The organism is Flavobacterium sp. (genome assembly GCF_044341265.1).
Taxonomy (GTDB): Bacteria; Bacteroidota; Bacteroidia; order Flavobacteriales; family Flavobacteriaceae; genus Flavobacterium.
Genome location: NZ_JBIISA010000029.1, coordinates 1 through 51,847, shown reverse-complemented (window position 1 = coordinate 51,847; position 51,847 = coordinate 1). Strand labels below are relative to the sequence as shown.

49 protein-coding genes and 1 pseudogene are annotated in these 51,847 nt (G+C 32.5%); 31 read left to right on the top strand and 19 right to left on the bottom strand.

Features of this window, described 5'->3' with window-relative positions; translation table 11 throughout:
- Positions 1 to 172: 172 nt before the first annotated feature.
- The 6 genes from ACIQ06_RS12895 to ACIQ06_RS12870 form a co-directional block, all read right to left on the bottom strand.
- On the bottom strand, positions 173 to 976 hold the full coding sequence (locus ACIQ06_RS12895; RefSeq protein ID WP_396146950.1) for a TPM domain-containing protein: 804 nt from the start codon (positions 974 to 976) through the stop codon (positions 173 to 175).
- On the bottom strand, positions 973 to 1,410 hold the full coding sequence (locus ACIQ06_RS12890; RefSeq protein WP_396146948.1) for a TPM domain-containing protein: 438 nt from the start codon (positions 1,408 to 1,410) through the stop codon (positions 973 to 975). Before ACIQ06_RS12890 ends, ACIQ06_RS12895 begins: the two co-directional genes overlap by 4 nt.
- A complete protein-coding gene (locus tag ACIQ06_RS12885) occupies positions 1,410 to 2,024 on the bottom strand; it encodes a LemA family protein (RefSeq protein WP_396146946.1) in 615 nt (204 codons plus the stop codon). The genes ACIQ06_RS12890 and ACIQ06_RS12885 overlap by 1 nt, the downstream gene beginning before the upstream one ends.
- 70 nt (positions 2,025 to 2,094) lie before the next feature.
- Positions 2,095 to 2,304 (bottom strand): hypothetical protein, encoded by a 210-nt coding sequence (locus ACIQ06_RS12880; RefSeq protein ID WP_396146944.1) that lies wholly within the window; start codon positions 2,302 to 2,304, stop codon positions 2,095 to 2,097.
- A 67-nt stretch (positions 2,305 to 2,371) separates the two neighbouring features.
- Positions 2,372 to 2,704 (bottom strand): MerR family transcriptional regulator, encoded by a 333-nt coding sequence (locus ACIQ06_RS12875; protein ID WP_298120414.1) that lies wholly within the window; start codon positions 2,702 to 2,704, stop codon positions 2,372 to 2,374.
- A gap of 48 nt (positions 2,705 to 2,752) precedes the next feature.
- Positions 2,753 to 3,730, bottom strand: coding sequence for a M23 family metallopeptidase (locus tag ACIQ06_RS12870; protein WP_396146942.1), 978 nt, complete (start codon positions 3,728 to 3,730; stop codon positions 2,753 to 2,755).
- A 132-nt stretch (positions 3,731 to 3,862) separates the two neighbouring features.
- On the opposite strand from ACIQ06_RS12870, the gene ACIQ06_RS12865 reads away from it, so the two are divergent.
- The 10 genes from ACIQ06_RS12865 (at position 3,863) to ACIQ06_RS12820 (ending at position 15,578) form a co-directional block, all read left to right on the top strand.
- Positions 3,863 to 4,246, top strand: a complete 384-nt coding sequence (locus ACIQ06_RS12865; protein WP_396146940.1) for an SRPBCC domain-containing protein — start codon at positions 3,863 to 3,865, stop codon at positions 4,244 to 4,246.
- A gap of 11 nt (positions 4,247 to 4,257) precedes the next feature.
- Positions 4,258 to 4,719 (top strand): SRPBCC domain-containing protein, encoded by a 462-nt coding sequence (locus tag ACIQ06_RS12860; protein ID WP_396146938.1) that lies wholly within the window; start codon positions 4,258 to 4,260, stop codon positions 4,717 to 4,719.
- A gap of 10 nt (positions 4,720 to 4,729) precedes the next feature.
- Positions 4,730 to 7,375, top strand: a complete 2,646-nt coding sequence (gene alaS / locus ACIQ06_RS12855; protein WP_396146937.1) for an alanine--tRNA ligase — start codon at positions 4,730 to 4,732, stop codon at positions 7,373 to 7,375.
- A 52-nt stretch (positions 7,376 to 7,427) separates the two neighbouring features.
- Positions 7,428 to 8,897: a hypothetical protein gene (locus ACIQ06_RS12850; protein WP_396146935.1), complete on the top strand. Its 1,470-nt coding sequence runs from the start codon at positions 7,428 to 7,430 to the stop codon at positions 8,895 to 8,897.
- 193 nt (positions 8,898 to 9,090) lie between these two features.
- A complete protein-coding gene (locus ACIQ06_RS12845; RefSeq protein WP_396146933.1) occupies positions 9,091 to 9,936 on the top strand; it encodes a hypothetical protein in 846 nt (281 codons plus the stop codon).
- Between the two features lie 105 nt (positions 9,937 to 10,041).
- Positions 10,042 to 10,986 carry a GSCFA domain-containing protein gene (locus ACIQ06_RS12840; protein WP_396146931.1) on the top strand — a complete coding sequence of 315 codons (945 nt, stop codon included), beginning with the start codon at positions 10,042 to 10,044 and terminating at the stop codon, positions 10,984 to 10,986.
- A gap of 74 nt (positions 10,987 to 11,060) precedes the next feature.
- Complete coding sequence (locus ACIQ06_RS12835; protein WP_396146928.1) at positions 11,061 to 11,432, top strand: hypothetical protein; 372 nt, start codon at positions 11,061 to 11,063, stop codon at positions 11,430 to 11,432.
- Positions 11,433 to 11,458: 26 nt separating this feature from the next.
- A complete protein-coding gene (locus ACIQ06_RS12830; RefSeq protein WP_396146926.1) occupies positions 11,459 to 13,273 on the top strand; it encodes a PQQ-binding-like beta-propeller repeat protein in 1,815 nt (604 codons plus the stop codon).
- Positions 13,274 to 13,435: 162 nt separating this feature from the next.
- Positions 13,436 to 14,860: a hypothetical protein gene (locus ACIQ06_RS12825; RefSeq protein ID WP_396146923.1), complete on the top strand. Its 1,425-nt coding sequence runs from the start codon at positions 13,436 to 13,438 to the stop codon at positions 14,858 to 14,860.
- 73 nt (positions 14,861 to 14,933) lie between these two features.
- Complete coding sequence (locus ACIQ06_RS12820; RefSeq protein WP_396146952.1) at positions 14,934 to 15,578, top strand: DUF4230 domain-containing protein; 645 nt, start codon at positions 14,934 to 14,936, stop codon at positions 15,576 to 15,578.
- Between the two features lie 198 nt (positions 15,579 to 15,776).
- Here ACIQ06_RS12820 and ACIQ06_RS12815 read toward each other — a convergent pair whose 3' ends face one another.
- The 8 genes from ACIQ06_RS12815 to ACIQ06_RS12780 form a co-directional block, all read right to left on the bottom strand.
- Positions 15,777 to 17,057, bottom strand: a complete 1,281-nt coding sequence (locus ACIQ06_RS12815) for an HlyD family secretion protein (RefSeq protein ID WP_396146921.1) — start codon at positions 17,055 to 17,057, stop codon at positions 15,777 to 15,779.
- Between the two features lie 53 nt (positions 17,058 to 17,110).
- Positions 17,111 to 19,381 carry a peptidase domain-containing ABC transporter gene (locus tag ACIQ06_RS12810; RefSeq protein WP_396146918.1) on the bottom strand — a complete coding sequence of 757 codons (2,271 nt, stop codon included), beginning with the start codon at positions 19,379 to 19,381 and terminating at the stop codon, positions 17,111 to 17,113.
- 42 nt (positions 19,382 to 19,423) lie between these two features.
- Positions 19,424 to 20,524, bottom strand: a complete 1,101-nt coding sequence (gene gwsS, locus ACIQ06_RS12805; protein WP_396146915.1) for a grasp-with-spasm system SPASM domain peptide maturase — start codon at positions 20,522 to 20,524, stop codon at positions 19,424 to 19,426.
- Position 20,525: 1 nt separating this feature from the next.
- On the bottom strand, positions 20,526 to 20,687 hold the full coding sequence (locus ACIQ06_RS12800; RefSeq protein ID WP_396146913.1) for a hypothetical protein: 162 nt from the start codon (positions 20,685 to 20,687) through the stop codon (positions 20,526 to 20,528).
- Positions 20,677 to 21,603: a hypothetical protein gene (locus ACIQ06_RS12795; protein WP_396146911.1), complete on the bottom strand. Its 927-nt coding sequence runs from the start codon at positions 21,601 to 21,603 to the stop codon at positions 20,677 to 20,679. Before ACIQ06_RS12795 ends, ACIQ06_RS12800 begins: the two co-directional genes overlap by 11 nt.
- Positions 21,604 to 21,612: 9 nt before the next feature.
- Positions 21,613 to 23,367, bottom strand: a complete 1,755-nt coding sequence (locus tag ACIQ06_RS12790) for a hypothetical protein (protein WP_396146909.1) — start codon at positions 23,365 to 23,367, stop codon at positions 21,613 to 21,615.
- A gap of 178 nt (positions 23,368 to 23,545) precedes the next feature.
- Positions 23,546 to 23,800 (bottom strand): TIGR04149 family rSAM-modified RiPP, encoded by a 255-nt coding sequence (locus ACIQ06_RS12785; protein ID WP_396146907.1) that lies wholly within the window; start codon positions 23,798 to 23,800, stop codon positions 23,546 to 23,548.
- A 484-nt stretch (positions 23,801 to 24,284) separates the two neighbouring features.
- A complete protein-coding gene (locus ACIQ06_RS12780; protein ID WP_396146905.1) occupies positions 24,285 to 24,548 on the bottom strand; it encodes a TIGR04149 family rSAM-modified RiPP in 264 nt (87 codons plus the stop codon).
- Between the two features lie 238 nt (positions 24,549 to 24,786).
- Here ACIQ06_RS12780 and ACIQ06_RS12775 point away from each other — a divergent pair, with 238 nt between their 5' ends.
- From ACIQ06_RS12775 to ACIQ06_RS12760, 4 genes are all read left to right on the top strand, one after another.
- Positions 24,787 to 25,146 carry a helix-turn-helix domain-containing protein gene (locus tag ACIQ06_RS12775; protein WP_396146904.1) on the top strand — a complete coding sequence of 120 codons (360 nt, stop codon included), beginning with the start codon at positions 24,787 to 24,789 and terminating at the stop codon, positions 25,144 to 25,146.
- Positions 25,147 to 25,224: 78 nt separating this feature from the next.
- Positions 25,225 to 25,953, top strand: a complete 729-nt coding sequence (locus tag ACIQ06_RS12770; RefSeq protein WP_396146902.1) for a hypothetical protein — start codon at positions 25,225 to 25,227, stop codon at positions 25,951 to 25,953.
- A gap of 348 nt (positions 25,954 to 26,301) precedes the next feature.
- Positions 26,302 to 28,338, top strand: coding sequence for a class I SAM-dependent DNA methyltransferase (locus ACIQ06_RS12765; protein ID WP_396146900.1), 2,037 nt, complete (start codon positions 26,302 to 26,304; stop codon positions 28,336 to 28,338).
- Between the two features lie 20 nt (positions 28,339 to 28,358).
- Positions 28,359 to 29,444 (top strand): restriction endonuclease subunit S, encoded by a 1,086-nt coding sequence (locus ACIQ06_RS12760; protein ID WP_396146898.1) that lies wholly within the window; start codon positions 28,359 to 28,361, stop codon positions 29,442 to 29,444.
- A 711-nt stretch (positions 29,445 to 30,155) separates the two neighbouring features.
- On the opposite strand, the gene ACIQ06_RS12755 is transcribed toward ACIQ06_RS12760, so the two are convergent.
- Entirely contained in the window at positions 30,156 to 30,464 is a 309-nt protein-coding gene (locus ACIQ06_RS12755) for a rhodanese-like domain-containing protein (RefSeq protein WP_396146896.1), read from the bottom strand.
- 117 nt (positions 30,465 to 30,581) lie between these two features.
- Between ACIQ06_RS12755 and ACIQ06_RS12750 the strand changes: the two genes are divergently transcribed.
- The 17 genes from ACIQ06_RS12750 to ACIQ06_RS12670 all read left to right on the top strand — a co-directional run bounded on the left by ACIQ06_RS12750 (position 30,582) and on the right by ACIQ06_RS12670 (position 48,546).
- Positions 30,582 to 31,151, top strand: coding sequence for a TetR/AcrR family transcriptional regulator (locus ACIQ06_RS12750; RefSeq protein ID WP_396146894.1), 570 nt, complete (start codon positions 30,582 to 30,584; stop codon positions 31,149 to 31,151).
- A 163-nt stretch (positions 31,152 to 31,314) separates the two neighbouring features.
- Entirely contained in the window at positions 31,315 to 32,388 is a 1,074-nt protein-coding gene (gene paaE / locus ACIQ06_RS12745) for a 1,2-phenylacetyl-CoA epoxidase subunit PaaE (protein WP_396146892.1), read from the top strand.
- A gap of 354 nt (positions 32,389 to 32,742) precedes the next feature.
- Positions 32,743 to 33,699, top strand: a complete 957-nt coding sequence (gene paaA / locus ACIQ06_RS12740) for a 1,2-phenylacetyl-CoA epoxidase subunit PaaA (RefSeq protein WP_396146890.1) — start codon at positions 32,743 to 32,745, stop codon at positions 33,697 to 33,699.
- A gap of 77 nt (positions 33,700 to 33,776) precedes the next feature.
- Entirely contained in the window at positions 33,777 to 34,058 is a 282-nt protein-coding gene (paaB, locus tag ACIQ06_RS12735; RefSeq protein ID WP_298177646.1) for a 1,2-phenylacetyl-CoA epoxidase subunit PaaB, read from the top strand.
- Between the two features lie 91 nt (positions 34,059 to 34,149).
- On the top strand, positions 34,150 to 34,902 hold the full coding sequence (paaC, locus tag ACIQ06_RS12730; protein ID WP_396146887.1) for a 1,2-phenylacetyl-CoA epoxidase subunit PaaC: 753 nt from the start codon (positions 34,150 to 34,152) through the stop codon (positions 34,900 to 34,902).
- A 49-nt stretch (positions 34,903 to 34,951) separates the two neighbouring features.
- Positions 34,952 to 35,452, top strand: coding sequence for a 1,2-phenylacetyl-CoA epoxidase subunit PaaD (paaD, locus tag ACIQ06_RS12725; RefSeq protein WP_396146885.1), 501 nt, complete (start codon positions 34,952 to 34,954; stop codon positions 35,450 to 35,452).
- Between the two features lie 149 nt (positions 35,453 to 35,601).
- The gene (locus tag ACIQ06_RS12720; protein WP_396146883.1) at positions 35,602 to 36,384 is read left to right on the top strand and encodes an enoyl-CoA hydratase-related protein; all 783 of its coding nucleotides are present in this window, start codon (positions 35,602 to 35,604) and stop codon (positions 36,382 to 36,384) included.
- A gap of 28 nt (positions 36,385 to 36,412) precedes the next feature.
- Complete coding sequence (locus ACIQ06_RS12715; RefSeq protein ID WP_396146881.1) at positions 36,413 to 37,561, top strand: 3-hydroxyacyl-CoA dehydrogenase NAD-binding domain-containing protein; 1,149 nt, start codon at positions 36,413 to 36,415, stop codon at positions 37,559 to 37,561.
- A complete protein-coding gene (locus ACIQ06_RS12710; protein WP_396146879.1) occupies positions 37,562 to 37,969 on the top strand; it encodes a PaaI family thioesterase in 408 nt (135 codons plus the stop codon).
- 136 nt (positions 37,970 to 38,105) lie between these two features.
- The gene (locus ACIQ06_RS12705) at positions 38,106 to 38,561 is read left to right on the top strand and encodes a hypothetical protein (RefSeq protein WP_396146877.1); all 456 of its coding nucleotides are present in this window, start codon (positions 38,106 to 38,108) and stop codon (positions 38,559 to 38,561) included.
- A gap of 50 nt (positions 38,562 to 38,611) precedes the next feature.
- The gene (pcaF, locus tag ACIQ06_RS12700; protein ID WP_396146875.1) at positions 38,612 to 39,820 is read left to right on the top strand and encodes a 3-oxoadipyl-CoA thiolase; all 1,209 of its coding nucleotides are present in this window, start codon (positions 38,612 to 38,614) and stop codon (positions 39,818 to 39,820) included.
- A gap of 94 nt (positions 39,821 to 39,914) precedes the next feature.
- On the top strand, positions 39,915 to 42,410 hold the full coding sequence (paaZ, locus tag ACIQ06_RS12695) for a phenylacetic acid degradation bifunctional protein PaaZ (RefSeq protein WP_396146873.1): 2,496 nt from the start codon (positions 39,915 to 39,917) through the stop codon (positions 42,408 to 42,410).
- Between the two features lie 185 nt (positions 42,411 to 42,595).
- On the top strand, positions 42,596 to 43,348 hold the full coding sequence (locus tag ACIQ06_RS12690; RefSeq protein WP_396146870.1) for an enoyl-CoA hydratase/isomerase family protein: 753 nt from the start codon (positions 42,596 to 42,598) through the stop codon (positions 43,346 to 43,348).
- A gap of 69 nt (positions 43,349 to 43,417) precedes the next feature.
- Positions 43,418 to 44,014, top strand: coding sequence for a transferase hexapeptide repeat family protein (locus tag ACIQ06_RS12685; protein WP_396146868.1), 597 nt, complete (start codon positions 43,418 to 43,420; stop codon positions 44,012 to 44,014).
- 67 nt (positions 44,015 to 44,081) lie between these two features.
- On the top strand, positions 44,082 to 45,377 hold the full coding sequence (locus ACIQ06_RS12680) for a dihydrolipoamide acetyltransferase family protein (RefSeq protein WP_396146866.1): 1,296 nt from the start codon (positions 44,082 to 44,084) through the stop codon (positions 45,375 to 45,377).
- 4 nt (positions 45,378 to 45,381) lie between these two features.
- Positions 45,382 to 46,449, top strand: a complete 1,068-nt coding sequence (locus ACIQ06_RS12675; RefSeq protein ID WP_396146864.1) for a branched-chain amino acid aminotransferase — start codon at positions 45,382 to 45,384, stop codon at positions 46,447 to 46,449.
- Positions 46,450 to 46,500: 51 nt separating this feature from the next.
- Positions 46,501 to 48,546, top strand: a complete 2,046-nt coding sequence (locus ACIQ06_RS12670) for a thiamine pyrophosphate-dependent enzyme (RefSeq protein WP_396146862.1) — start codon at positions 46,501 to 46,503, stop codon at positions 48,544 to 48,546.
- Positions 48,547 to 48,706: 160 nt separating this feature from the next.
- Here ACIQ06_RS12670 and ACIQ06_RS12665 read toward each other — a convergent pair whose 3' ends face one another.
- The 4 genes and pseudogenes from ACIQ06_RS12665 to ACIQ06_RS12650 form a co-directional block, all read right to left on the bottom strand.
- Positions 48,707 to 49,234 (bottom strand): DUF4136 domain-containing protein, encoded by a 528-nt coding sequence (locus ACIQ06_RS12665; RefSeq protein ID WP_396146860.1) that lies wholly within the window; start codon positions 49,232 to 49,234, stop codon positions 48,707 to 48,709.
- A 92-nt stretch (positions 49,235 to 49,326) separates the two neighbouring features.
- Positions 49,327 to 49,578, bottom strand: a pseudogene (locus ACIQ06_RS12660) (urocanate hydratase); the annotation flags it as partial.
- Between the two features lie 15 nt (positions 49,579 to 49,593).
- The gene (locus ACIQ06_RS12655) at positions 49,594 to 51,534 is read right to left on the bottom strand and encodes a COR domain-containing protein (RefSeq protein ID WP_396146858.1); all 1,941 of its coding nucleotides are present in this window, start codon (positions 51,532 to 51,534) and stop codon (positions 49,594 to 49,596) included.
- Positions 51,501 to 51,847: hypothetical protein (locus ACIQ06_RS12650; protein WP_396146857.1), on the bottom strand; the 347-nt coding region annotated here is incomplete at its 5' end. The genes ACIQ06_RS12650 and ACIQ06_RS12655, both read right to left, overlap by 34 nt.

The following is a 51,847-nucleotide window of genomic DNA, read 5'->3' as shown; positions in this document are numbered from 1 at the left end:
ACAATAAAAAACAGTTGCAAAAAGTAAAACGCTTATAACGGATGTATAAAATCCTACTATAAGCGTTTTTTTATTCTCTAAAAAACGGTGCTAATCAAAATAAACGATGTTTTTCAGTGCCCTCTAAATTTAGAAAGCCTTTTTTATATAAAATGATTTTTTAAATTCTTGGTTACCAACTACCATCAGCACCTCCTCCAGAGAAGCCTCCACCGCCGAAACCACCGCCGAAACCACCGCCTCCGCCAGATGATCCTCCAAATCCACCACCAAAACTTCCTCCACCAGAACTTCTTCCCATATTGCTTAATATGATAATATCTAGTAAACTTGGTCCTCCAGATGAATTTCCTGAATTTCCACCGCCTTTATTTTTGGAGGCTAAAATCATTATTACAACGAAAATAACTATGAAAAGAAGTATTGGAAAAATACTATTATCATTAGAATCTTCAATTCGAGTTCCTTTATATTTTCCTGTTAAAACTTTAAAAATAGCATCAGCACCTTTATCTAATCCGTTATAATAGCTACCTGCTTTAAATTCAGGTGTTATAACATTTCTATTAATTTCACCACAAATTCCTGCTACTAATCGATCTTCAACACCATATCCTGGCCTAATACTCATTTTTCTGTCATTTTTAGCAACTAAAATAATGACACCATTATCTTTGTCAGCTTGACCGATTCCCCATTTATGAGCCCAATTAGTTGCTAATACACCAACCGCTTCACCTTTCAAATCCTCTATTGTAATTACAACAATTTGGGTAGTTGTAGAATCTGAATATTTAATTAGTTTGTCTTCTAAAGCTGCTTTTTCGTTAGCATTTAAAAGTTTTGCATAATCATAGACAGAAGTCTCAAAATCAGGTTTTGGTGGAATTTTAAATTGCCCAAAACCAAGCTGATGTAACAACAATAATGAAGCAATCAACAAGAATTTTACGATTCTAAAAACTAGTTGTATCATCCTTTTGATATTTCGTTAGAAAGTTCGTCAGTATCATTATCCAGAAAAGGAAAATGTTTTTTTAGTTGTTCGCCTGCATTGTTAATTCCATCAACCAATGCTTGTTTGTTGTTGCCGTTTTTAAAATGGTTTAGCATGATGTCTTTGGTACAATTCCAAAAATCATCAGCAACTTTTTCATTAATACCTTTGTCACCATAAATTGCAAATTGTTTACTTTTTACAGCCACATAAATAATGACACCATTTCGGTCTTTGGTGTTTTCCATTTTAAGAAGATTAAAAACCTCCACAGCTCTGTCAATAGGAGCCATGGATGTTTCTTTTTCTATGTGCACACGAAGTTCACCTGAAGTATTTTTTTCAGCCAAACGAATAGCTTCAACTACTTCTTCCTCTTCGGCTTTAGTTAAAAAATCTTCTACTTTTGACATTATTTTTTATCTTCTTTTTTTTCAAAATTAAATTCCACATCTGGAGCTTTATCTGCACCAGCAACTGCTTCGAAGAATGGTTTTTCTTTAAATCCAAACCAACCTGCAAAAATACTATTTGGGAATACTTTTACGTGATTATTGTACGGTTTGATTGCTTCATTGTAACGAGTTCTTGCTGTCAAAATTTGATTTTCTGTACTAGCCAATTCATCTTGTAATTTCAAGAAGTTCTCATTAGCTTTCAAACTTGGATATTGTTCAACGGTTACCAATAATCTTGATAAAGCACTGCTCATTCCACCTTGAACTTGGTTAAATTGTGCTAATTGTTCAGGAGTAATGTTAGTAGGGTCAATTGTCATAGAAGTAGCTTTTGCACGTGCTTCAATAACTGCTGTTAAAGTTCCTTTTTCATATTCTGCAGCACCTTGAACGGTTTTTACTAAATTTCCAATAAGGTCATTTCTTCTTTGATAAGCTGTTTGTACATTACCCCAGCTTTCTTTTACATCTTGTTCAAGAGTAACTGCTGTGTTATTGATTCCTTTGAAGTAGCTGTATCCTATTAATACTACAGCTGCTAAAATTATCCAAGGCAAAAATTTTCTCATAATTTCTAATTGTTTTAAGTTTATTTATTGTTTTTTAAGTTTATTTATTCTTCTCAATTTATATGCCAATTTATACGATTCGTTTTCTTGCGGAAACCAAATATACTAAACCAGCTATGGCTCCAAATGCTATAAAACCAACCTTCCACATGAATTTTTCAGAATCTGAAATTTTCCTAGAACGACTAACTTCTATAATAGCTGCTATGATAAATATAATTAGAGCTATTATTCCTAACGATAGAAAAACTTCTGAAAAAGGATAATGCTGAATTTTCATTAATGCACCTATTACTGAAAATATAAAGGATACTAGATAACTATATGGAGCTGTATTTTTATTCATTTTACAAATTGTTTTTAATGTTTGTCAACTCCGCTTTGATTCCTTCAAGTTTTGAAATGATATCAAATTTGTCTAAGGTTTTTTTCTGACCTTCTTTTAAATGCGTTTTTGCTCCTTCCAAAGTAAATCCACGTTCTTTTACTAAATGATAAATTAGTTGTAAATTCTTCACATCTTCTTGTGTGAACATTCTATTTCCTTTGGCATTTTTCTTTGGTTTTAAGATGTCAAATTCTTTGTCCCAAAACCTTATAAGTGATGCGTTTACATCAAAAGCTTCGGCAATTTCACCAATACTAAAATATAATTTATCTTTTGATAATTCTATGTGCATTTTTTTCTATTTATTTAATTTTGAACACTGAACACTGAACACTGAACACTAGTCTAAAGACTGATTCTCTTGATTAGCAATTTTTGAAATTGCTACGTATTCTGCTGCCGAAATATTTCCGTAATAAAAATTAATCGGATTTGTTACTTTTCCGTCTTTGTGAACTTCATAATGTAAATGTGGCGCCTGACTTCTTCCTGTGCTTCCTACATATCCTATTATGTCACCGCGTTTTACTCGTTGTCCTGGTCTTACTTTGTACTTGCTTAAATGTGCATACAATGTTAAATAGCCAAAACCATGATTAATTTCAATATGATTTCCATAACCCGAAAGTGAATTATCTGCACTTTTCACAACACCATCACCAGTAGCATAAATTGGAGTTCCGGTTTTGGCTGTAAAATCCATTCCTTCATGCATTTTTCTTGCTTTTGTAAACGGATCAGTTCTGTATCCAAATCCAGATGCCATATGCTTCAAATCCTCATTTTTAACAGGTTGAATTGCAGGAACGGCACTCAATAATTTGTCTTTTGCTTTTGCCAATTTCAAAATTTCGTCCAATGATTTTGATTGAACTGCCAATGCTTTTGAAATAGCATCAACTTTCTCAGATGTATTTATAACCAAGTCGGAATTATTAAATCCTTCTAATTCTTTATATCTTTTTCTGTCAATAATTCCTCTTCGTTTTTCGTTTGAAATGGGCGAGGAGTTAAAATAAACGCGATATAAATTATTATCTCTTTCTTCCAAATCGGAAGCTACTTGATCGATATCTTCAATTTTTTTATTTAAAAGAGCGTAACTCAACTTCAAATTTTCAATTTCTCTGGCTTGAATCTTGTCTTTTGGTGTTTCAAAATAGGGTGTATTCATTAAAATTACAAAACAAAGAAATCCAAATAAGGCCGACGCAATCAAGAATAACAAAGCATATCCAAATTTTTTCCTCTTCTGAGGATTAATTATTCGGTAAGCTAAACTTTCTGGATCGTAATAATACTTAACTTTCTTCGACATTTCTTAAATTATACTATTTTTGTAATCGTTTTAAGAATAACAATGGTTATACGAACAAATTTAAGAAATGTTTCAAACTAAACTATTTTTTATTTTTAAATCGTACTAATTTCGTGTATTAATATTCAAATTATGGGTGTAATAAAAGTAGAAGCTGTTTTCGATGCTACTAAATCGAAAGTTTGGGAAGCATTGACAAATTCAGAAAGTATGAAAATTTGGTATTTTGATATAGCAAATTTCAATTTAAATATTGGGAAGAAATTCTCCTTTTATGAAGGTGAGAAAAAAGAATATCTTCACGAAGGTGAAATTTTGCAAGTGGAAGAAAATAAATTATTGCAACACACTTGGACTCACCCAGAACAATCTAATGGAACTTCTGTTTTAACATGGAATATTGATGAGATTGATGGAAAATCAAAAGTTACATTGACTCACGAAGGTGTTGAAAGTTTTGCAGATGCTGGACCAATTTTACTAGTGCCAATTATGAAATGGGTTGGAATGCTCTAGTAAAAACCAATTTGAGAAACTACCTTTACGGAATTAAAAAAATAGTTTTCACTCAAGAAATTAATGCTTCAGCAGAAACAGTTTGGAATAAAATGTGGGACAAAAAATCTTATACCGAATGGACAACGCCATTTTGTGCAGGAACTTATTTTACAGGTGAAATTGAACTAGGAAGCAGAATTCATTTTATTGCGCCATCTTTTGAAGGAATGTATAGCGATGTTTTTTATCTTATTCCAAATAAATTGATTATTTTTAAACACATTGGAATGTTGAAAGATTTAAAAGAATTGCCAATTGATGCTGAAGCTGAAAAATGGACCGGAAGTTTTGAAACCTATAAATTAAATGACGAAAACGGAGTTACAACCGTTACTGCCGAAATTGACTGCGTTCCAGAATACATTGATTATATGAACGAAAAGTTTCCATTAGCATTACAAGAATTAAAAAAAATATCAGAAAATAAATAAAAACCAAATAATGAAATCGCAAGACATTAGAAAAGCTTATCTCAATTTCTTTGAATCAAAAGGACATTTAATTGTTCCATCGGCACCAATTGTGCTTAAAGACGATCCAACCTTGATGTTTAATAACTCAGGAATGGCGCAATTCAAAGAATACTTTTTAGGAAACGGAACTCCAAAAAGTCCAAGAATAGCCGATACGCAAAAATGTCTTCGTGTTTCAGGAAAGCACAATGATTTGGAAGATGTAGGCTTTGATACTTATCATCACACGATGTTCGAAATGCTTGGAAACTGGTCGTTTGGAGATTATTTCAAGAAAGAAGCATTGGATTGGGCTTGGGAATTTCTTACAGAAGTTTTAAAATTAGACAAAGACCGTTTGTATGTTTCTGTATTTGAAGGAAATCCTGCAGAAAATGTTGCTTTCGACCAAGAAGCTTGGGATATTTGGAAACAATATGTTCCAGAAGACCGTATCATACTTGGAAATAAAAAAGACAACTTTTGGGAAATGGGCGATCAAGGTCCGTGTGGTCCATGTTCAGAGATTCATATCGATTTAAGAACCGATGCTGAAAGAGCAGCAGTTTCAGGAAGAAGTTTAGTAAATGCCGATCATCCGCAAGTGGTTGAAATTTGGAATAACGTTTTCATGGAATTCAACCGTAAAGCTGATGGTTCGTTAGAAAAATTACCAGCGCAACACGTTGATACCGGAATGGGATTTGAGCGTTTATGTATGGCAATGCAAAATGTGACTTCCAATTACGACACGGATGTTTTCACTCCGCTAATCGAAAAAGTAGAACAAATTACAGGTTTGAAATATACTTCAAATGAAGTTAAAAACGTTTCAGAAGAACAAAATAAAACTAACATAGCCATTCGTGTAATTGTAGATCATGTTCGTGCTGTAGCTTTCGCTATTGCTGACGGACAACTTCCATCAAACACTGGTGCAGGTTATGTAATTCGTAGAATTTTGCGTCGTGCGATTCGTTACGGATTTACATTTTTGAATACTAAAGAACCTTTTATCAATAAATTGGTAGAAGTTTTAGCAAATCAAATGGGTGAATTTTTCCCAGAAATCAAATCGCAACAACAATTGGTTACTAATGTAATCCGTGAAGAAGAAGCTTCTTTCTTAAGAACTTTAGATCAAGGTTTACAATTATTAGATAAAGTAGTTGCCGAAACATCAGGAAAAGAAGTTTCAGGCGCAAAAGTTTTTGAATTGTACGATACGTTCGGATTTCCAAAAGATTTGACGGCTTTAATTTTAAAAGAAAAAGGATTTTCATATAACGAGTCAGATTTCGAATCTGAATTACAAAAACAAAAAGCGCGTTCTCGTGCAGCTTCAGAAGTTTCAACTGAAGATTGGTCAGTTTTAATTCCTGGAAATGTGGAAACGTTCGTAGGTTATGACCAAACAGAAAATGAAGTAAAAATCACCAGAATTCGTAAAGTAGATTCTAAAAAAGATGGGATTTTATACCAAATTGTTTTAGACAACACGCCGTTTTATCCAGAAGGTGGAGGACAAGTTGGTGATAAAGGAACATTAGTTTCTGCAAACGAAACCATTGATATCATTGATACAAAGAAAGAGAACAACTTAATATTACATTTTGCAAAACAACTACCAGAAAATCTTGAAGCTGGTTTTGTAGCAAAAGTAAACACCGATTTAAGAACGTCAACTTCCAAAAATCACTCGGCTACGCACTTGATGCATTTGGCTTTGAGAAACATTTTGGGAACACACGTTGAGCAAAAAGGTTCGTTGGTAAATCCAAATTACTTACGTTTTGACTTTTCACATTTTTCTAAAGTTTCGGATGAAGAATTGCGTCAAGTAGAAGCAAGTGTAAATGAGCAAATCGAAGCACAATTGCAATTGCAAGAATATAGAAATATTCCAATTCAAGAAGCGTTAGATAAAGGTGCAATGGCTTTGTTTGGGGAAAAATATGGTGATTCAGTAAGAATGATAGAATTTGGCGAAAGCAAAGAACTTTGTGGTGGAATTCACGTAAAAAACACTGCGGATATTTGGCATTTCAAAATCATTTCTGAAGGAGCAGTTGCCGCAGGAATTCGTCGTATTGAAGCCATTACTGGTGATGCTGTGAAAGATTTCTATAAAAATCAAGAAACTACATTAGCTGAAATCAAAGAAACTTTAAAAAATCCTCAAGATGTTTTAAAATCGGTAGCTTCATTGCAAGAGGATAATGCGAAATTGAAAAAACAAATTGAGCAATTGTTAAAAGAAAAAGTGGATGGATTAAAAGATAATTTACTTTCAGATTTTCAAGATATAAACGGAATTAACTTTTTAGCAAAACAAGTTGATTTGTCAATGAGTTCAACTAAAGATTTAGCTCAAGTAATTGGAACTTCTAAACCAAATTCATTTGTATTTTTAGCTTCAGTTGAAGATAATGCACCTAATATTCACTGCTACATTTCAAAAGAATTAGTTGCGGAAAAAGGATTAAATGCAGGAAATGTAATCAGAGAATTAGGCAAATACATCGATGGAAATGGTGGTGGACAACCATTCTTCGCATCTGGAAAAGGAAAAAATGTTTTAGGAATAAAGAATGCTTTGGGGAAAGCGGTTGATTTTATAACAAATCTTAAATAAAATTAGTTTGACAAAAATTAATAAATATTCGATAATTAAATTAAAAATAAATATGAAAAAATTAAATCTATTGTTCTTTTGTTTTGGGTTCTTATTCTTCGCTAATGCTCAGGATAAAAGTTTAGATATTACACTAAAAGAAAAAAATCGTTATTTAAGTCATGATTTTACACAAAATGGTTTAAGCTATTTTATAACAGGAAACGATAAATCTAAAACAGATCTAAATATTTTTTGTTATGATAGTGATTTCAATTTAAAATTCACTAAAAATTTAATTTCTAAATACGAAGGACTTCCTGCTTTTTTTGGTCGAGGAATGAACGATCCACAAGTATATTATGATTTTCAACCAACAATTACAGGTAAATATACTTTACTATATGATGATGATTTAGTTCAAGATGAAAAAGGGAATACCAGGGCATTTGAACACGATGGAGGGAAAAAATTTAAAGATTTTAACACTAAGTTTTTTATAAATAACGATAATTTTTCTTGTTTTTTTGGTTACAAAAAAGAAGGTAAAAAAAATGAAGATTCTAAAGAAGTTTATTTTTACAGATATGACTTGAATGATTTGTCAAAAAAAATTATTGAATTAAAGTTTCCAGAATTTACAGCTTTAATTTCTTCAACTCCAGATAAAAATGTTAAAAAGGGCAAAGAAGAAAAGTCTCAAAAATGGGAAGTAGCTCAATTCGATAATAATCAGTTCTTGATGATTAATAAAGAGTTGAATAAAGAGAGAACTCAAAATCAATACAATATTGTTTCCTATGATTACGATGGAAATGTTGTAAAAACGCTTAGCATTCCAATTACATTAAAAGGGAAATATTTTGCTTTATCTGATTCAGGATTAGGAACAAGAACAATTATTTATTCTAGTATGTATAATGCAGGTTTGTTAAGTGAATTTGCAACAGGTAATGTATATGTTGAGGGAAATAATGAATTCTTTTACATTTATGGTTTGTATTCCAATACTAAAAGTTCGCAAATAAATAAAGTCAATTTCAACGGATTTTACATTTACAAATACAACTCAGATGGTGAATTAGTTTGGAAAAATGAAAAAGAAATTGTTGACAGTAAAGGATTTAATACAACACAGCGTCCAATAGCAGTTTCTGTGGATTTTGTTTTGATTAATGGTAATCAAATAGGATTAAACATGAGTAGTTTTCATGAAAAATATGCTCAAATGTTTTTGTTGAATTCAGTAGATGGGAAAATTATTAAAAATAAGAAATACGATTTTAAAATTGAAGCTTTAAAGCTTAATGCAATTAGAGTAAAAGCTTTTCCAACTGGATATACAATAAGCAGTTACGAGAATAAGAATTTTGATATCAATACGGCATTTGCTAGTTTTTTAAATCCTAAAATAGATGAGTTTTTAAAAACCAAAACCAAAGAAGATTTAAATTATAATGCTAAAATTACTAAAGATGCTATTTACATAATTGAGGAAGATACTGAGCAAAATGATTTCAAGTTATTAAAATTTAAATTTTAATTAGTTGAGCATTTGATAAGTCACTAAAAACCTTAGTATTTAAATTAGTTTTAAATTATAAGGTTTTTTTGCATAAAAAATTTTTACAAATATATTGTTACTTAAAAAAGAGTAGTTTACCTTTAATTTATCCTACGATTTAATCACTTTATTAAAAAAATATCCGTTAATTTGGACACAAATAAATAAAACAATGAAAAAAACACTTGGTATCTTCGCCTTAATTTTGACAATTTTCACTTCATGTGAAGTTGAACCTATTGATCCTGCTCTATTGAATAACACTAACAACAATAGTGGTGGAAACAATAATGGAGGCGGAAACAACAATGGCGGTGGCGGTGGCGGAAGTAATACTCCGGTCTTACTTACAAAAGTTATTGAAACCCTTACCAATGGTGATGTAGAAACTACAGAATTTTTCTATAGCGGAACAAAAATTTTAAAATTTACAAATACAACTTCTAATTCAGTTGAGGAAACTTTATATACCTATACAGGAGATTTGATTACTCAAGCAAAAGCCAATTTAAATGGTGTTTTGTTAGAAACAGTAAATTTTGAATACGATACAAGTTTGCGTTTGAAAAAGTGTACATCTATATATGGAACTACTGTTAATGTTACCAATTATACCTATAACTCAAATGGTACTATTACATTTGTAACCAATGAAGGAAGTGATATTGTAGCAAATGGAACAATTTATGTAGCAAATAACCAAGGTTATAAAAAAGAAATTGTTTTCGATCCTGGAACTTCTTTTGAATATACAGAGGTACAAGAAACCACTTTTGATAACAAAGTAAATCCATTTATTAATGTAACAGGTTATGCAAAAGTTGAATTAGAATCACCATCTGAAGTCATTGGTTTTTCAGGTGTTGCAAATAATCCTGTGATGTTTAAAAAGAACAACATAACTAGAGAAACGTCAACTTATACATATAACAGCAATAATATGCCACTAAATGAAGTTTTTACAGATTTAGTCAATTCAACTTGGAGTGGAACTTACCAATATTTTTATAATCAATAAATTATAAATAAGATTTTTTAAATAATCCCGATGGTTTTTGACTGTCGGGATTATTTTTTATTATTACTTTTGACATTATAGATTTTTAATTTTTTAGATAGATAAATGAATTTCACTACCAAAGTTCCAATTGCAAAATATCAAAATCCTATAGATTATAATTCTAAAATTATTTCTATTGGTTCGTGTTTTGCTGAAAATATGGGAGAAAAATTTGATTACTTTAAGTTTCAAAATTGTGTAAATCCTTTTGGAATTATTTTTAATCCAATATCTATTGAAAATCTTATAAATAGAGCTGTAAATAAAATTGAGTTTACAGAAAAAGACATTTTTTTTCATAACGATTTATGGCATTGTTATGAAGTTCATTCAATTTTAAGTGATACTTCTTCAGAATTAATATTACAAAATTTAAATAGAGTTCTACATCTTTTTAGAACTCAAATTATAGAAGCATCCCATTTTATTCTTACTTACGGAACGTCGTGGGTTTATCGACATAAAGCGTCAAATAAAATTGTAGCCAATTGTCATAAAGTACCACAAAATCAATTTGATAAAGAAATTTTATCTGTAGAAATTATTGAAAAATCAATTGAGAATTCAATCAATTTAATTCATAAAATTAATCCAAATTGTAATTTTATTTTTACCATTTCGCCTGTGCGACATATCAAAGATGGATTTGTTGAAAACCAAAGAAGCAAAGCGCATCTTATTTCCGCAATTCATTCCTACAACCTACAACCTACAACCTACTTCCCTTCCTACGAAATTATGATGGACGAACTTCGTGATTATCGATTTTATGCCGATGATATGCTACATCCAAGTCAGTCGGCTATCGATTATATTTGGATAAAATTCTTCGAAAACTACGTTTCTGAAAGTGAATTCGGATTAATGAATCAAGTTTGTGAAATTCAAAGAGCTTTAAAACACAGGCCATTCAATCCAAATTCTGAAAGTCATCAAAAATTTTTAGCCAACCTTGAAGCTAAAATAGAACAACTTCAGCAAAAATTGCCATTCTTGCATTTTAGTTAAAATACGTATTTTTTCGTATTTCCCTCGATTAGTTTAAGTTATAAGTTTGCCTTGTAACATTAAACAAATTAGTCATGCGTATAATCAGACTTGTTTTCGGATTAACATTCTTACTTTTAATTTCTCCTGCTATCAATGCTCAAAAACCAGTTTTAACTGATGAAGAAGTCGTTGCAGAAACTGTGACAAAAGAAATTGATGAAGTATTTCAATCGCAAGAATTCACAAAAAAGAAAAACAAAAAATTTGCCGGCGTAAAAGGAACTATGGTAATTGATATTAGTGTAGTTCAAAATGGTAAAGTTGCAACTTTCTTCAAAGTTGATAGTGATATAAAGAACATTGACTTTATCAATTTTATGTCATCTTACATTTTAGATCACAAATTTCAATTCAAACTTCAAAAACAACAACGATATAAAATTCGTTACACTATTACCTTTTAAAAACAACCTCTAAACATTATTTAACAATGAAAAAATTATCAATTTTAATGCTTTCCATTTGTATGATGGGAACATTGCAATCCAATGCACAATTTGGAAAATTATTAGGCAAAGTAACTGGCGGTGGAAAATCGGCTGGTAAAAAATCAGGAAATTTCTCTACAGTTTGGGAATCAGAATTTGATAACAAAGCTAGTAGATTGGCAGTAAATGATGGTGATGGTTCTTATATTCTTGGTACAGATGACAATTCTGCTACTGTATTAGACGCCAACGGAAAAATGTTATGGAGTGGTGATTATAAAAAACTTACCACAAACAAAACTAACAAAAGTGAATACCAATATGTTATTTGGAAAGAGAAAGGTGGTTACTTGTTCTTATTTGACGAAAGAAAAATGGGAACCGATAGAGTAGCTGTTTTAGATATTGCAACTGGAAAAGAGTTGTGGAATTCTGAAGAATATCAAAACTTGATGCCTAAAGGAACAAAATCAGAAGATGGAGCAGACCAAGGCGAGTTGGAAACTGTAAAATACATCTCAGAGTTGGATGCTTTTTTAATTTCTCAAAAAGCTTCAGTTATATTGGTAAAAGCTAATACAGGTGAAAAAGTTTGGGAAACTAATCGTTTTAAAGGAGGTGTTGGAAAATACATTTACGATGCTAAAAGAAACGAAATTATCATGGTGAACTTCAAACCAACAGCTTTAGGAGCTTTATTCGCTGGATTCAAAAATCAGTTAGTAAAAATTAATGCTGTAAATGGTGAAGTCCTTTGGGATGCAACTTTCTTGGGTACTGTTGAGAAAGAATTGGTTACAAGAAGAGCTATTCTAGATTTGTGGATAAAAGGTGATAAAATTTATATGTATCTAAATGGTCTTCAGGTTTATAATATCAATAATGGTCAAAAACTTTGGGAAGCTATCTATGAAAACGATATGGATGGTGGAAAAGGTTTGTTCTCAAATTCAACAAACAAAAAATATTACAGAACTATTGCTGATCCAGTATTTGAAGAAAATGCAGTTTATTTAGTGATGTTAGGTACAAGAGATAGAACTAAATATGTTGAAAAACACGATTTAGAATCTGGTAAATTATTATGGGCATCAGAAAAAATTACTGGAGCTTTTAGTATGCCAAACTTATACAAAACAGGTGATAAAATAATGCTTCAAATTGGTGGTAAAGTTCAAGTTCAAGAATATAGAATGGAAACAAGATCATCTCCAATGGGAGGAACTTACAGAGAAAGCGTTCCTTATATCTATTGGGACTATAAAGCGCAAAAAAATGGAGTTTTGGCAATCGATGATAAAACAGGTTTAACATCATGGCGTTCAGAAAAATTCGATAAGAGAATTACAGATATCATAATTGATCAAGATAAAACAGCTTTTGTTGGTGATGGTGATGAGTTTTACGGATATGATATCGCTTCAGGAAAACAATTATTTGATGTAAAACACAACGATGCAGGAGTAGGAAAAGCTTCTGATGTAATTGATTTTGGTGATAAAGTAGTTGTGCTTTCTGAAAAAGGATTAGCTTCTTACAACAAAAAAGATGGTTCAAGAGCTTATGCAACAGACAAAATTAGAGGTGTTGATTTCTTCTATGAAGTTGAAGGAAATTACTATCTAAGAGATCAAAGAAATAGCAAAAATATTATTTATGGAATTGATATGACTAATGGCGAAACCAAAGGTTCTGTTCAATCTAAAGGTAAAGGAGGAAGCCCAAAATATGGTAGCGGAATCGACATTACTTCTGATGGTGAATTCATTTTCGCTTTCAAAGGTAAAAAAGTAGAAAAAATCAAAGTAAATAATTAGAGGTTATTACACTTTGTTGCTTGGGCTGTGACTTTGTTGCAGCCCATTTTTTAAATGAATTAATTATGAAATCGCCACTAACAAAAAGTTTGTTGCAAACAAACACCAATGATTAAATAGGCGATACCATATGTTACCTCTAAAAAAATAAAATTTAAACATATGAAAAAATATCTATATCTATTCGCTATTTTGTTTGCTTTATTTTCTGTTAATGCTCAACAGGTTCAATGGGCATCTAAGTTGATAAAATTTTCTTCCGATTTAGGTGGAAAACAATTCGGAATAAAAAGAATTTTAGGAAAACCAGATGTATTTCCTCAAGGTGGTTATAGTGGTAATGCTTGGACACCCAAAAATGCTTTAGATGGAAGAGAAACTGTTATTGTTGGTTTTGAAAAAGCACAAACAGTAAAGCAAGTAGCGGTATTCGAAAATCTTAATGCAGGTTGTGTTGTCGCTGTTGCAGTTTCTACAGATGGCGAAAAGTTTCAATACGTTTGGTCAAGAAAACCCAATTATAAAACACCAATATACAGAACGACACTAAATACAGACAGAGCTTACTACTTTGGAAGAAAAAGAAGAAAGATTCAAGACGTGCCCAATGTCTTTAATCCGGGAATTGAATATGCAATATTAGATAATTCAGTTTCAGGTGTAATTGCTGTTAAAGTAGAATTTAATTTTGCAATATTGCCGGGTCAAAAACAAATTGACGCCATAGGAATTTCAGATTCTGAAACTCCAATTGAAGTTAGCATAAATTCAAAACCTGAATTTGAAAATTTATCGAATGTTCAAAAAGTTGATTTAGCAGAGGTTATTCCTTCAACAGTTTGTATTTCTGAAGACGGAAATAAATTGTTTACATCAATAAATATATCAGATAAAGAAGAAATTATTTCTTATTCAAAAAAAGGAGATTCGTGGTCGAATAAGCAAGTAGAATCACAATTAAATTCTGGCGATTATTATAATTTTGTTGATGTTGTTAATTCAAGTTTTGTTTTAAAAGGCGGTTCAACTTACACTCCTGGTTCTAATAATACTGGATTTGAAATTTTTAATTTAGTAGATGGGAAAGCTCAATCTCAAGGACAAATAAAAGTTGCTGCTTATAACAGTTATGGAGATTTTGCAGATGCAACCATAACTAATGATAGTAAAACATTGATAATAGCTGTTGAAACCGATTTTACTCAAGGCGGTGTCGATCTTTATTTTGCTAATAAAAAAGAAGACGGAACTTATGGCATGTTGCAAAATATGGGTAAAGTCATAAATAGTGCAAACGATGATTTTACACCTCAATTATTATCTGATGGAAAAACATTATTATTTGCTTCCAATGGATTTAGCACGCTAGGGAATCACGATATTTTCGTATCGTTTAGACAAGATGATACTTGGAAAAACTGGAGTGAACCAATAAATTTAGGAAGCAAAATCAACTCAGCCGAATTTGATGGACAACCTTTTTACGACGAAAAAAATGAAATATTATATTACATATCGGCTGTAGAAGGCAAAAACCAAATCAATCAAGTTAAAATTTCTAAAGATGTTCTATTAAAGAAGAATTGATTTTATATCTTCGTTGTCAAATATATAATTCATGGCACGACAAACATCTACCGAGACCGATATTAAAAATGTGATGACTCCTTTGGTTCAAGCATTAATTCGCTCTGGAAAGATTATTTATCTAATTCTTTTTGCAATTATTGGTTTTTTAATCTACCAATTGGTTACTGTAAAAAAAGATTCATCTTCAGTAGAATACGATACTAATCTTATTCAGGAGCAAATTAAAAACGTAGGTAAATTAGTAGTTACCGAAGGACATTTCTCTCAAGTGATGACCTACAAAGACCAAAACAAGTATCTTGGAGATTTAATTTCATTTGACAAAAAAGCACTTGTAGTCATCAATGCAGATGTAACAGTAAGTTTTGATTTGAGTAAAGTACAATATGACATCGACGCTCCAAACAAGACATTAACAATTACAAGTATTCCAAAAGAGGAAATAAAAATCAGTCCGGATATTAAATATTATAATGTAGATCAAAGTACATTTAACGAATTTACAGGAGACGATTACAATAAGATTAATAAAATTGCCAAAGAAAATTTAGCAAAAAAAATAGAAAAATCTACCTTAAAATCGAATGCAAAAAACCGTTTGATAAGCGAATTGTCAAAAATATTAGTTGTAACTAATTTAATGGGTTGGAAATTACAATATAACGGAGAAGTAGTTAATTCTGATAAAGAATTTACTCAAAAAATAAAAGGATAAATACGCATTTATACGTATTGTTTTTTTAAAGCCATTAAGTCAAATTTGTAATTGATATAATGACTTTTTTTATGATTTTAAGAAGCGAATGGCGTGGTCATTTTTGCTGTCCATTTTCCCGCTATCCATTACAATCTTGTCAAAAAAGACAAGATTTTCATTACTATCGGGGCTAGTTGACAATCCATTTTTGTAAAATCATCTTCTAAAAACATCCCTAAACTGGTAGAGAAACCTTTCAATCAATCGCAAATCTTCGGTAATAATTTCAGCAGTTCCTGCCATTTCTTGTTGAAACGCTATTTCTTTTTTATAAGAAGTTTTTAGTCCATTAGGTAAAGAAATATCTATAAGAATATTTCCGTCTTTATCAGGAGTTAAAGAAATAGCTTTTATCGTTCCTTCAACTATTCCAAATTCTCTATCAGGATAATTTGCTAATCTAATATTTACTTTCTGTCCTACTTTTATTTTACCCGAGTTCTGGGCTAGTGCTTTTGCTTTACCTATAAAACCACTTTTTAAAGTTGGAATAATTGCAAAAACAGCATCGCCAGAATTTACAGTTTGATTTTCTGCCCAAAGTTGTAAATAAGAAACTTTACCAGCAATAGAAGAGCGAAAAACATAATTTAACTCCCATTCTGTGATAGCTTTTTTTAAACTATAAAAAGCCTGTATTACATTACGCTCTAAATTTACATTCTCTTTATTTTCGTTTATTTTTGTGGTTTTACTACTTCTGTTTAATTCATTTAAAGATGATTTTAATTGTGAAATAGTACTCAATAAACTTTTATAATTTTTTTGTGCCTGTAAATATTGCAAACGTTGTTTTTCTAGTTCTTGCGTTGCAATAATTCCTTTTTTATAAAGTGTTTCGTAGCGTTCTAAATCATTTTTTTGCAACTCTAATTCACTTAGATTGATTCCTTTTTGAGATTCTAATAAACCCAATCGCTCCTTTAGTTGTATTGCTTCATAACTTTGAGCTGTTCCATCAATTTTGTAAGGTTGTAATTCTTTATTGAGTTCATCTGCAATATATTCTTTTTCAAATAAAGCAAAACTACTTTCAATATCGCCAAGTTGAATTGATTTTAAACTCTCAAATGGAAAACTTGAATTATCAATATTTATAGTATCTATAATGCTTTTTAGTAGAAAAACATCTTTATAATTGGCAGAATTTTCAATTACAGCAATGGGTGTATTTTTAGTAATTACCTCTTTGTCTTTTACAAGTATTGCTTCAATTTTGCCCGATGTTTTTGCTACTAATTTTTGAGGAGGTACATAGGTTGTAACTACAATTTGAGTAGAAACAATATCGGGATATTTAACCAGCCAAGAAACAAAAAAAAGCATCAATAAAATACACAAAACAATAACAGAACCCCAACGGATTAACCAATGCGGCACACGAGTAAGTATTTCTTGTACCTCTTCACTTCTTAATTCTATTTCTGTATGTTCCATTTCAAAATTCGTTATTCAACATTCAAAATTCGTTAATCTTCAATAGTTAATCATTAACTTCCTAATTGCAATTGATTTTTTACCAGCTTAAAATAACTTCCTTTCAAATCTATTAGCTCTTTATGATTACCAATTTCAACAATCTTACCTTTCTCTAAAACTACAATTTGGTCAGCATTCATAACAGTACTTAATCGATGTGCGATTACGACAACTGTTTTATTTTTAAAGAAAACATCCAGTTTCTCCATAATCTCCTTTTCATTATTAGCATCTAGGGCAGAAGTCGCTTCATCAAAAAACAACATTTCGGGATTTTTATAAACTGCTCTCGCAATTAAAAGACGTTGTTTTTGTCCTGTACTCATTCCAACGCCTTCCATTCCAATTTTTGTATTATAACCTAGTGGATAATCTTGTATAAACTCTCTTATATTGGCTACATCTGATGCGTAAACTAAACGCTCTTTATCAATTATATCAACACCAATTGCAATATTATTAGCAATAGTATCACTAAATATATAACCTTCTTGCATTACGGTTCCAACGTGCGAACGCCAACTTTTTTGAGCAATGTTCTTCAAATTAACCCCACGCAAACTTGTCATTGCTTCGCCAGTTCGAGCAAAGCTCTCGCGTCCAACGCTAGGAGGAATCTCATTAGAGTTACACAACATAATGTCACCACTATTAGGCTCATAAAACTTCAACAACAATTTCATTAAAGTAGTTTTACCGCTTCCGCTAGTTCCAACAATAGCAGTTATTTTATTGGCTGGAATCGTTAAATTTAAATCTTGTAAAACATTAACATCCGAACCAGTATATCTAAAAGATAAATCCTTAATTACAATGTCGCTGTTTTCTGGAATCTCGTTTGTTTGCGTTGCAGATTGTTGACTTTCATCTTCTTTCTCGTGAATTTCACTCAATCTAGCCAGTGATATTTTGGCATCTTGGGCTTCTCGGATAAAGTCAATTAATTGCAGTACTGGAGCATTTAAACTTCCAACAATGCTACTAATTGCCATCATCATACCAAGTGTTATTTGTCCGTCAATAACTAATTTTGCAGATAGAAAAATGATGATAATATTTTTTAATTCATTGATAAAATTAGAACCTATAGTTTGTGTTTGTTCTAAAACCAATCCTTTCATGGAAACTTTAAACAATCTAGCTTGAATGTATTCCCAACCCCAACGTTTTTGCTTTTCGGCATTATGAAGTTTAATCTCTTGCATTCCATTGATAAGTTCAATTACTTTGCTTTGCTCTTGTGAAACCTCCGAAAATCGTTTATAGTCGAGTTCTTTTCGCCTTTTTAAAAATAGCGTAACCCATACAAAATAGAATATACTTCCAATAAAAAAAACCGCAAATATTTTTAGATTATAGTAAGCTAAAACGCCACCCATAATAACCATATTAATTGCAGAAAACAAAACACTTAAAGAAGATGTAGTTAAAATTCTTTCAATTCTATGATGGTCATTGATGCGTTGCATAATGTCGCCTGTCATTCTAACATCAAAGAACGAAATAGGTAAATTCATTAACTTGATAAAGAAATCAGAAATCAAAGAAATGTTTATTCGTGTAGATAGATTAAGTAAAATCCAACTTCTAATTAGTTCCAATGCTGTACGCCCAAAAAACAAAAACAATTGAGCAAAAAGCACTAAATAAATAAAATGAATATTTTGATTTTGAATACCAACATCAACAATACTTTGAGTTAGAAAAGGAAATATCAATTGCAATAAACTACCTGCTAAAAGCCCAATAGCAAGTTGAATCACAAAAGACTTGTAAGGAAATAGATATTTAAATAATAAGGAAAAGCCAAAAGCTTTTTTGTCTTCTTTATCAAATTCCGATTGATGAAATTTAACGGTCGGCTCTAATAACAATGCAATGCCTTCTTCAGTTGTTTCATCGGCATTATTGCCAATCCAAAATTTTATAAACTCCTCTTTTGAGTATTCGATTAAACCGTGTGCTGGGTCAGAAATGTAAAAGATGTCTTTTTTAATTTTGTAAAGAACTACATAATGCTCACTATTCCAATGTAAAATGCAAGGAAGTGGGGCTTCTAATAATTTATTTAAGTTAACTTTAATTCCTAATGTTTTAAAACCTATATTTTCTCCAGCATCTGAAACATTTAAAAGATTACTACCTTCGCGAGTGGTTTCGCTAAAAGTTCTTAACGTTTGAATATTGAGTGTTTTGCCATAATATTTGGCAATAATTTTTAAACAAGTTGGACCGCAGTCTTTGGTGTCGGGTTGTTTGTAGAATGGGAAATTTTTACGCATTTTTTTATCTGCAATCAGAAATCGTTAATCTTCAATCGTTAATCAATTATTTTTAACTAAATCTTGCATACCATAATATTCAATTGCTTTTTCTTTAAGCGGATTGGTACTCCATTCTTCCCAAACATTAGTATAAGGATTGTAGCCACATTTTAATGGTTTGGATAAATCAATGTCTTCTTCAAAATGGGTGCGTTCAGTATAAGCACGACAATCGGTACAAATATGTCGAAATTCACAATCTTTGCAAACTGCTATCATATCTTTATTTACATTCCAGTATTTTTTAAAATCAGGATGATTTAACGCCTCCTCAAGTGTAGTGTCTTTAATGTTGCCAAAATGTTTAGGCATTGATGGGCAGTTTCTAATGTTGCCATCTTTGTCAATGGATATTTTACGATTAAGGCAGGTGTTGTGTTGTTGAGATTCCGTATAAAGAGTAATATTTGAATAAAAATACTCTTGGTTTATGATTCCGCAATGGCTTTCATTAACGATGTTTCTTTTTACATGCATAATGTAACCCATTTTTTCTCTTATTGGGGGATAGCTTTTATCATACAACGAATTAAAAAGGACAATTGAATGAATTCTGCTGTTTTCTGCAATCAATTCTGTTACTGCTTCTATATTGAAGTTTTCGTGAAATGGAAGTACGAAATCTATAGAGACAATTCTAGATTTTTCTTCTTTTAAAATTTGGACAACTTCAGTAATATAATCCAAACTGATTTTTTTAAAAAATCTCAATTGAATATGTGAGCATTTCAATTTTTCAAATTGAGGTAGTAAACTCTTTAATTCGTGCATTATCTCATCATAATCAATAATCATGTTTGTTATTAAAGATGGGGAATGCCATTGGTTGTTAATTTTTGGAAAAAGTTGAGGATTTTCATTAAAAAAAATCAATTTATTATCAAACAAAAAATCAAAATATTCGTCAATAATTTCGTCATATTCATTTTCAAACTCTTTCTTTACAAAATTTATTGTCTCACCATTATATTTTTCAATAATGTCATACAATCCATTCGGAATAAAATGATATTGATTGTTTTTGACATCACAAATCAGACTTCTGTTAGCCCCTTTTATAGGTAAACAGTCAGCAAAAAGAATAAAATTTTTAGATTTCAACTTAAAATATTTTTGATATTGGTTTTACAAATGGTTTTGTTATATTTCTTGAGTTTTTATATGCGCTTATTGCAATGAGACTGCTTTTTGGTTTTTCTTTGCTTTGCTCGTCAAGTCTTAACTGAAGTCCATTAAAAATATTTATAGGTTTTTTAGTTTCCATGGGTTAATTTTTTTGCCATTAGATATTCTAGATGAAAATTACAGGCGTTGTTTATAAAACTAATTTGTCCTGTTGGGTTTATTTCTAGAAAATAGTATTCATTATTGCTATACATCAAATCGGCAGAACCATAATTTAGATTGAATTTCTGAAAAACTTTTTTTAATTTTTCCACTATTTCTTGTGGTAATTTAAAGGGCACAAATCTTAAATTATCCATTTTTATAAATTTGGTTCTAATATCAATACTATTCTCAAAATTGAAAATAGCCGTTGATTGAAAATGACCAGCAATATAAATTACTCTAATTTCAAAATCAGCAATAATTCTTTCTTGAAAAAACGAAATTGAAAACTCTTTTGGTGTTTGAGTCAAAATTTTATTCGTGATTGGAAACGTAAGGTTAAAGTTATATAAGAACTCATCATCTTGATAATAATAACTATCTAGTATTCTTTTTGATATAATCCCGTTTTTATTTTCATACTTTTTAAAGAAATCTTCTAGTTTTTCTTTATTTCCGGTTATCAAAGTATGAGGGATTTTGAGACCTTGTTTTTTAGCTTCGAGCATAATATCCAGTCTATTTATTTCAAAATCCGCAATTCTTTTTCCTATCCTTTTTGTTGTTTTTTGTAAAAGATAGCCGTCGTTTAGAATTTCATAACATTTGTCTTCATAGTCATCGTTTTCTGAACTAATAACTCCACCATTAAACCAAACACTTTTAATTTTTTCAAAATCAACACTTTCAAAATAATTACCATTAACTAGATAAGAACTTTTTTCATTACTAAAGTCCATTTCTTCAATAGTAATTCTATCCGATTCACTAATTCTAATAAAATCAACATTTAAACAATCGATGACATCGTTTACAAAATCGTCAACATCTTTACTGTAAATTAATACCATTGCATAAATTTATTTTTCATAAAACTCCCAATCATCGGTAAGCTTCATAATTAAATTGAATTTTCCTTCGTAATATTTATCATATTCTTCTGGGTGTTCTTTATTGTATTCAGTTATAATATAATCACCAAGATCAACAATAAATTGATGTGGATTACTAAACTTAAATACTATTTTTCTAACCTGTAAATCATTGTTTCCACACGATTTATCATTGTATAAATTCCCTTTATATATATGTAAACAGGCACCTGGGAAATTTTTGTGATTACCACTTCGCTCTTTATCATATTCTAACAATTCGACACTTTTATCAAGTAGTTCCATAAGTTTTGAAAGTCCTTTTGGTTTTTGCTGTACTGCATGTCTAATAATTACGTTATAAGCTGGCGATTGAATTAATATAGTATCATTCTTTGTAAAAACACCAATTTTTTCTTCAGATGGATAGCCTTCTTTTTGTAACAATGCTATTAATTTATCTGTAACTCTTTCTGTAGTTTCATATAGAATTTTGGGTTCTTTTCTGTTTTCCTCTCCATAATCTGCTTGGTCTTCGTTTAGTAATTCTTCTATTTGAACTTTTAAGTTACTGTTTATTTTTTTCTGGTTTATATTATAAATGGAATCATATTGAGTGCTGAAATTTTTCCAATCAATACTTCTTTTTAACGGATTAAAAATTTTAGAATTAAAATAAGAAATTTTTACCCCTTTATCTGCTAACTTTTTACCCCAAACAATAGCAGTCTTTAAATCCCTAGATAAAATAGCGCAACGGATAGCATTATGGATATCTCTTGCATAAAGAGTTGGATATCTCTGGTTAAGCAAATTATATTCTTCTTTGGCATTTACATACTTTTTTTGCAAAATAAAATTTTCAGCTTTTTCTGTATAGGTGTAGTAATTGATTTCTTTGGATTTTAGCTTTTCTTTTTCAATGTCAGATACTAATACATTCTTAATGATAAGCGTTTTATAAGCAACTTCCTCTTTTTGTTTTCTTCTTTTTCGATTATTCTTCTTAGGATAATATACCATTGATCCTATATCAAAAATTTCAGAATAACAGTCTTGGTCTCCAAATGCAAGGAGAGTATTCTTTGTTACTTTTCCTTTTATCTTAAATTCCCTCCTTCCTTTTGAAGAAGTAGTTCGATGGTGAGAACAGTTTTTAAAATAAAAAGCGGGAAATGAATCCAAAATTGTGGTTTCATCCACATCATTGTTGTTTAATTTAACCTCAATATAGTCCTCATTGACAATTTTACTATAAAATAAGTTTTTTGTAGTATCTATCTTTTCTCCTAGAAAGACATCAATTCTGTTTACTATACCATTTTCTAATAGTTCTTTTTTTGCTAAATCACCCCAACCTCCAGATATATATCCTTCAATCTCAATTATGCTATCTTTAGGATTAAACATAGCCTTTTGAAAATCGACTTTCAAAAAATGCACATGAAAATCTTCCCAAAAAATAAAATTTCTATAATCTTTACTCTTAAAAGTTATTCCATAATTTATAAATCCTTTGTAATTTCTGTCTTCAACAAAGTACGGATGTATTAGGGTATCATTTTTTTTAGGAAACAATCTATTCTTATACTTCCACAAATTATAGGTTTTATCATAAACTTTGTTTCTTTCAAAATCTTGTTGATGATATTTGCTTTTATATCGATTACTTTGCCCATAAGTCAAATTAATAAAAAGAGTATTTAAGATGAAAAGTAACGATATAAAAATTGTGTTTTTCATAGTAATAAATGGTAAGACATTTTCAATTTTAGTATTCTTTTTCAGAACGAATATAATTTTTTAATCTTAATTGGATGATTTATTTAACGACTTATAAAAAATGGAAGTAAGCCTAAATTAAACTTAAATTAATTCAGGCTTACTAAAAAGTAACAAATAAAAAATCATTTTACTTGCCCTATCTCGGCTGGCATTCCGAAAAACTAATTATCTTGACGTTAGTTCTGTCATGATAAGTAATATTTCCATTACCACGATCTATATCATATCCAAAATCATAATCATAACACGCACCCATATTGGATGATACAGTTCCACCTCCACATCCATGACCTCCTGGAGTTCGAGTTCCACCACCATTCAATTTAAACATTTGCTCTTTTTTTAGAGCTTTGTCTTGAAATTTGTCTAATTTTAAATTTTCTAGTTTCATCTTTTCTATTTTTTAGATGATTAATAAAATAATTTTTGTTACTCAAAAAAAAATCAAAATCAATTTTAATAATACTCGTGCACTAGGTTCAAAAAAATGATGTTCAATTTTTTTTAGCTAATTTATAAGGTTGTTTTTTAAATTCCAATACAAAGTTATGCGAATTTTATGCGAAAATTATTTTGCATAATTTTACACAAGTACTTTAAATAATTGTATTTTCTTTTATATCAATTACTTTGACCTCTAACTAAGTAAGTAAAAAGAGTATTTAAGATGAAAACGAATGATAAAAAAAATTGTTTTTTATATTGATGAATGGTAAAACATTTCAATTTTAGTCTTAATGATTACTTCTTTTCAGAATAGACATAATTTTTTATGTTAATTGAAGGATTTAATTGATGATTAAAAAAAAATGATAAGTATGCCTAAATTAACTTAAAACCCATTCAGGCATACTAAAAAAAACCTTTTTTAATTTTTAGGCGTTCTGCATTCCATTACATTCCGCGGAAGTAATTTTTTTAAGATTTGTTCTGTCGTGATATGTAATGTGTCCATTTCCTCTATTTATATCATACCCAAAGTTGTAAGAATAAATAGTACTCATATCAGAAGATACAGTTCCAGCGCCACATCCAAATCCTCCTGCGGTTACTGTATTACCTCCATTCAATTTAAACATTTGCTCTTTTTTTAGAGCTTTGTCTTGAAATTTGTCTAATTTTAAATTTTCTAGTTTCATCTTTTCTATTTTTTAGATGATTAATAAAATATTTTTTGTTTCTCTAAATAAATCAAAATCAATTTTAATACTACTCGTGCACTAAGGTTCAAAAAGCTAATGTTTAATTTTTTTGCTAATATATATGGTTGTTTTTTAAATTCTAATAAAAAATTATGCGAATTTTATGCGAAAATTATTTTGCATAATTTTGCATAAGTAATTTAGATAATTATATTTGCTTAAAAACTAATACACTATGATAAAAGAAAAACTTAGAGAGGTAAGAGAAAAAAAAGGATTTTCTCAAGAGCAATTAGCTGAATTAGTTGGTATGACACAACCTAATTATAGTCGTAGAGAAAACGGCTTTAAAAAAATATCTTCTCAAGAATGGGATTTGTTTGCTAAAAAACTGGATGTGAATAAGGAGCAAATTTATGAAGAGGATAATCAAAATGTAGTCTATAAAAACATAAAAGGGAATAGTTTTAATTCAGGTAATATTAGTTATTTTAACGTTCCAGATTTTGTTTTAGAGCATATAGAGTTGTTAAAAGTTCTGAACAAAGAATTAAAAGAAGAAATCCAATCTCTAAAAGACCAATTAAAACTTTAACAAAACTTTAAAAAGTTGCAATACAATACTATAACCCATTTAATGTTTATAAATAATTAACTTTAAAAATTATATAGTATGACAACAGTTCAAAGAATTTACAAAACCAAAGATGTCGATATGCTTATTGCAGCAGCAACAATTATCGAAACAGCAATTACCAACAAAGCATTTTTACAAACCAAGCGTTCCACATGGGCAGATCCATTCTTCGAAGATCTTCAGTCCGAAATCAACACAACAATTCAATCATTTCTTGGTATAGACAGTGCAAAAGATTTACGTCAAGCAACACAAGTAGTTTTAAACATTCAACGTCAAGCCATAAAAGACCTAGCCGAGGTAAAAGTGCAACTTGTAGAAGATTTTAAAACCAATCCAACACGTCAAACAGAAATTTTAACCCAACTCGGTTTTACAAGCTATCACAAAGCAGCCCAAAAAGGCGACCAAGAAGCACTTATAAACTTACTCTACCAATTCAAAACCAATTTAACACCAGCATTAGCAACCGAAATAGAAACCCAAGGAACAGCAATGTCAATGTTAAATACAATTACAGCCTATGCCGACACCCTAAAAGCTGCCGACATAACACAAGAAAACAATAAAGGAATTCGCAAAACAATTACTGCCGAAGCAATAACACAATTCAATTTAATATACAGTAAAGTAATTAGTGTTTCTAAAATTTCTACAAAGTTTTATAAAGATAGTCCTGCACAAAAAGATCAATTCAGTTTCAGTAAAGTTTCTAAAGCCATAAATGCTTCAAAAAAAGTAACACCAACACCACCAACAACTTAAAGAATACAATCAAATCAATTTTTAAAAGCCGTTTCTTTTTTATAAGAAAACGGCATTTTTTTTTAGATACGCATCTGTAATAATCCGTTAAATCAGTGACAATCTGTAGCAAAAAAATATAAGGAAGAAAAAAAGTAATAACCAATTACATAAAAATCACTTTAGAATAGATTCTAATAAATCATAAGCTGTTACATCCAGTAAATTAACCAAAATAGCCATAGAGTTATATTAACCGCTTACAAATAGAACCTAAAAAAGCATAAAGAAATGTAAGAGTTTTGCTAGCGCAAAACTCTTTTTATTTTTAACAAAAAAACTATCTTTACAGCCAATAATATAATTTCAATGATACAATCAGTAGAACCGAATATTGCAGATTTAGCTAATGGATGGCTTAAAACCCACAAGTTAAATTATAAATTAGAACAAGAATCTTTAAATGCAGAAATTGACAAAGCACTTTCAGATTATTTTACTAAAAATGGAGGAACAGGCGCAAACCGTCCTGATGCAAAACTATTATTGCAAGACAAAAATTTAAACTTCTACCCTATACTTATTGAGTATAAAGGTTATAAAAATAGCTTAGTAAAACTTGATGCAAACCATCAAGTAGAAAACAGAACCGCTAAAAATGAACCTCATTTTAAAAACATCAATTCATTTGCCGTAAATGGAGCAGTACATTATGCTAATGCACTTCTGCATCATACAAGTTACACCGACATTATAGCAATCGGTATGACAGGTCATAAAGATGAAAGCGGAAAAATACACTATAAAATAGGAGTTTATTTTGTTTCTAAAAACAACTTTGGTGTTGGGCAAAAAGTGGGTGAGTTTTCAGATTTTTCTTTTTTAGCACCTAAAAACTTTGATGCGTTTATTGAAAAAGTAAAAACTTTGAGTTTAACACAAAAAGAAATAGACAAACTAAAAGAGCAACGAGAAAAAGAAATAGATACAAGTTTAAGAAAACTTAATCACGACATTTATGACAACGAAAAAGGTTTAGGAGAAAATGACCGCGTATATCTTGTAGCCGCTTCAATTATTGCAACACTCGGTATTCCTGGTAAAGTTGCACCACTTGAAAAATCCGATTTCAAATCTTCAATTGAAGTTGGTAATACAGACGGTGACATTATAGTTAGAAAAATAAAAGCCTTTTTAGATGCAAAGGAAATTCCCACAGAAAAGAAAAATCTCATACTTCGCACATTACAAAACACTCTTACTACCGAAAACATAAATAAGGTTGAAAACGGTGAAAGCCAACTAAAAAGAGTTTTTACTAAAATCGTTGATGATTTAGGCATATACTACAAAATAGGTTTAACAACCGATTTTACAGGAAAACTATTTAACGAAATGTACGGTTGGTTAGGTTTTTCACAAGACAAACTAAATGATGTTGTACTTACGCCATCTTATGTTTCAAATCTTTTAGTAAAATTAGCACGTGTAAACAAAGATTCTTATGTTTGGGATTTTGCAACAGGTTCAGCAGGTTTATTGGTTGCTGCTATGAACGAAATGTTAAATGATGCAAAAAACACCATTACTTCACCAAAAGAACTTACACAAAAAGAAATTAAAATTAAGGCCGAACAATTACTTGGTTTAGAATTGCTATCAAGCGTTTATATGTTAGCTATCCTAAATATGATTTTAATGGGCGATGGTAGCTCCAACATTTTAAACAAAGATTCATTAAGTGATTTTGATGGCAATTATGGTTATGGTAAAACCAATAATAAATTTCCAGCCGATGCTTTTATATTAAATCCACCATACTCTGCAAGTGGCAACGGCATGAACTTTGTTGAAAAAGCATTGGGAATGATGAATAAAGGCTATGCATCAATTATTATTCAAAATTCTGCCGGTTCGGGTAAAGCTAAAGAATACAACCAAAAAATATTAGAAAAACATACACTATTGGCAAGTATAAAAATGCCTGCCGACATTTTTATAGGTAAGTCAAGTGTAAACACCAATATATATGTTTTCAAAATAAACGAAAGACACCATAAAGACGAAATGGTAAAGTTTATCGATTTTTCTAATGATGGCTACTCAAGAACCAACCGCAAAAAAGCAAGCAATAACTTAAAAGATACTAATCAAGCCAAAGAACGCTATGAAGAATTAATAAACTTGGTGCGTTTTGGGAAAAGCAAACTCAATATTTTTACAGAGAAAGAGTATCACGAAGCAACTATAGACCCAAAAAACGGTGCAGACTGGAATCAATCGGCACCAATCGACACCAAGCCAACTTTACAAGATTTCAAAAAAACAGTAAGTGATTATTTAGCTTGGGAAATAAGCAGTATTCTAAAACAACAAATCCAACAAGAAGAAAGTCTGGGAAAGTAGAAACCTCACTTAACGAAAAATTGCAAAAAGTTAAGTGGGGTGAATTTAATTTAGGGGATTTGTTTGAAATAAATCCAACCAAATATTATCGTTTACAAAATGAAGAGATAATTTCTAAAAATGGTAAAGTTCCTTTAATTTCTAATTCGTCAACAGAAAATGGCGTTATGGGTTTTTCAAATTTAAAACCAATCAATAAAGGAAATACATTAACTTGTTCAGATACAACATTAGGTGCAGACACAATGTTTTATCAACAAAATGATTTTATTGGTTATTCTCACATTCAGCATTTAGCGCCAAAAATTAGACAATTTAATAAATCTATTGCTAGCTTTATTATTTCGGCAAGTAGAGTTTCTACATCTAAACAGTATGATTATGGTAATAAATTTAATCGAGTTGCCATGAATAAAACCAAAATTCAGCTTCCATCTAAAAACGGAAAGATAGATTTTGATTTTATAGAAAACTTTATTGCAGAGTTGGAGGCAGAACGTATTAAAAAATTAGATGCCTATTTATTTAGCAAAGGGCTAAAAGATTATATCTTAACAGTTGAAGAAAAAAATGCTTTACAAGAGTTTGAAAATGGTAAATTAAGTTGGTATGAGTTTAATTTAGAAAGCTTATTTGAAATTGCAACAGGCAGAGATGTTATAATCGGCAATGTTATAAAAGGAAATATTCCTTTAATTAGTCATCAACACAATAATAATGGTATTACAGAAAAAATTAAACAATTAAAAAACAGAAGATTATTTAATTGTAAAGATACACTACCTCTCGCAGACAGAGGTGTGTTTTTAGCAACAACACAAAATGAAAATTTTCATATTGGAACAAGGGTTAAAGCATTGACATTTAAAGATGGTGAAAAAAAATTAAAAAGTAGATTGTTTTTTGTTACCTCAATAAATAAACTACAAGTTCTATTTACAGACTATTCAAGTAATGCTACAGATAATTTACCAAATCTTAAAATACAAATCCTTGCTAATAAAAACAAACCCAATTATGTACTAATGGAAACCTTAATTTCTGCTATTCAAAAACTAGTTATAAAAGACGTCGTTTTGTATGTCAATAATAAAATAAATGTCTAACCTTTTCGTAATCCACTTATTTTTATCCAAAGTATTTGTTTTGTTAGTAATACTTCAAATCCAGTTTATCTGTAGCATCAACAAGTAACTTATCAAGTTCAAAAACTAACAAAATTATAGTTTAGCCCATACAACAGCAATGCTAAAAACAGCCTACAAATACAAAGTTAATAAACGCCAAACCGCTTTCAGCTGTTTAATATAAATATGAAACTCATTTAGAAAAAGATTACAAACTATCGATGCAACCGTCTATATTATTAGACAGGCAAAACAATAATCCGTTAAATCTGTGATAATCTGTGGCGAAAAAAATCATAACAAAGAAAAAAAAGTAATAAGCCGCCACAAAATACTAATCTACGGTAACTCAAAAGTAACCTACGGAAATTAAATAGTAACCTGCGGAAGCTCTAAAGAAAATTCGGAAATTCAAAAGTAACCTACGGAAATTTAATAGTAACCTGCGGAACCTTTAAAGAAAATTTGGAAACTACATAGTAACCTACGGAAATTAAATAGTAGTCTATGGAAGCTTTATAGAAAATTCGGAAACTCAAAAGTTACTTGCGGAAATTAAATTGTAACCTACGGAAGCTTTACAGAAAATTCGGAAACTCAAAAGTAACCTACGGAAATTAAATAGTAACCTACGGCAGCTTTATCGACAATTCGGAAACTCTAAAGTAACTTACGGAAGTACAGAAAAAACTACAATTTATTTTCCAAGCTACTCCATCCACCACCATTCATAACATCAATACCATTGTTTTTCAAAATCGATGCGGCTTGAGCACTTCGCATGCCACTTCTACAACATACAATAACAGGTTTTTCTAATCTTTTAATTTCATTAACCTTAGAAAAAATGTTGTCTAACGGAATGTTTTTAGAGTTCTTAATATGACCTTCTCTAAACTCACCAACTGTTCTTACATCAATAATAACAGCTCCTTTATCCATGTATTCTTTTACGCTCTCCGATTTTCCACCTAAACCTAACATACTTAATAATCCCATGTTTTATATTTTTAATTTGTTTTCTATTTCAGATTTTACGGCAAAATTAATGGTATACATCCTATAAAGTTGTAACAAAAGTTACCCAAGTCAAAAAAATCTTTATATTTGATTCGTATGAAGATTACCGACCGCAAAACCGAAATCGTAAACGTATCCGCAAAACTTTTTAAAGAAAAAGGCTATAGCGCAGTAACTATGCGTGACATCGCTCAAGCTATGGATATCAAAGCCGCAAGTCTATACAATCACATCAAGTCCAAACAAGAAATTTTAGTTTTAATAATCATCGAAATTGCTGAGGAATTTACCAATGTAATGAACGAAATAGTAGCTTCTGAAATTTCATCCATACATAAAATAGAACGAGTAATAGATTTGCATATAGACATTACATTAAGAAATCCTGATGCTCTAGCTTGCCTAAACAACGATTGGATGCATCTAGAAGACAATGATTTGAAGTATTTTATAAAAATGCGAAATGACTATGAACAAAATTTCCGAAATATTGTAAAAAAAGGGATTCTAAACAATGAAATAGTAAACCTTAACATCGAAGTCATCATTTTCTCAACTCTTTCCACGTTGCGAACTTTATACCTTTGGTACGATAAAACCAAAAGTCTTAACGGAAAAATTCTAAAAAGTAATATGAAAAAAGTATTGCTTAACGGAATAATATAAACTCAGTTATTAGATTCTTTCAATTTTTAGATTTCTCCAATCGGTGTTCCAAAACAATTGTTAACGATTAAATAAAAATTACAACGTTTTCGTAACATATTAAAATTTTCACTAAATTTGCATAACAAACTAACAAGTGTTAGTTAAAAATTATTCAGTGGTTATGTCAAAATTTCACAGCATAAAAATTGCCGATATTTATAAGGAAACCAAAGATTGTTCCGTACTTTCTTTTGAAATTCCACAAGAATTAAAGCAAGAATTCCAATACAAACCAGGACAACATCTCACGCTAAAAACTAAAATTGACGGTGAAGATGTGCGTCGTTCTTATTCATTATGTTCGTCTCCAATCGAAAATAAATGGAAAGTAGCCGTTAAAAAAATCAATGGCGGATTGTTTTCAACCTACGTAAACGAAACGCTAAAAAGTGGTGATATCCTAGAAATAATGCCGCCAAGCGGAAAGTTCAACGTAGAAATCGACACCCAAAAAGCCAAAAATTACATAGCATTCGCAGCAGGAAGCGGCATCACGCCAATTCTGTCAATAATAAAAACACATTTAAAATCAGAGCCAAACAGCACTTTTAAATTATTTTATTTAAATCGTTCCGTAAAATCCATTATCTTTAAAGAAGAAATTGAACAACTTAAAAACTTGTATTTCAATCGTTTCGAAATTTTTCATTTCCTAACCAAAGAACATCGAGCATCCGAATTGTTTAACGGAAGATTTACCAAAGAAAAAATTCAGGTGTTGACTGAAAAAATAATTGATATTCCAGCAACCGACGATTGTTTTATCTGCGGACCAGAAGATATGATTTTCCTATTACGCGACGAATTAACAGCCGCGGGATTAGATAGCGATAAAATACATTACGAGTTGTTCACTTCCGGAATTTCCGAAGAAGACAAAAAGCGTATTCAAAGAATAGTAGAAAATAAAGTAAACGGAACTGATATTACTATCATCGACGGCGGAAAAGAATTCCATTTCGTGATGGACGAAGCCTACGACAACATTCTCGATGGCGCATTAGCAGCCGGAGCCGATTTACCATTTGCCTGCAAAGGCGGTGTATGCAGCACTTGCAAATGCAAAGTTTTAGAAGGCGAAGTCGAAATGAAAGTCAACTACGCACTCGACGCACACGAAGTCGCAAAAGGATTGGTTTTAAGCTGTCAAGCCGTTCCAACAACAGACAAAGTAGTAGTCGATTTTGGCGTGTAATGTCAGGCTGAGCTTGTCGAAGTCAGAAGCGAATGGTTTGGGTATTTTAGCAATCCATTTTCCTGCTTTCCGCAGTATCTTTTTTTGCAAAAAAGGATACTTGCTCCAATCAGGGCTAGATAGTAAACGAATTGAATAAAAATAAAATATAAAACAACAAAATCTTAATGAACCTTAATAACTTAATGGTTTAAAAGAAAAAATATAATTTGCGAATTTGCGGTAAAATAAAAATCAGTTTAAATCTGTATAATCCGTTAAATCCGTGGCAAAATAATAAAATAATAATCGTTCAAAGTTACTGCAAAGTAAAATATTACGGCGACTGAACACTGAACACTAATTCAAAAAAGTATGTCAGAAAAAGAAGTAAAAAATTTAGAAGAAATCTTTGATGCACGAATTGCAAGAGACGAAAAAATCGAACCAAAAGATTGGATGCCCGAAAAATACCGTCAAACCCATATTCGTCAAATTTCCCAACACGCACATTCCGAAATCGTAGGAATGCTACCCGAAGGAAATTGGATAACACGTGCGCCATCGTTAAAAAGAAAAGTAGCACTTTTGGCCAAAATCCAAGACGAAGCCGGACACGGTTTATACCTGTATTCTGCTTGTGAAACCTTAGGTATTTCACGCGAAGAATTATACGAACAATTGCATTCCGGAAAAGCAAAATATTCTAGTATTTTCAATTATCCAACACTAACTTGGGCCGATATGGGCGCAATTGGCTGGCTTGTTGATGGTGCTGCTATTATCAATCAAGTGCCTTTGTGTTCAACATCTTTCGGACCATACGCAAGAGCAATGGTTCGTGTTTGCAAAGAAGAAAGTTTTCACCAACGTCAAGGTTTTCAAATTATGATGACCTTAGCAGAAGGAACTCCAGAGCAAAAAGAAATGGCTCAAGATGCATTAAACCGTTGGTGGTGGCCAGCATTAATGATGCTCGGACCATTAGATGCCGAATCGGTTCACACTGAGCAATCAATGAAATGGAAACTGAAACGTAAAAGCAACGACGATTTGCGTCAACAATTTGTAGATCAAACCGTTCCTCAAGCTGAAATGATTGGTCTAACCATTCCAGATCCAGATTTAAAATGGAACGAAGAGAAAAAATCCTATGATTTCGGAGAAATGAATTGGGACGAATTTTGGCAGGTTGTAAAAGGCCACGGACCTTGTAATAAAGAACGTATCTCAGCAAGAGTAAACGCTTGGGAAAAAGGAAAATGGGTTCGCGACGCTGCAATGGCATACGCCGAAAAACAAGCAAATAAAGAAGTAAAACAAGCAATATAAATTAGGTGTTAGGTATTGGGTGGTAGGTCTTAGAAGTTTCCTACAACCTACAACCTACAACCTACAACCTTAACACTATGAAGAATTGGCCACTTTGGGAAGTATTTATAAGAAGTAAAAACGGATTAGAACACCGCCACTGCGGAAGTTTACACGCAAGCGATGCAACAATGGCATTAGAAAACGCACGCGATGTTTACACACGACGTATGGAAGGCGTTAGTATTTGGGTTGTTCCATCAGCACAAATCACAGCATCAAATCCAGACGACAGCGCCGAACTTTTCGATCCTGCAAAAGACAAAGCCTACCGTCATCCAACTTTTTACGAATTGCCTGACGAGTTAAAACATATGTAATTAGGTGATCGGTATTAGGTTTTTGGTATTAGGAAAAAATGAATGTCCTACAACCTACAACCTACAACCTTCAACCTACAACCTTTTCAAAATGAACAACAATTTAATTCAATACATATACGGAATTGCAGATAATTCTCTAATTCTAGGGCAACGCCTCGGTGAACTTTGCGGTCACGGTCCAAGTCTAGAAACCGATATTGCAATGACAAATATTTCTCTAGATTTATTCGGTCAAGTACGTAGTTATTTTCAATATGCAGCCAAATTAATCGGAGGCGATGCCACAGAAGATACAATCGCTTTCCTAAGAAAAGAAAGAGAATATAAAAACGTTTTGTTGGTTGAACAACCCAATCAAGATTTTGCCAGTTCCATTGCAAGACAATTTCTATTCGATGTCTATCATTTATTAGTATTAGAAGAATTACAAAATAGTAAAGACGAAACCTTATCGGCTATTGCCAAAAAAAGTATCAAAGAAGTTTCCTATCACACAAGATTTTCTTCCGATTGGATCAGAAGATTAGGTGACGGAACAGAGGAAAGTCATAACAGAATCCAAACCGCAATCAACGATTTATGGATTTTCACAGACGAATTATTTCATCAAACCGATGCAGATAAAGCTATGGTAACTGAAGGAATTGGAGTGGATGTAACCCTTTTAAAAGCAAATTACTTTAAAAAAGTAAACGAAATTTTAGAAGAAGCAACATTGCAAATTCCAACAATAGAATACTTCCAAAAAGGAGGAAAACAAGGAATTCACAGCGAACATATGGGATATCTTTTAGCACAAATGCAATACATGCAATTAGCTTATCCGAATATGAATTGGTAGAAAATGATTTGTCATTCTGAACTTGTTTCAGAATCTCATAAAAACAAAAATGACAGAAACAACAGAACATATCGACCAAAAACTCTTCGAAATACTAGAAACAGTATCCGATCCAGAAATTCCAGTATTATCAATAATGGAAATGGGAGTAGTACGTTCTGCCAAAATAATAAATAATATTGTTGAAGTTCAAATCACACCAACCTACAGCGGTTGCCCAGCAATGGATGTAATTGGAGATGATATAAAATTAGCATTCAAACAAAAAGGCTACGAAGCCAAAGTAGAATTAATCCTTTCGCCAGCATGGACAACCGATTGGATTACGCCAAAAGGCCGATTAGCATTAGAAAAATACGGAATTGCTTCACCATTATCAGAATCAGCCGATAAAGAAGCACTTCTAGGCAATAAAAAGTTAGTAAAATGTCCGCAATGCGGTTCATTCAATACAAAATTAGTAAGTCAATTTGGTTCCACAGCGTGCAAAGCATTTTTCCAATGCGAAGATTGCCTAGAACCATTCGACTACTTTAAATGTTTAAAGTAACCTGCAAGGTTTCCAAAACCTTGTAGGTTTTAATATAATAATAAAGTTAGCGAATTTGCAGTAAAATAGTCTTTGCGACTCTGCGACTTTGCGAGAATCAAACCCTTAATGAAACTTAATTTCTTAGTGGTTTAAAAAATAAAATAGGTATGAGCAATTCAATAGAACTAAAAATTGAAAACAATGTCGCGTGGATTTCACTCAACAGACCCGAAGTTTTCAATAGTTTCAATCGAGAAATGGCGTTTCTGTTACAAGAAACTTTAGATAATTGTGCAAACGATACAAATGTCCGTGCAATAGTAATCACCGGAAACGGAAAAGCATTTTGCGCCGGACAAGACCTAAAAGAAGTAACCGATCCAGAATTAAATCCAGGTTTTCGTAAAATTCTTGAAGAGCATTACAATCCAATCATCCAAAAAATTAGAAACATAGAAAAGCCAATTATTGGAGCTGTAAATGGAGTTGCTGCTGGAGCAGGCGCAAACATCGCTTTAGCTTGCGATATTGTCGTAGCAACCGATCACGCAAGTTTTATTCAAGCTTTCAGCAAAATCGGTTTAATTCCAGACAGCGCAGGAACATTCTTCTTGCCAAGATTAATTGGTTTCCAAAAAGCAACAGCGTTAATGATGCTTGGTGATAAAGTTTCCGCCGAAGAAGCATTAAATATGGGAATGATTTATAAAATTTATCCAACGTCATTTTTTGAAGAAGAAGTAATGACATTGGCAACAACTTTAGCTCAAATGCCAACAAAAGCAATCGGTTTAACCAAAAGATTATTAAATCAATCAATGACAAATAATCTAGAACAACAACTAGCTCTAGAATCAGATTTACAAATCGAAGCCAGTTCGTCCAACGATTACAAAGAAGGAGTAACCGCTTTCGTAGATAAAAGAAAACCAGAATTCAAAGGAAATTAAAGTTCCGTAGGAACAATATATAGGTAGCATGAAAATCGCAATAATAGGTTCAGGAACAATGGGAAGTGGCATCGCGCAAGTTGCCGCAACAGCAGGTTGTGAAGTAAAAATTTACGACACCAATCTCGATGCGCTTGCCAAAAGCAAATCCAATCTCGAAAATACGCTATCGAAATTAGTCGAAAAAGCAAAAATAGACGAGCACGAAAAATCCCGAATCGAAAATAATATTTCCTACGCACACACATTAGGTGAATTATCGCATTCCGATTTAGTCATCGAAGCCATAATTGAAAATATGGAAATCAAGCGAAAATTATTTTCAGAATTAGAAAATTACGTCTCGCCCGAAACCATTTTAGCATCCAATACATCTTCATTATCAATAGCTTCCATTGCTGCCTCTTGCCAAAAACCAGAACGCGTCATTGGAATTCACTTTTTTAATCCAGCGCCATTAATGCAATTGGTTGAGGTAATTCCAGCGGTTCAAACCAGCGATGAAGTGCTTCAAAAATCAGTACAAATTATCTCCGATTGGAAAAAAGTAGTTGCAGTAGCCAAAGACACACCAGGATTTATAGTGAACCGTGTTGCAAGACCTTTTTACAGCGAAAGTTTACGAATTTACGATGAAGGAGTAGCAGATTTTGCAACAATAGATTGTGCTTTAAAAACCATAGGCGGATTCAAAATGGGACCATTCGAATTAATGGATATGATTGGCCACGATGTAAATTATGTCGTAACCGAAACCGTATTCACAGCCTTCTATTTCGACCCAAAATTCAAACCATCATTCACACAAAAAAGATTGTTGGAAGCAGGATTTCTCGGAAGAAAGTCGGGAAGAGGATTTTATGATTACAACAAAGAATTACCAAATCCAATAGAAGATTTAGCATTAGCAAAAAGCATTTTCGAAAGAGTAATCGTAATGCTAATAAACGAAGCTGCTGACACATTCTTTTTAAACATAGCATCAGCCAAACACATCGACAACGCCATGACCAAAGGAGTAAATTACCCAAAAGGATTACTAGCTTGGGCAGACGAACTAGGAATAAATTGGTGCGTAGAAAAATTAGACGAATTATATAACGAATATCACGAAGACAGATACCGTTGCAGTCCAATTTTAAGAAGAATGGCTAAAGAAAATAAAAACTTTTTCTAAATGGAAGGAACAAAAATACCATACAAAATGTTGTCTCAAGACGCCTACAGCCAATGGCTCGGCATCGAAATTCTCGAATGCGAAATCGGGCGTTGCAAAGTAGCCATGACAGTTCGTAAAGAAATGCTCAACAGTATGTTCAAAGCCCACGGCGGAATCACCTATTCGTTGGCCGACACCGCTTTCGGATTCGCAGCCAACACACACGGTAAATTTTCCGTTTCCATCGAAACCTCAATAAATCACATCGAAGCCGTAAACGAAGGCGATTATCTAACCGCCGAATCAGTAATAGAAAAAGTAAATAACAAACTAGGATTCAATATAATAGAAGTAAAAAGAGGCGACGTATTAGTAGCATTATTCAAAGGCGTAGTTTATCGCACCCAAAAAGATTGGGAAGAATAGAATAGTCAGGAGCGAATGGCTTGGGCATTTTTAGTAATGGTAATTCCTGCTTTGCGTTCCAAGTCCCGAAAAAATCGGGAGCTTTCCTCTCCAATCAGGGCTAAATAGTAAATGTATTGAATAGAAAGTAGAGTTTATGAAGAAATTAGTAGTAATAGGATTTTTAATTTTTTGGAGTAATAGTTTTAGTCAGAATTCTTCAGAGAGTTTAAAAAAAGATTTAGAAATACAAATTGAAATTGATAGTACTGTTTATGAAATTAAACAAGGAAATTCATATTATACTAAAGACGAAAAATCAGCTATACAAGCTAAATTGATTCCAATGTCTTTCGAAAAAATGAAACAGAATATGTTGAAAAAAACTTCCGACAATGTTGATGAAGGAAGTATAATTATCAATGGTGTTAATATATTGTTTGTTAAGAAAATTTCAGAAGATAAAGCAAACATGATCTTGATATATTGTAAAGAGAATGATGAAAACTCATCAATATCTTTTGTGAGTTTTTATCCATCTAAATCTGAAAATTATTACAAACAAATCATAGAGAAAGCATTCCTTTCCGCAAAAATTAAACAACAAATATAAGTTTAAAGTTGAGCAACTGTCAACTGAAAACTGTCAACTGAAAACTGAAAATGGAAGCATACATAATAGACGGAGTAAGAACTCCAATCGGAAGTTACCAAGGAACACTAGCATCGGTTCGTCCAGATGATTTAGGAGCTTTGGTCATTAAATCCGTAGTAGAAAATAATCCAAACATTCCAAAAGAAGCTTACGACGATGTAATCATAGGTTGCGCAAATCAAGCCGGAGAAGACAACCGTAATGTAGCTAGAATGTCACTTTTATTAGCAGGATTGCCATACACAGTTCCAGGTGAAACTGTAAACCGACTTTGTAGTTCAGGATTATCAGCCATAATCCACGCAAATCGCGCCATAAAAGCAGGTGACGGACACGTTTTTATAGCAGGCGGAATCGAAAACATGACCCGCGGACCATTAGTAGTTTCAAAGCCATCATCAGCTTATGGAACAGATTCTAAAATGTACGACACCAGTTTTGGATGGAGATTTATAAATCCAAAACTACACGCAATGTACGGCACAGACGCCATGGGTGAAACTGCCGAAAATTTGGTAGAAAAATACAATATCACTCGCGAAGATCAAGATGCATTCGCTTTAAATAGCCAACAAAAAGCAACAGCAGCACAAACTTCAGGAAGATTAGCCAAAGAAATTGTAACAGTTGAAATTCCACAACGAAAAGGCGATGCGATTCAATTCTCAAAAGACGAGTTCATCAAACCATCTACGTCAATGGAAGGTTTAGCGAAATTACGACCAGCCTTCAAAACAGACGGAAGTGTAACCGCAGGAAATGCGTCAGGATTAAATGATGGAGCTTGTGCAACAATCATTGCATCAGAAGAAGCAGTGAAAAAATACAATCTAAAACCATTGGCTCGAATAGTAAGTTCATCCGTAGTAGGAGTAGAACCAAGAATAATGGGAATTGGCCCAGTTGAAGCCACCAAAAAAGCATTAGAAAAAGCAAATTTAACATTAGATCAAATCGATATTATAGAATTAAACGAAGCCTTCGCAGCCCAAAGTATAGCATGCATTCGTGAATTAGGATTAAAAGACAACGATCCTAGAATTAACCCAAATGGTGGCGCAATAGCAATTGGGCATCCATTAGGAGTAACCGGAGCAAGAATTGCCTATTCCGCAGCTTTAGAATTACAACTAACAGGAAAACGATACGCATTAATCACAATGTGCATCGGCGTTGGTCAAGGCTACGCCGCAATTATCGAACGCGTAGCTGAATAGCCGTTGGCTTTAGCCAATGGAAAAAATGGAAAAAAAATGAAAAAAAGATTTTTATTTTAATAAAAAAGCTCCGTAGGAGCGACATATTGGTAATATGAACAAAACACAACATTACGTACAAGGAAAATGGACGTCAGCAACCGGAGAAGGTAAACCTTCTTTTGATGCAGTAACAGGAGAATTCATCGCAGAAACTTCTGTTGAAGGATTGGATATTCCTGCCATTTTACATTATGGAAGAACAAAAGGCGGTGAAAAACTCCGCAAAATGACCTTCCAAGAACGTGGCAATATGATTAAAAGTTTGGCGATGTATTTAACCAAACGCAAAGAAGCATTTTACGAAATCAGTTATAGAACCGGTGCCACTCGCGTCGATTCGTGGATTGACATCGAAGGCGGATTCGGAAACTTATATGCAAATGCGTCCTTACGAAAATTATTTCCAAATCAACCGTATCACGTAGAAGGCGACCCAATCGATTTGTCAAAAGGTGGCCGATTTATGGCGCATCATATTTTGGTTCCTAAAAAAGGAGTTGCCATTCACATCAACGCTTTCAATTTTCCAATTTGGGGAATGTTAGAAAAATGTGCGTGCAATTGGATGGCCGGAATGCCAGCGGTTGTATTACCAGCGCCAGTTACCGCTTATCTAACAGAAGCTGTTGTAAGAGAAATTATTGCATCAAATATTTTACCAGAAGGCGCATTGCAATTAATTTCAGGAACTGCTAGAAATATTTTTGATACGGTAGAAAGCCAAGACGTTATAACATTTACAGGTTCAGCAACAACAGGAAGATTATTAAAAGCACATCCAAGATTAATTCAAGAATCAGTTCCTTTTACAATGGAAGCCGACAGTTTGAACGCATCAATTTTAGGAGAAGACGCAGTTCCAGGAACTCCAGAATTCGATTTATTTATCAATCAAGCTCGAAGCGAAATCACCGTAAAAGCAGGACAAAAATGTACCGCAATTCGCCGTATGATTGTCCCAGAGAAATTGATGGATGACGTTCAATCTGCTCTTTCAAAATCATTGGATAAAGTTTCCATCGGTGACCCAAGATTAAAAGAAGTACGAATGGGAGCATTGGTAAGCAAAGACCAAGTCGATGTCCTAAAAGGAAGAGTACAAGAATTATCAAAATCTGCCAAAATAGTTTACGGCGATTTAGAAAAAACCAACATAATCGGAGCCGATGAAAAAGGCGCTTTCATTAGCCCAATTTTACTTCGCGAAGACAATCCGTTTACCAATTTAGCCGTTCACGAAACCGAAGCTTTTGGACCAGTTTCAACAATAATGCCATATAAAAACCTTGACGAAGCTATTGAATTAGCTCAAATGGGTAAAGGTTCATTAGTATCCTCTATCGTGACCAATTCTGATGAAATTGCCAAAGATTACGTAGTAAACGCAGCATCACACCACGGAAGAATTTTAGTTCTAAATCGTGAAAACGCCAAACAAAGTACAGGTCACGGTTCGCCATTGCCATTATTGGTTCACGGTGGTCCAGGTCGCGCTGGTGGTGGTGAAGAAATGGGTGGCGTTCGTGGAATTAAACATTATATGCAACGTTGCGCTATTCAAGGTTCGCCAACCACTTTAACCGAAATTACAGGCATTTATCAAGCGAACTCGGCGTATAAAGAAATCACACAACATCCATTCCAATACCATTGGGAAGATATCCAACCCGGAATGTCACTTCGAACTCACAACAGAACAGTTACCGATACTGACATCATCAATTTTGCCAATATCACGTGGGATCATTTTTACGCACACACCGATATTACATCGCTTGACGGAAGTATTTTCAAAAAAAGAACCGCTCACGGCTACTTCATTTTAGCAGCTGCAGCAGGTTTGTTCGTGTATCCAAATAAAGGTCCGGTTGCGGCAAATTACGGATTGGAAGAATGTCGTTTCTTGCGTCCAATTTACCACAACGATACGGTTTATGTACGTTTAACGTGTAAACAAAAAGTCGACAGAGATGTAGCGTCAGCCGAACATCCAAGCGGAATCGTAAAATGGTTTGTTGAAGTTTTTGACACCGAAAACGAATTGGTAGCAGTTGCTACTATTTTAACAATGGTGCAGAAAAAACAAGAAGTTTTCGTTGAAATGACTGATGAAAAAATAGCCGAATGTTTGAATAAACTAACCGAAAATTCAAAACCAAGTTGGGGAATTCTAACGCCACAACATTTGTTAGAACATTTGGAAGAAGGCTACCGAATTATGTCTGGTGAAATTCAAGATTTCGAAATTGCAACACCCGAAAAGATTTTGGATAAAGTGCATAATTCGTTATACAATTACGATAAATTCCCGATGGGAACTCAATTTCCAACGATGAAAAAAGACGAATTGGAAGATTTAATCCATCCCGATTTTGAAACAGCCAAAGCCAAATTTTTCGAAGCCAGAGAAAATTATAAAACCTTTTTCAAAGAAAATCCAGAAGCCATTTTAAAGAATATGGTCTTCGGAGAAATGAATAAATACGCTTCTTATCTATTAGAAAGAAAGCATTTAAATCATCACTTTGAACAATTTAATATTTTGTAAATAATAATAAATGATATTTATCCTGAATTTATTTCAGGAGCTAATCCTGCTATCCGCTATATCTTTTCCTTTTTAAAGGAAAAAGAAAAAGGATACCGCTACTATCAGGGCTAGGAATATAGAATAAAAAAGAAAATCAGCGTAAATCAGTTTAATCTGTGTCATCCGCGTCCAAAAAAATAATTATGTCAGAAGCATACGTAAAACAAAATATAGAAAACAACATCGCCACAATCGAGTTCTTCCATCCAGAACAAAACTCATTACCAAGCGATATATTAGCACAATTAGCCAACACAATAACTGAAGTTGGAAATAATAACGAAGTTAAGGTAATCATCCTAAAAAGTGGCGGCGAAAGAACATTCTGTGCAGGAGCGAGTTTTCAAGAACTAATTTCCATCAACGATGCCGCAACCGGAAAAGTATTTTTCTCAGGATTTGCCAACGTAATCAACGCCATGAGAAAATGTCCAAAATTCATCATCGGACGCATTCAAGGAAAAACTGTTGGTGGTGGAGTAGGAATAGCAGCATCAACCGATTATTGTATGGCAACAAAATTCGCAGCCATTAAATTATCAGAATTAAATGTCGGAATCGGACCATTTGTAGTGTCACCAGCAATCGAAAGAAAAATGGGAGTTTCAGCAATGTCGCAAATTGCCATTGACGCTAACACATTTTATGACGCTAATTGGGCAAAAGAAAAAGGATTGTTTGCTCAAGTATTTGAAAATATAGAAGAGATGGACGAAGCCGTTCAGAAATTCGCCGAACATTTATGTACCTACAATCCAGAAGCAATGCTCGAAATGAAAAAAGTTTTCTGGAGAGGAACAGAAGATTGGGACAATTTATTAGCTGAAAGAGCAGCAATAAGCGGAAGATTAGTATTGTCTGATTTTACAAAAGAAACGTTGAAGAAGTTTAAGTAATAGTATACAGTTTACAGTCACAGTATGCAGATTTGCTGAGACTGAAAACTGAGACTGAAAACTAAAAAAATGGTATACGAATTCAAAGGGTTCATCCCAGTAATACACGAAAGTAGTTTCATCCATCCGCAAGCAGCGGTTACGGGTAATGTGATTATTGGAAAAAATGTTTACGTTGGTCCAGGCGCAGCGATTCGTGGCGATTGGGGCGAAATCATTATTGAAGACGGTTGTAATGTTCAAGAAAATTGTACGATTCATATGTTTCCTGGAAAATCGATGGTGTTAAAAGCTGGAGCACACATCGGTCACGGAGCGATAATTCACGGAGCTAATATTGGTGCGAATTGCCTTGTCGGAATGAACGCTGTAATTATGGATGACGTAAATATTGGAGATGAATGTATCATTGGCGCATTAAGTTTCATAAAAGCCGGAATGCAAATCCCAAACCGAAAAATGGTAGTGGGAAATCCAGCCACAATTATAAAAGACGTTTCCGATGAAATGATTGATTGGAAAACCAAAGGAACAGCATTATATCAGCAATTGCCAAAAGAATGTTACGAAACCTTAAAAGCAGTTGAACCATTGCGAGAAATTCCAGCCAATCGTCCAACACAAGAAGCGTTTTATAAAACATTAGAAGAATTTAAAAATAAGTAGACAGTTTCAGTCTCAGTTTTCAGATACTATTGAAACTGCGACTGCGACTGCGACTGAAGACTAAAATATGATAACAGAATTCAAAATGCCCAAAATGGGTGAAAGTATATCCGAAGCAACAATAATCAGTTGGTTGAAAAACGTAGGTGATTTTGTGGAAGCCGAAGAAACTATTTTAGAAGTAGCTACCGATAAAGTCGATAGTGATGTTCCTGCGCCAGTTTCGGGAGTAATCACTGAAATTCGTTTTCAAAAAGATGACGTTGTTGAAGTTGGAACCGTTTTGGCTTTAATAGATTCAAGTCAGCAGATAGCAGATAGCAGTTTGCAGTCAGCAGAAAAAGTTCAGAATTCAGAAGTTGTTTCACCAAATAAAGTTGAAGTATCTCAACCGAAAACTGACAACCGAAAACTGACAACCAATCCGAATGCGTTTATTTCACCCTTAGTCATTTCAATTGCACAAAAAGAAAACCTTTCAATAGAAGAATTGCAAACCATTACAGGTTCAGGAACTGATGGGCGTTTACAAAAAAGTGATGTTTTTAGCTATTTAAAAAATAGAAAGTATCCTTTAAAAAGCATTCCTCAACCTACAACCCAAAACCTACAACCTACAACCTTTCCAAAACCAAAAATCAATTTTGTAGAAGGAAAAGATCGCATTGTAGAAATGGACAGAATGCGCAAGATGATTGCTGATCATATGGTGTATTCTAAGCAAACTTCGCCGCACGTTACTTCTTACATTGAAGTTGATGTTACGAATTTGGTAAATTGGAGAAACGAAAACAAAGATAAATTTCAAGAAAAACACAACGAGAAATTAACGTTTACACCAGTTTTTGTTCAATCTGTAGCAAAAGCTATTGTGGATTTTCCAATGATTAATGTTTCTGTGGATGAGAAAAACATCATAGTTCATAACGACATTAATATCGGAATGGCTACCGCATTACCTTCAGGAAATTTAATTGTTCCTGTAGTGAAAAATGCCAACGAAAAAGAGTTAGTCGCTTTAGCAAAAGATGTAAATAATTTGGCGGAAGCTTCACGAAATAACAAATTAAAACCCGAACAAATTCAGGGAAGCACGTTTACAATTTCAAACGTAGGAACTTTTGGAAGTTTAATGGGAACACCAATTATCAACCAACCCGAGGTTGCGATTTTAGCATTAGGAATCATCAAAAAACGTCCCGAAGTTATCACAACTGAAAAAGGTGACGAAATTGCCATCCGAAGTATGATGTATCTTTCTTTATCGTTCGACCATAGAGTAGTGGACGGATTTTTAGGGGGTTCATTCTTAAGAAAAGTAGGCGATTATTTAGAACAATTTGACGCAAGCACAACAATATAACATTATGGAAACAGTAATGACACAAGCAATTAAAATAACTAAAGTTTCACAATCAAGAGTTTCAGAGGTAAATCTTGAAAACATCACAATGGGAACCAATTTCACCGATCACATGTTCATTTGTGATTATGAAAATGGCGAATGGAGCAATCCAAGAATTGAACCATTGGCATTGATTCCAACGCATCCAGCAGCGATGGCTTTACATTACGGACAAGCTATTTTTGAAGGAATGAAAGCAACTTTAGGAAAAGATGGAACGCCATTATTATTTCGCCCTGATGAAAACGCAAAACGAATGAACTTTAGTGCTGATAGAATGGGAATGCCTTCATTTCCTGAAGATTTATTTGTAGAAGCATTAAAACAATTCACTGCTTTAGAAAAAAATTGGATTCCAACATCCACAGGAAGTGCTTTGTATTTGCGTCCTTTTATGTATGCTGATGAAGCGTTTATCGGAATGCGTGCAGCAACAAGTTTCAAATTCATCGTAATGGCATCGCCAGCCGGACCATTTTTTAGTAGAAAAATCAAATTATACGCTGAGAAAAAATACGTTCGCGCCGTAAACGGAGGAACTGGAGAAGCCAAAGCAGCCGGAAATTACGCAGCTGCCATTCGTCCAACGGAATACGCCAAAGCTAAAGGTTTTGACCAAGTTTTATGGCTAGACGCTCAAGATTTTGAATACATTCAAGAAGTGGGAACGATGAATATCTTCTTCAAAATCGATGGAAAATTCATCACACCAAGTTTAACGGGTTCTATTTTATCAGGAATTACCCGAATGAGCGTAATCGATTTATTAAGAAGTAAAGGTTTTGAAGTAACCGAAAGACCAATCACAATTTCAGAAATCATAGAAGCGTATCAAAACGGAACTTTAGAAGAAGCATTCGGAACAGGAACAGCAGTTGGAATTGCAATGGTAGAAGAAATTGGAAACAACGATTTATCAATTAAATTTCCAGACGAAAATCCAGTTTCTGTTATGGTAAATGACACTTTGAATGCAATTAAAGTTCAAGATATCAAAGATGAATTTGGTTGGATTGTAGAAGCAAAATAAGGATTCAAACCTGACAGGTTTCGAAAACCTGTCAGGTTTAATATTATAATTATGTTAGATAAAAAAATACTAGAAAAAGCATTTTCAACGATGGCAACTGCCAAAGCAATGGCAACCTTGTATGAAGATAATTTCAAAATAGTTTCCAAATACGTGCACGCAACTTCACGCGGACACGAAGCGATTCAAATTGCGATGGCGATGCAACTTTTGCCGCAAGATTATGCGTTTCCCTATTATCGTGATGATGCTATGATGCTCGGAATCGGAATGCAGCCTTATGATTTGATGTTGCAATTGATGGCGAAAAAAGACGATCCGTTTTCGGGTGGACGAACTTATTATTGTCATCCGAGTTTGAAAGACGCTGATAAACCTAAAATTCCGCACCAATCCTCGGCTACAGGTATGCAAGCCATTCCAGCAACTGGAGCTGCGATGGGATTTTGGTACAAGGAAAATATTGGAATTCAAGATACTAATCAAGAGAATCCGTTAGTGGTTTGTTCGCTTGGTGACGCATCAGTTACCGAAGGAGAAATTGCCGAAGCATTACAAATGGCAGCTTTAAAACAGCTTCCGATTTTGTATCTAGTGCAAGATAACGGTTGGGATATTTCTGCAAATGCTGCTGAAACTCGTGCGCAAAACGCGTTCGAATATGCCAAAGGTTTTCACGGAATTGAAGCCATTTCTATTGATGGAGCGAATTTTACAGAAAGTTATTTAGCGGTTCAAAAAGTAGTGAAAACCATTCGTGAAGAACGTCGTCCATTTTTAGTTCATGCCAAAGTTCCGTTGTTGAATCATCATACTTCAGGTGTTCGAATGGAATGGTATCGTGACGATTTGGAAGAAGCTCAATCTCGAGATCCTTATCCGGTTTTGATAAAACAAATGTTGAAAGCTGGAATTACACAACAAGAAATAGACCATCAATTGGCTGTGGCTTTAGCCACTGTCCAAAAAGATTTTGATAAAGCACAACTAGCAGAAGATCCAACTCCAGAAGATTTATTTACACACGATTTTGCACCAACACCAATTACAGAAGAAGTTGGAGAGAGAAATCCAGAGCGTGAAGATAAAGTCGTGATGGTAGATTGTGCGCTTTTTGCTGTGGAAGAATTAATGAAAAAACACCAAGAATGTCTGTTGTACGGACAAGATGTCGGCGGAAGATTAGGTGGCGTTTTCAGAGAAGCAGCAACATTAGCGCAAAAATTTGGAGACGATCGGGTTTTCAATACGCCAATTCAAGAAGCATTTATCGTTGGTTCAACAGTTGGAATGTCGGCAGTTGGTTTGAAACCGATTGTTGAGGTTCAGTTTGCTGATTACATTTGGCCAGGATTGAACCAATTGTTTACCGAAGTCAGTCGTTCGTGTTATTTGTCTAACGGAAAGTGGCCTGTGAGTATGATTTTGCGTGTTCCAATTGGTGCTTACGGAAGTGGTGGACCTTATCATTCATCGTCTGTTGAAAGCGTTTTAACAAATATTCGCGGAATAAAAATCGCTTATCCAAGTAATGGTGCCGATTTAAAAGGACTTTTGAAAGCTGCTTATTACGACCCAAATCCTGTAGTGATTTTGGAGCATAAAGGTTTGTATTGGAGCAAAGTAAAAGGAACTGATGCTGCAAGAGTCAACGAACCAAGCGAAGATTACATTTTGCCTTTCGGTAAAGCCAATATTGTTCAAGAAATTTGGGAACAAGAAACCGACGAAACAATTACGGTAATTACTTATGGAATGGGAGTTCATTGGGCATTGAATGCTTCTGTAACGATAAAGAACCAAGTAGAAATTATTGATTTACGGACTCTTTATCCGCTTGATGAAGAAACTATCTTTAAATCGGTTAAAAAAGCTAAAAAATGCCTTGTCGTTACCGAAGAACCAACCAATAATTCCTTCGCAAGAAGTTTAGCTGGATTGATTCAAGAAAAATGTTTCAAATACCTTGATGCACCAGTAATGGTTATAGGTTCAGAAAATATGCCTGCCATTCCATTGAATAGTACTTTGGAGTTTACGATGATTCCGAATGTGGATAAAGTGAAAGCTAAAATGGAAGAACTTTTGAACTATTAGTTCTTTTGAAATTCTGCCTCTATTCAATACAAAAACTATCTAGCCCTGATTGCAGTGGCACGAAGTATAACGGAAAGCAGGAAAATGGTAACCAAAAATATATAAACCATTCGCTCCTAATAATCATAAAAAAAACCTCCAATTAGGAGGTTTTCTTGTTTTATTTTTTTACACCTGGAGGATATTGCGCCAAAATTTTATCTACAAATTCTTTGATTCTTGCATCTTTCTTTTCGGTGTCTTTGGTTAGGTAGCCGTTTCCTTCGCCTTGCCAAACTAATTCTTTGGTTTTAGCATCGATTAGGTCAATGAATAAAGTACCTTCAGGAGTTCTTGAAACATTAGTGTAGTTCATTCCCATTCCCCACCAAGGATTCCAACCCCAACCAAATCCGTTGTTGTTGTAAATGTCAATACGCTCCGTTTCTTTGGTGAAAATACTAATTAGCAAATCGGGAGTTTCGCTTTTGGTAAAACCTTTCGCTGCTAATGCTTCATCAATGGAACGTAAAATTCTTTTTTTATCCAAATCGGAAATTTCTACTTTGTCTATGGCATTTTTGGAATACGCATAGGTTTTATAGTTTTCGAAATTGGCTTTTTTGTCGTAATCAGAATTTACTCTAACCGAACTGCACGAAGCAAGAACGAAGAGTAGGAGTAATGGTAAAAATTTTGTTGTTTTCATATTTCAATTTTTTGTTTAATAAGTTCAATTTTGTTTAAAATAGTTTAAACTCGTAATTGTTTTTTAGAATTAAACTCTTAAACAATTTTAAACTAAAATAAACTTTCGTCCACTATATTAGGGATGGTAACTTTCAATAAAGGTTGCGTCTCCATGGCTCTTTTTATTGCAAAAATGGCGCCTTCGTTTCTTGCCCAACTTCTTCTTGAAATTCCGTTGTTTACATCCCAGAAAAGCATTGATTCTAAACGTTTTGATGCTTCTTTAGTTCCATCAAGAACCATACCAAAACCACCATTAATTACTTCACCCCAACCAACACCATTGTAAATGGAAATCCAAGTTGTTCAAGAGAATAATTAACTTCCTAAATTAATGTTATCCATTAGTGATTTTGCAAAAGGCTTCAATCCTTCAATAATCTTTGTGCCTTTATCAATTATTTCATAAGGTAGAATAGTTATGTTTTTCCAATCATTTAATTTTTTACCATTATCATATACTTTTTGTAAAATAGTGTTTGATTTTTCAGGTTCTGATTCAAGGTCATTGATATTCAGTTTAGAAAGTTCGTTTAATAATTCAATAAAAATATCATTTATATTTTCTTGGATGTTATTGTTTTCTTTAATTTTATCTATTTCTTGTATAATCGATTGAATTTCCTCTTTTTTATCAATAATCTGATTAAATGTATTTTTATTAAAAATCATTTTACCATAATCACCAGCTTGAAGATTTTCAACTTTGTCAATATTAAAAGTATATGCATTTCCAGACATTTTTTTCTCCTTTTTTCTTAGTTCTTCGTTCTCTTTTTTTAATGCTTCTAATTCTACATTATTATTTATTAATCCTAAAGTTTCTTTTACATTTATTTTTAAAACCTTTCCTTGAAATGATTTAATAACTTCATTAACATTGTTTTGATAAAATGTTATTAACTCATTGTATTCTAATTCTATTCTATACTCCTTATTTATAACATTTTCAGCATATTTATAGTTTGTGTTTTTAAGATAGTCTAAAATTTTATTTCTTATTTCTTTAAAAAAACCACGAATATCATTCCCAAACATATAAATTTTTATCCTTCTTTCTTTTTCTATAGATTGAACAAGAGCTGAAACAGACGTCTGTAATTCAGCATCTTTGTCCTCCAATAGCACGCCTGTTTTCCAATATATTCCATTCTTGACTCTACTAAAAAAATGCACAATTAACTTACTAATAAGAATTTCAGGAAAATAAGTGTCAAATTCAAATATAAATTCTAAGGATGAACTTTTAGTCTGTTCATTTATATAAAAATCATTTGGAATATCTGTTTTAAATTGAGTTGGGATAAAATAGTTTTTATTTTCATCAATATATGCCAATTCAAAATCTTGCATTAATTGTCTAAGGAAATTTATATCTGAATCTTTGTATGTAAAGTGAGAATTACAGTTTTCTTTGACGATACTTACAATGTCAGATTCATTTAGGACTCCAAATTTTTCATTAGCAAAATTTGACATCATTATTTTGTATACACCATCACTTAACCATTCAGGACTTAATATTAGTCTGTCGTAATTTTGAAAATATCGAACTGTTCCCATTGTTTGCAAAACCTTGAGTAAAATTTCCGAATTTCCTTTTATATTATGCTCTTGAATTAATTTTTGTTCAAAAGTTTCAAATGCTAAAGAGTGACTTTTATTAAAAAAATTATCTTCTAAATCAGATTTTAATTTATGATAATTTATTGGATGAAGCACATGAATGTTTTTTAGTAAAATTAATTGCTCTTTAATTTTTTCTAATAAGTAATTTATATTAGAAACTTCACGTTCATCTCTATTATGAGCATTAAGTAATGAAATGTAATGAAAACTATGAATAAACGGATACTCTGCCTTTAGGTTATTTTCCTCAATATATTTATTGGCATTTTCTTCCATTTGATTCGCAACAATAATAGTTTTGGAATTAGCTCCATAATTTTTAATCCAATCAAGCCATTTATGCGGTTTTTCTAAATTTCTTGCGTTTAATATTATTACATAAACGCATTCTGATGTCAAGAAAAACTGATGAACTTGTTGTTGTATCCATTGTCCTCCAAAATCCCAAATATTAAATCTATATTCATTACCATTTATATTTGGTTTCCAGTGGTCGATTTTAATACCTGTAGTAGCACTTTTCCCTTTTTCAAAAGGTAAGTCCATAATGTAATTTGAAAAATTAGTTTTACCAGCTCCACCTTCACCTAATAACATTAATTTTGCCTCTCTGAAAGGAGCGGCGCCCATTTTATATTATCTAAGTAATCCAAAAGAGACTTTCTTCGCACATCTAAATCTTCAAGAATTAAACGTGCTTCTAAATCATCTCCTAACGGATTGCTGTTTAGAAGTATAGTGTTATCGTCAATTGAGTTTTGGTAGAAAGAGATGTTATGTGTGTTAATAAATTGTTGAAGTAAAATTCTAACATCAGATAAAATATTGTTGTTAAGAGATATAGTATTTATTTTATTTGATAAATTTAAGATATCAATTTTAGAAATTCGATTATTATCTAAATGTAATTGTTGTAATTCAGAAAGATTTTCTAAATTCTCAA

What these genes read in the sequence shown, in the direction of transcription:
- ACIQ06_RS12875 (WP_298120414.1), bottom strand. Translation starts at nt 2,704, where the DNA reads ATGCACATAGAATTATCAAAAGATAAATTATATTTTAGTATTGGTGAA.
- ACIQ06_RS12685 (WP_396146868.1), top strand. Translation starts at nt 43,418, where the DNA reads ATGGTATACGAATTCAAAGGGTTCATCCCAGTAATACACGAAAGTAGT.
- ACIQ06_RS12795 (WP_396146911.1), bottom strand. Translation starts at nt 21,603, where the DNA reads ATGGTATTAATTTACAGTAAAGATGTTGACGATTTTGTAAACGATGTC.
- ACIQ06_RS12675 (WP_396146864.1), top strand. Translation starts at nt 45,382, where the DNA reads ATGGAAACAGTAATGACACAAGCAATTAAAATAACTAAAGTTTCACAA.
- ACIQ06_RS12890 (WP_396146948.1), bottom strand. Translation starts at nt 1,410, where the DNA reads ATGTCAAAAGTAGAAGATTTTTTAACTAAAGCCGAAGAGGAAGAAGTA.
- ACIQ06_RS12880 (WP_396146944.1), bottom strand. Translation starts at nt 2,304, where the DNA reads ATGAAAATTCAGCATTATCCTTTTTCAGAAGTTTTTCTATCGTTAGGA.
- ACIQ06_RS12750 (WP_396146894.1), top strand. Translation starts at nt 30,582, where the DNA reads ATGAAGATTACCGACCGCAAAACCGAAATCGTAAACGTATCCGCAAAA.
- ACIQ06_RS12845 (WP_396146933.1), top strand. Translation starts at nt 9,091, where the DNA reads ATGAAAAAAACACTTGGTATCTTCGCCTTAATTTTGACAATTTTCACT.
- ACIQ06_RS12870 (WP_396146942.1), bottom strand. Translation starts at nt 3,730, where the DNA reads ATGTCGAAGAAAGTTAAGTATTATTACGATCCAGAAAGTTTAGCTTAC.
- paaE (WP_396146892.1), top strand. Translation starts at nt 31,315, where the DNA reads ATGTCAAAATTTCACAGCATAAAAATTGCCGATATTTATAAGGAAACC.
- ACIQ06_RS12895 (WP_396146950.1), bottom strand. Translation starts at nt 976, where the DNA reads ATGATACAACTAGTTTTTAGAATCGTAAAATTCTTGTTGATTGCTTCA.
- paaZ (WP_396146873.1), top strand. Translation starts at nt 39,915, where the DNA reads ATGAACAAAACACAACATTACGTACAAGGAAAATGGACGTCAGCAACC.
- ACIQ06_RS12680 (WP_396146866.1), top strand. Translation starts at nt 44,082, where the DNA reads ATGATAACAGAATTCAAAATGCCCAAAATGGGTGAAAGTATATCCGAA.
- ACIQ06_RS12850 (WP_396146935.1), top strand. Translation starts at nt 7,428, where the DNA reads ATGAAAAAATTAAATCTATTGTTCTTTTGTTTTGGGTTCTTATTCTTC.
- ACIQ06_RS12830 (WP_396146926.1), top strand. Translation starts at nt 11,459, where the DNA reads ATGAAAAAATTATCAATTTTAATGCTTTCCATTTGTATGATGGGAACA.
- paaD (WP_396146885.1), top strand. Translation starts at nt 34,952, where the DNA reads ATGACAGAAACAACAGAACATATCGACCAAAAACTCTTCGAAATACTA.
- paaC (WP_396146887.1), top strand. Translation starts at nt 34,150, where the DNA reads ATGAACAACAATTTAATTCAATACATATACGGAATTGCAGATAATTCT.
- ACIQ06_RS12765 (WP_396146900.1), top strand. Translation starts at nt 26,302, where the DNA reads ATGATACAATCAGTAGAACCGAATATTGCAGATTTAGCTAATGGATGG.
- ACIQ06_RS12775 (WP_396146904.1), top strand. Translation starts at nt 24,787, where the DNA reads ATGATAAAAGAAAAACTTAGAGAGGTAAGAGAAAAAAAAGGATTTTCT.
- ACIQ06_RS12710 (WP_396146879.1), top strand. Translation starts at nt 37,562, where the DNA reads ATGGAAGGAACAAAAATACCATACAAAATGTTGTCTCAAGACGCCTAC.
- ACIQ06_RS12670 (WP_396146862.1), top strand. Translation starts at nt 46,501, where the DNA reads ATGTTAGATAAAAAAATACTAGAAAAAGCATTTTCAACGATGGCAACT.
- ACIQ06_RS12825 (WP_396146923.1), top strand. Translation starts at nt 13,436, where the DNA reads ATGAAAAAATATCTATATCTATTCGCTATTTTGTTTGCTTTATTTTCT.
- alaS (WP_396146937.1), top strand. Translation starts at nt 4,730, where the DNA reads ATGAAATCGCAAGACATTAGAAAAGCTTATCTCAATTTCTTTGAATCA.
- ACIQ06_RS12815 (WP_396146921.1), bottom strand. Translation starts at nt 17,057, where the DNA reads ATGGAACATACAGAAATAGAATTAAGAAGTGAAGAGGTACAAGAAATA.
- ACIQ06_RS12705 (WP_396146877.1), top strand. Translation starts at nt 38,106, where the DNA reads ATGAAGAAATTAGTAGTAATAGGATTTTTAATTTTTTGGAGTAATAGT.
- ACIQ06_RS12810 (WP_396146918.1), bottom strand. Translation starts at nt 19,381, where the DNA reads ATGCGTAAAAATTTCCCATTCTACAAACAACCCGACACCAAAGACTGC.
- ACIQ06_RS12865 (WP_396146940.1), top strand. Translation starts at nt 3,863, where the DNA reads ATGGGTGTAATAAAAGTAGAAGCTGTTTTCGATGCTACTAAATCGAAA.
- ACIQ06_RS12785 (WP_396146907.1), bottom strand. Translation starts at nt 23,800, where the DNA reads ATGAAACTAGAAAATTTAAAATTAGACAAATTTCAAGACAAAGCTCTA.
- ACIQ06_RS12655 (WP_396146858.1), bottom strand. Translation starts at nt 51,534, where the DNA reads ATGGGCGCCGCTCCTTTCAGAGAGGCAAAATTAATGTTATTAGGTGAA.
- ACIQ06_RS12690 (WP_396146870.1), top strand. Translation starts at nt 42,596, where the DNA reads ATGTCAGAAGCATACGTAAAACAAAATATAGAAAACAACATCGCCACA.
- ACIQ06_RS12800 (WP_396146913.1), bottom strand. Translation starts at nt 20,687, where the DNA reads ATGGAAACTAAAAAACCTATAAATATTTTTAATGGACTTCAGTTAAGA.
- ACIQ06_RS12770 (WP_396146902.1), top strand. Translation starts at nt 25,225, where the DNA reads ATGACAACAGTTCAAAGAATTTACAAAACCAAAGATGTCGATATGCTT.
- ACIQ06_RS12820 (WP_396146952.1), top strand. Translation starts at nt 14,934, where the DNA reads ATGACTCCTTTGGTTCAAGCATTAATTCGCTCTGGAAAGATTATTTAT.
- ACIQ06_RS12720 (WP_396146883.1), top strand. Translation starts at nt 35,602, where the DNA reads ATGAGCAATTCAATAGAACTAAAAATTGAAAACAATGTCGCGTGGATT.
- paaA (WP_396146890.1), top strand. Translation starts at nt 32,743, where the DNA reads ATGTCAGAAAAAGAAGTAAAAAATTTAGAAGAAATCTTTGATGCACGA.
- ACIQ06_RS12835 (WP_396146928.1), top strand. Translation starts at nt 11,061, where the DNA reads ATGCGTATAATCAGACTTGTTTTCGGATTAACATTCTTACTTTTAATT.
- pcaF (WP_396146875.1), top strand. Translation starts at nt 38,612, where the DNA reads ATGGAAGCATACATAATAGACGGAGTAAGAACTCCAATCGGAAGTTAC.
- ACIQ06_RS12665 (WP_396146860.1), bottom strand. Translation starts at nt 49,234, where the DNA reads ATGAAAACAACAAAATTTTTACCATTACTCCTACTCTTCGTTCTTGCT.
- ACIQ06_RS12715 (WP_396146881.1), top strand. Translation starts at nt 36,413, where the DNA reads ATGAAAATCGCAATAATAGGTTCAGGAACAATGGGAAGTGGCATCGCG.
- paaB (WP_298177646.1), top strand. Translation starts at nt 33,777, where the DNA reads ATGAAGAATTGGCCACTTTGGGAAGTATTTATAAGAAGTAAAAACGGA.
- ACIQ06_RS12755 (WP_396146896.1), bottom strand. Translation starts at nt 30,464, where the DNA reads ATGGGATTATTAAGTATGTTAGGTTTAGGTGGAAAATCGGAGAGCGTA.
- ACIQ06_RS12780 (WP_396146905.1), bottom strand. Translation starts at nt 24,548, where the DNA reads ATGAAACTAGAAAATTTAAAATTAGACAAATTTCAAGACAAAGCTCTA.
- ACIQ06_RS12885 (WP_396146946.1), bottom strand. Translation starts at nt 2,024, where the DNA reads ATGAGAAAATTTTTGCCTTGGATAATTTTAGCAGCTGTAGTATTAATA.
- ACIQ06_RS12840 (WP_396146931.1), top strand. Translation starts at nt 10,042, where the DNA reads ATGAATTTCACTACCAAAGTTCCAATTGCAAAATATCAAAATCCTATA.
- ACIQ06_RS12790 (WP_396146909.1), bottom strand. Translation starts at nt 23,367, where the DNA reads ATGAAAAACACAATTTTTATATCGTTACTTTTCATCTTAAATACTCTT.